Here is a 56,636-nt window from a genome sequence, read left to right on the forward strand (position 1 = left end):
CCGCGCCATGCGAGCGGGCGGCAGGAGGCGGAGGCCGTGCCGGTGCGGTGACAGTAGGACGTGGCGGGGCCGCCCTACAAGACGCCGGACACCTCTTTCCATCATCTAGTTCGGTTCCTGCGTTCTTTCATCGATTTCTTGCAGCCCCTCGCACGACGGGACACCCGCCTCGCACTGCTCCCCGTCCCCTGGCTTTGCACGGCGGCCCCCGGTCGACCCACCGAAGCCTCCTTCCCTATTCTTCCCTACCTGCCATACCAGTGAGGTAGGATAAGGAGTCTTAAAAAACTTTGGGGAGCCATGTCAGCTTCAGCTCTGTACTCGACCGAAGAGGTCGCCGAGATGCTCGGCCTCCACGTCCGCACGGTTCGCGGCTATGTGCGGGACGGCCTCCTGCCCGCTGTGCGGATCGGCAAGCAGTACCGGATCGCGGCGGCGGATGTGGACGCCCTCACCGAGGGCCGTACTCCGGCGCCGCCCGCCCCGGAGGGGAGCGGTCGACCGCGCGTCGAGGTGACGGCCGTCGTTCAGGTAGACGGGATCGACAGGGCGGCGATGTCCCGGCTGAGCACGCTCGTGACGAGCGCGGCGGCGACCCGTCCGGGGCGTGGGTCGCGCCTGCACCTGGAGACCCTCTACGACGAGCAGCGGAACTCCGCGAAGTTCGTGGCCATCGGCAGCGCCGACGACACGGCCACGCTGGTCGGCCTCATCGGAGCGTTCGCGGAGTCGGAACTGTGAGCGTCCACTCGATCCAGCAGTCCCCGACGGACGGGGACCAGGAATGACCAGGAGTCCCGACATGCAGGTTCCCGAAGACGCCCAGGCTCTCCGGTCGCTGCTCCGCACCGATCTCGTCGCCGCGATGAAGGCGCGCCGGACCGAGGCGGTCGGCGCGCTGCGCACCGCCATCGCGGTCATCGACAACGCCGAAGCCGTGGAGACCCCGGCGCAGGCCTCGGTTCATGCGGTGAGCGAACACGTCGCCGGCGCCCGCACCGGCGTCGGTTCGACAGAAGCGGAACGCCGCGTCCTGTCCCTCGACGACGTTCGCGCCCTCTTGCAGGCACAGGTCGACGACCGCACCGGCGAGGCCGATCGGTACGACACCTATGGTCAGCGCGACGCGGCTCTTCGACTCCGCCGCGAGGCCGACGTCCTCCGTCAGTACCTGGTCGGCTGAGACCACTTCCTCAGTCGCGCCCGCGCGGGCTCACCCACAGACGACCCATCTGTCGTCGGTCCCGGCGGATCAGGACGGCGGTGCTGATCGCGACGAAGAAGAGGGCGGTGGCGAGCGGTGCGATGAAGTAGGTCATGTCGACTCCAGTCGCCCGGCCGCGCGCTGCGCGCCAGGACAGGCGAGAACGTGATGAGGGTGGGCCGCGGGGGTTCCGACGGCCCGGTTCGAGGCCATGCCCCGGAACGCGGCCGACGAACCGGAGCGCACGGCCACGGCGAGGGCGGCGGTGAACGCGATGCCGGGCAGCCCCGTGGCTGTCTCCACGAACATCCGCATCTCCGCCCCCTCCCTCGCCCGCCGTGATCGGGTGGCGCACTGCTCCCCTCCGGGGTCCGTGCCGGACATCACCTGCCGGTGACCGGCACCAGAACCCTTCGCAGTGCTCCGCCGACGTCATGGTGCACGGTCGGCCCACGGGCGCGCATTGCCGAACCTCGGCAGTGTTCTCGAGGGCGTCCATGCCGGTGACCCGCCAAAAGCACGTCACCGGCACGTCACTTCGGAGGTGACGTGCCAGGCCCGGGAGACCCCGAGTGCTGTCCGCACGCCTGCATGGACGCCTTCACCGAGGGCTACGAGCCGGCCGGCGCAGGCCCTCGGACCCGCCGGTTCACCGCTGCCGGGCGTTGCCCATCTCCGCGGCGAACGCCGTCGGTGAACCGTCGAAGCCGCGGACCGCCTCCTGAAGCGACCAGGCGCCGGAACCGTCCCTGGTGAACTCCGCAATCGTCGTGGCGTTCGATCCCGCGACCCGACTGAGATCGTCCGTCATCAGCTCCCGGTAGTCCTCGACCACCAGGACCCCCGCGTTCCTGATGTCTCCGAACGTCAGGACCCCCCGGTCCTGGTGGATCGCCACACCCACCACGACGCGCGCGTACGACGACGCCAGCCGGTCGAGCTCCAGCACCATCACCTCGACGAAGCCGAGGCCGACGCCGGTCTCACTGTGTCGGCTCATGTTGATGGTTCCGTCCGGTGACCGGCTCTCGGTGTGGACGACGTACACCGGTCGCCCGTACGGCTCCTCGACGGAATAGGTCGCCGCCATGATGTCGAGGTGACGGGGCGCCTCTCCCCAGGGACTGGGATCCCAGCGGAGTTTCACCTGGACCTTCGCGAGCCCCCTGCTGACACCGCTCACGGACGTCGCCTCCCCTGAACCCAACGCGTATGGAACGCGTATCCACGTCGTCAAGTATCGCCCCGCGTGCGACTGTTCAGGCAGGGCGCGATCGGGAGTGGGATATGCCGGGCGCCGGGGCGAGTCCCCGGCCGCCCGTCGTCGGACAGTCGTGTCGCGCCGCCCCGCTCCTCCGGAGCCGAGACCGCTCGGCACAGGGACCTTTAGGCTGGCGGGGCTGCCGCCGAGGAGGAGACACGACGCCGATGTTCAGGCTCTCACTGCCCGTTGCCACGGAACGGCTCACTCTGCGCCCGTTCACGCCGGACGACCTCGACGACCTGCACGCGTATCAGAGTCTTCCCGATGTCGCCCGTCACCTCTTCCGGCCGCCGCTCACCCGCGACCAGTGCGCGCGGAGTCTGACGCGGCGAGCCGCCGGTACCGCGTGGGCCGAGGACGGCGACGACCTGGTGGTGGCCGTGTGCGAGACGGACGGGACGACGGTCGTCGGCGAGATCGTTCTCAAACTTGCGAGCGCGCGAGCGCGCCAGGCCGAGATCGGCTGGGTCTTCCATCCGGCCTACGGCGGACGGGGATACGCCACGGAGGCCGCACGCGCGACCGCTTCACTCGCCTTCGCGGAGCTGAACGTCCACCGGCTGTTCGCCCGTCTCGACGTACTCAACACCGGTTCGGTGCGCGTGTGCGAGCGGCTCGGCATGCGCCGCGAAGCGCACTTCGTCGAGAACGACCTCGACGGGGAGCGCTGGGCCGACGAGTACGTCTACGCGACACTCGCCCGCGAGTGGAAGACCGTTCCGGTCCGGCCCGATCCTCTCCGGTGAGCCCGATGGAGCACGGACGCGATCGAGGGCCCGAAGCCTGACGACGACCGGCAACCGACAACGACAGCCGCCCCGAACCGGCTTCGCACGGTTCGATCAGGACGCCGGTGACGAGGGCCGGCGGACCACCTCGTAGTGCAGATGCGTCACGCCAGGTGCCGGGATCGTCTGGAGGAGGCGCAGGTCCACGTGGCGCGGGAGTTCGTGGAAGAAGGGGCGGCCGCCTCCGAGGAGGACCGGCACCTGGTGGAGGATCACCTCGTCCACCAGGTCCGCCGCCAGCGCGGAGGACAGCAGGCCGCCGCCCATGAGGGCGACGTCCTTGCCCTGCGCGGCCTCGCGGGCCGCCGCCACCGCGTCCTCGATGCCGGTGGTGACGAGCATCTGCGCCTCGGTGATCTCTGGCGCGGGGCGGTGGCTGAGGACGAAGAGCGGCGCCGTCGGGTGCGGGCCGCCGCCGCCGAAATGACGGGAGTGCTCGTACGTGGTGCGGCCCGCCACCGTCGCCCCCACCCGGCCCGCGATCGCGTCGAAGAACCGGGCGCTGGGTTCGCTGAGGCTGAATCCGTCGAACGACTCGCTCGACGTGTCGCCGCCGAAGTACCAGTCGAAGAGCATCGTCGCGTCACCGAGCCCGCTGCCGAACTCGTCCTGACCCTCGGGGACGCGACCACTGATGTAGCCGTCGACCGAGACGGCGTGGGCGCTGAAGACCTTGCTCATGCTGCTCCTGCGCTGTTGCGGGGGAAGGGGGGGATCGTGGGGGAATGTGGTGGGCCGGTCGGCGCACGTCGTCGGCGTCTGTCGGCGGGGAGTGCCCGGCTCCCGCCAACATAGCGATCGCCCGCGTCTGTCGATGGAAGGCTGCCGGGTGATCGGCGCGGCTGGAGTATTCGCCCGGCGGGGCAGACACCCTCCCCCCAACGGACGATGGACGAGCGGCGGGCGAAGCGTGGTGCGGGCCCGGCCCGTCGCCGTGTCCTGGCAGGATTGCGCCATGGAACATGTGCTTGGAATCGGTGGGTACTTCCTGCGTGCCGCCGACCCGGCGTCCCTGAGCGCCTGGTACCGCGACTGCCTCGGGCTGAACACCGAGGAGAACGGCCTGTGGCAGCAGGAGGCCGGGCCGACGGTGTTCGCTCCGTTCGAGGCCGAGACCGACTACTTCGGGTCCCGCGCTCAGCAGACCATGCTCAACTTCCGCGTCCGTGACCTGGATGCGATGCTCGCGCAACTGCGGGCGAAGGGAGCGGATGTGGCCGGGGAGACGCAGGACATGGAGGGTGTCGGCCGGTTCGGCTGGGTCACCGATCCCGAGGGCAACAAGATCGAGCTGTGGCAGCCCGCCTGAGTCCCGTCCTCGACGATCCCACCGCACAACTCGCAGTCGGGGCCCGGAGATGAGCACCCGGCAGCGGAACTCCCCGGGTGGACGGGAGTTTTCCGCTGCCGGGTGCGGTCGGTGCCCGGGACGAGCCGTCAGCGCACGGAGATGCTGGTCAACCGGGCGTCGCCCCGCTTGCCCGCGTCGGTCGCCAGTGCCACGTAACGGGCGGTGGCGCTGGTGGCGAGCAGACGGCTCTTGCCGTGTCCGGTGAGCCGGCCGGCCTGTGTGTAGGTCAGGCCGTCACTGCTGAGTTCCACGTTCTGGCCCGGGACGCGACCTCCGGTCCACTCCGTGCGGATCTCCCGGACGGGGCGTTCGGCGCCGAGGTCGACGACCATGCGACCGTCGGGGCCGGGCGTCCAGGCGGTGTGCGGGTCACCGTCGACGGCGGCCGAGGGGTCCGACATACCGGGCGGGAGCGGGGTGGTGGGGAACACCGTGCGGCCCAGGGCGAGGTCGCCGAGGGGGTAGGCCTCGGCGCCCCGCAAGGTGACGGTGGTGGTGCGGCCCGCGCGGACCTCCGCCACCTCGGTGTGCCCCTGGCCGGTCACCCGGAGGCGGCAGGACGCTCCTGTGAACCGCACCGTGGCGGCGTCGACGACCTCGGCCTCGAGTCCGACGGGCAGTCTTCCTCCGAAGGCGGGGCTCACCTCCATGCGCGGAGGCAGGAGTTCGGCCGTGGCGGCGTCAAGATCGGCCTCGTAGGAGCTGCCGTCCGCGGTGAGGGTCTGGCGTCCCTCGAACAGGACGGCGCGTGCTCCGGATCGAGGGATGCGAACACGTGTCGTCACCTGCTGCTCGGACAGGTTGAAGAGGCTGAGGTGGTCCTCCGTGAGAGCGGCACGGACGCTGTCGTGCTCGGCCTGCGGAGCGGCAGCGTGTGCGAGAGCGCGGAGCCTGTCGGTGGATATGCCGGGAAAGCCTTCTGCCAGCAGGGGGGTTGCGGCGCCGTCGGCGAGGACGATCGTGTCGCCGTACACCGCGAGCGGCTGCTCGGATCCCCGGACGACGAGGCCGGCCCGTCCGTCCACGTCGAGCCAGCCGCCCTTGCTCGACACGTCGGGCTCGGGCCACGAGACGAGGTCGTTCCACTGCTTGCCGTCGGCCGATCCCTGCACGGTGTACGCGCGTCCGGCGGCGGCTTCCCAGCGGAGGGTGACGCGGTCCACCGTGTGCGTGGCTCCGAGGTCCACGGCGATCCAGCTGTCCGCCCGGGGGCGGTCCGCCTTCGAAACCGCCCATCGGCTCGTGGCGTTGCCGTCCACCGCCAGGGCCGGCTCCTTGCCGGGGTCGTACGAGGAGGCGGTCGCCGTACCGCTCCGGGCGAGGTCGGTACCGTCCGAGCCGTCGCGGGCCTCGAAGGCGTAGAGGGAGTATCCGTACGTCGGGTCGGGCAGGACGCCGATCATGCGCAGGTGTCTGACCTCGGACTTCGCGAAGGTGACCTCGTCCACGCGGGGCGTGGCGGCGGCGGGACGGGCGTCCTGTGCCGTCACGGTGGCGCTGCCCTCGGCGAAGCGGTAGGTGCGCGATCCCGTGAGGCCCGCCATGCCCGGCATGGTGAGGTTGTGGATCTCCAGGTGCCCCTCCCCCGCCGCGACGCCGGTCGTCGCGTAGACGACGGCGCCCGAGGGCAGGGTGGTCAGGCCCGCTCGGCCGGTGCCCAGGCGCAGCAGGGTGGCGCTGCCGTCGAACCCGTCACGGAGGGTGCTGTACGTCCGCACCTGGCGGCCGGTCACCTGGGCCGCGGTGCTGGGCAGGAACATCGGGTTGGCGCCGCTGAGCTTGAACAGCCAGTCGTCGTGGGCCGGTTGCCACGCGAACTTGACGAAGCCCGGCTTGGTCACGGCACCCGCCCAGGCGCCGGTCGACTGGTGGGACACGAGGCCGGGGACGGTGCCGAAGTCGGTGACGCCCGAGGCGTGTCGGAACAGCTCCTCCGAGGTCAGGGGGCGCACCGTGCGGCCCTGGGCCGCGGCCCACAGGTGCAGGAGGTAGCTGATGGCCACTTCCGCGCGGGCCTCGGGCTCGTACTTCGGTTCGCCGGAGAACTTCGCGAGACGGTACTCCGGCGGGTACTTCTGGTACGCCTCCAGCCGTTCGGCGAGGGCCACTTCCGCCCGGGCCGCCGCGCGGTCGCCGACGACCTGGGCGAGGAAGGCGAGCGGGATGACGTCACGGCCGTAGAGGTGCTCGCGGTCGTTGACCATCGGCATCAGGGGCTCGCCGGCGTCACTCATCACTCCGAGCAGGGTGCCCCACAGCTGGTCCGCGTTCGGCTGGTTGGTGAGGACCTGGGGCAACGGGCGGCCGGCGGTGATGAAGTGGGCGGCGTTGCGGCCCGATGTGCGGAACAGTTCTTCCTGATAGTGCGGGCCGAAGGAGCCGTGGTTCTCGACGATGAAGGTGTCGTAGAGGTTGCGGGCCTTGTTGTCGGAGACGGGGACGCCGTCGACACGGGCCGGGTTGACGAGGTCCGCCTGGGGCAGACCCGTCTCGTTGCGGGACCAGGTGCCGAAGGCCTTGTCCCAGTCGGCGTGCCGCGCGTCGTCCGGCGCCCAGGCCAGCCCGGGGGCGAGGGACTGCGCGTAGACGCCCATCTCCTCGAGCTTGGTGTCACCCTCGTGACCGCCGAGGAGACCGTGCGGGGTCCAGCTGCCGGAGTTCGGGTCGTCGCCGGTCCCCAAGCCCGTGGTGTAGGCGGCCTGTTCACGGGCGATCGTGTCGACGTTGGTCCGGGTGGCCTCGTCGAGGTCGTCCCACAGGAGGCGTGCCGCCAGCACGAAGTAGAGCTGGAAGGTGGTGTCGAAGAACAGCGTCCGGCCCCACTGGGTGCCGCCGGTGAGCCGGTTGGACGCGGCGAAGTGCTGGATCGTCGCGATCGTCCGGGCCTTCAGCGTCTTCTCGTCGATGCCGGCGCGGTCGCCGTCGTAGGTGCCGTGCGTGAGGAGAACCGCGTTGCCGAGCACCACGGCGAACCCGAAGTCCTTGTCCGTGTAGTAGCCGCGGGTCGCGTCCCACTGCGTCTCGGACCAGTGGGTGTGGTTCAGCAGGACGCGGTAGTAGGTCTCCGCGATGGTGTCGGGCGCCGTGCCCGGGCGTCCGTGGGCGCTCGCCGTGCCGCTGCCGAGAGTGACGGGGACGGTCGCCGCGAGGGCGGCGGCGCCGAGGAGCTGGACGAAACGGCGGCGATCGACATAGAGGGATGCATCGGGCACGCTGGGCGCCTTTCGATAAGACAACGTTGTCAAACGGATGACCGAAATTGTTCGTCCGGAATCGTCCGTTCGTCAAGGGGTGGGGCGGGAGTGATCGTTGTCGTCCTGTGGGCACGGTGACGGACTGCGACGGCGTCCGGGCAGGTCGGCGCCCGAGCGGGTGCCCCCGTCGGGAGACCGACGGGGGCACGGGGAACGGGCCTGTGGCCCCGACCTGTTGTGCGCCTCCGGCTACTTCCTGACGGGGCACATCCCCTCGGCGAGCGTGTTGTAGGTGGCGGCCTTCGCCGGCGCCGGGGCGGTGCCGCCCAGTTGGATCAGGATCTCGTCGGAGAGCAGGTCCTGCTTGCCCTTCAGCGCGTCGGCGACCACGGTGCTCTTCGGGAACACCATCTCCGCGGCGATGTTGTCCTGCACGATCCGCGCGAGGTTGTCGAGCGCGGTGAAGACCGGGTCCTTCGGTGTCTCCAGGCCGGGCAGGTCGATCAGGTGGGTGCCGACCTTCGCGGCGTTCATGCAGTCCTTGATGATGATGGTGTTCTGGTTGAGCACGCTGGTGGTCCACTGGGACAGCACGACGCAGTAGAGATCCGCCCAGGCCGCCTCACCGACCTTCGCGCGCCAGGTCTTCATGATGTCCTGCACGCCCCTGATCTGGGCCTTCGCCGCGTACTCCATGTTGGTGCGGATGTCGGCGTAGACGCTGCCGGAGAAGTCCTCGAACGACTTCATGTCGAACACCTTGGCCGTCACGGAGGAGTTGATGAACTTCAGTGCGGCGTCGAGGATGATGCCGCAGGACGTGACGAGCGCGGCCGGCAGACCGGCGGCGGCGAGGTTCTGGCGGGCTGTGGTGAGGGTGACGGCGTAGGCCTGGAGTGGCTTGATCCACGCGGTGGACCTGTCGTCGCCGAACGCCACCATCAGGAGGTCGTGCGGGTCGATACGTGCGGCGTTCGGCAGGTTGGGGATCTTGTCCGCGAGGTAGGAGGCGATCACCGAGAAGATGCCGAGCGGAACGTGAGCGATGGACTTCGCCAGCTCGAACGTCTCCGCCACGGGGTTGACGGACTCCTGGCCCGTCGGGGTCACGAGGGTGAACCTGCCGCCCTTCGCGTCGTTCTGCACCACGATCACCGGGGCGAGGTGTTTGATCAACTCCGCCTTCAGGACGGCGTAGTTGGAGCGCATTCCGGCGTTGACGGCGAAGATCGAGTCCTTCGCCTGCTGGGGGGTCACCGCCACCGGGACGGGTGTGGTCGTCCCCGACGTGTCGGCGGCGCTCGGGGAGGCCGAGTAGCCCAGGAGCGCGGCCGTGCCGATTCCGGAGGCGCCGCCTATGAAGCCTCTGCGTGTAGCCATCTTCGTTTTCTCCGTAATGTTTCCGCGTGTGGACGTCGCATGGGCGGGGGGAGGATCTGCATGGGGGGAATTCCAATGGCCGGGGATGTCATGTGTGGGGGGCCTGACGGGTACGGGGCCGAAGGGGGGATTCGGGGGCGCTCAGGAGGGGCGGGAGAGGTGTGGGATCTCCCGCCCCGGCCGGGCCGTACGGCTACGTGAGGGAGCGCTGGTCGGGGACCACGACTCCGTAGAGGTCCTGGACCGTGGCGAGCGCGGATGCGTGGACCTGGCGGGCGGGGATCCCGTTCGGACTGCCGTTCAGGGGCAGCGCCCGGGTCGCGGAGGCGTTCGCCACCACCGTGGGGTGGTTGCCGTTGAGGAAGGCGCCCTGGGTGGTGAACAGGGTGCACATGTTCGTCATGAATCCCGCGATGATGACGTTCTCGCGCCCGGCCTTCTTCACCTCGGCCGCGAGGTTCGTGCGGTAGAAGCCGTTCGGCACGGTCTTCTCGACGACGGGCTCGTCCTTCACCGGCTTCAGCGCCGGGATGATCCGGCCGGCCCTCGACTTCAGGTCGTAGCCCTTGTCGACGATGTGGATGACCGGTGTACCCGCCCGACGCGCGCGCTGCAGCAGCGCCTCGGCGTTGTCCACGGCCGCTTTCCACCCGTCGAGTTCCATCACGCCCTGGGTGTACGTGTTCTGGTAGTCCACCAGGATCAACGTGGCGTCGGACAGCGTCGCCGGAGTCTCGTCCAGTTTGTTGAGCTGCCGCAGTGTCGTCGTGTCCTTCGCGACGTTCCGGTCCGCGGCGGGTGAGGGCTTGTCGCCGGTGCGCGAGGCGGCCTCGGAGCTTCCTCCGCATGCCGTGGCGGTGACCGCGAGGACGGTGACGGCTGTCAGGGCGACGGCTGTCCGCAGCGCCTTCATCAGTTGAGCTCCTTGTGGGTGGGGACGACCACGCCGTACAGGTCGGCGATGGTGGCGAGGGCGCTGTAGTGCACCTGGCAGGCATCGAGGTCGGCGCCGGTCACCGGCAGGGAGCGGGTGGCGGTCGCGTCGGCCACGACCGTGGGACGGTTGCCGCGAAGGAACGCGCCCTGCGCGGTGAACGCCACGCACATGTGCGTCATCCAGCCCGCGATGACGACGTCCTGCCCCTCCGGAACGTGTGCCCCGAGGTCCGTGTCGACGAAGGCGTTCGGCACCTGCTTCACGACCACGGCCTCACCCTCGACCGGTGCGAGGCGCGGGTGGATCCCACCGATCTCGGCGCGGATGTCGTACGGGGTCCCCTCGCCGCCGTCGTTGACGACGTGCACGACCTTGGTGCCCTCTTGGCGCGCCCGTGCCAGGAGTTGGGCGGCGGCGTCGAGCGAGGCCTCCCATCCGTCGAGCTCCATCACGCCCTGGGTGTACGTGTTCTGGAAGTCGATGAGGATCAGGGTCGAGTCGGCCAGCTTCGCGGGGGTGTCGTCGAAGCCGTTGAGCTCGCGCAGCGTCGTTCTGGACATGGGGGTACCGCCTTCGGTGTTCCGGTGGATGAGGCAGCCTCAGCGATGCGTCGGGCTGCATCAGGAACGCTATGGCCCGCAGGGCGTGTCGACAATGACGTCTAACATGCAGATACGGACATGCCGCGAGGCATGCGGAGGAGCTGTTCAGGGGGACGTGTGCCGGACATCGCCAGACGCCTTGTCGTCATCGTGCTTTTCGAGGGCGTCGACCTGCTCGACGTGACCGGGCCGCCGGAGGTCTTCTCGCTGGCCCGGCGGGAGACCGAGGACGCGAGCGGATATCACGTCGTTCTGGCCGCCGAGAGCATGGATCCCGTCACCACGTCCGCCGGGGTCCGCATCCTGCCGGACCTCACCTTCGACGAGGCCGCCGCGCAGAGCATCGACACCCTGATCGTGCCCGGGTCGGTGGAGGTCGACAGTGAGCGCCGCGTCCGTGCCATCGTCGACCCGGAGCTGGTCGGCAGGGTGAAGACCCTGGCGGCCCGGACCCACCGGGTGACGTCCGTCTGCGTCGGCGCCCATCTTCTCGCCGCGGCGGGGCTCCTCGACGGCAAACGGGCCACCACGCACTGGTCGACCGCCTCCCAGCTGGCCGCGGACCACCCGGCCGTGGAGGTCGACGCCGATCCCATCTTCATCCGCCAGGGCGACGTCTGGACGGGGGCCGGGATCAGCGCCTGTCTCGATCTGTCGCTGGCCCTGATCGCCGACGACCTCGGCGAGGCCGTCGCGCTGCGGGTCGCCCGGCAGTTGGTGATGTACCTGAAGCGGCCTTCGGGGCAGAGTCAGTTCAGTGTTCCCCTGGAGCAGGTCTCCACGACACGGCGGATCGAGGACCTCCGTCATCACATCCTGCGCACCATCGCCGAGCCGCTGACCGTCGTGGACCTCGCGGCCTACGCGCACGTCAGCGACCGGCACCTCACGCGGCTCTTCAAGACGGAGCTGGGTATGACCCCGCACGCGTACATCGAGTCCGTGCGGGTGGAGAAGGCGCGCCACGAACTCGAGTCCTCCGACGCCACGCTCGAACGCATCGCGTCCGTCTGCGGGTTCGGCACGACCGACACCTTGGTGCGGGCGTTCCGGCGCCGGCTGAACACGACGCCCACCGAATACCGTCGCAGGTTCCGCGTGCCGCAGACCCGATAGGCACGGGCGGGCGGAGGGGGCGGGACCCGGGGCGGTCCCGCCCCGGGTGACCCGCCTCCCTGTCCGTCAGATCGTGGTCATCCGGCCCTCCCGCGGCCGGAGATAGACCGCCCAGGTCAGGGTGAAGCAGACCGCGTACGCGACCAGGAAGGCCCAGTAGGCCGCGTCGCCGCTCGCGCCGGCCAGGAAGGCCTGCCGGAAGGCGATGTTCACGAGGACTCCGCCGAACGCGCCGACGGCACCGGCCAACCCGATCAGCGCCGACGCCCGCCGCCGGGCGTCCCGTTCGGCGCTCTCCGGATCGGTCCCGGCGGCGACGGCGATCCGTGCCTTGGCCTGGAAGATCGCGGGGATCATCTTGTACGTCGAACCGTTGCCGACGCCGCTCAGCACGAAGAGCGCCACGAAGCCGGTCAGGAACAGGGGCAGTGATTTCTGGTGGGAGGCCACCAGCACGACACCCGTGCCCACCGCCATCGCGGCGAAGGTCCACAGCGTCACGCGGGCGCCGGACCAGCGGTCCGCCATCCTCCCGCCGAACGGGCGTACCAGTGACCCCAGGAGGGGGCCCAGGAACGTGAGGTAGGCGGCTTCGACGGGGGTGTCGAACTGGTCGTGGAACTGCACCTGCAGGACCTGCCCGAAGGCGAAACCGAAACCGATGAAGGAGCCGAAGGTGCCGACGTACAGGGCCGACATCACCCAGCTGTGCGGTTCCGTGGCCACTTCGCGCAGGGCCCGCCTGTCGTTCCTCAGCGACGTCAGGTTGTCCATCCTCAGGGCCGCGCCCAGGGCCGCCAGCACGATCAGCGGCAGGTAGACCAGCGGTACGAGCCGGGGGTGGGCCGCGCCTGCCGTGGCCAGCACCACGAGTCCGACGAGTTGCACGACCGGAACGCCGAGGTTGCCGCCGCCGGCGTTGACGCCGAGGGCCCAGCCCTTGAGGCGCTGCGGGTAGAAGGCGTTGATGTTCGCCATCGAGGAGGCGAAGTTGCCGCCGCCGACGCCGGCCACGCAGGCGACGGCCAGCAAGGTGCCGTAGGAGACTCCGGGTTGGAGCACGACGCCGGCCAGGACGGTCGGCACGAGCAGCAACAGGGCGCTGAACACGGTCCAGTTGCGGCCGCCGAACCTCGCCACCGCGAAGGTGTACGGCAGGCGCAGCGCGGCGCCGAGCGCCGTCGGCACCGCGGTGAGCGTGAACTTGCCGGCCGGGTCGATGTGGTACTCCGGTCCGAGGAACAGCACCAGGACCGACCACAGGCTCCACACCGAGAAGCCGATGTGTTCGGACAGGACGGAGAAGACGAGGTTGCGGCGCGCGACCCGGGCGCCGGTCCGCTCCCAGAACGCCTCGTCCTCCGGCCGCCAGTCCGTGATGGCACCCGGCCGGTCCGCGCTCCCGGAGGCGCTCGGGCTGTCCGGGGTGCCGGTGCGCCCGGCGACCTCTTCGGCCGTGCCTTCTGTGTCGACCACACTGGTCATCAGCTGTCACCCGCTGTTTCGTGAGGTGGGGTTGGTCCGTCGTGACGACGCTAGGAGGGGCGGGTTACGCGGTCGGACTCGCCGCAGTTCGGCCGTGCTACGGCCCGTGCACGCCCGCTCCGGCCAGCTGTGAGGTCGCGTCCGCGCTGTCGCGCACGGGCCAGACCCGCAGCACGGCCGGCGTGCCGTCCGGGGCGGTGGACTCGTCGAGGCAGCGTCCGTCACGGAGGTCGAAGACCTGCTTGTACATCGGCGACGCGACCGTGGGGACGTCGCCCCGGCTGCCGAGGATCCCGCGGGACATCACGTGGGCGCCGCTGAACGGGTCACGGTTGTCGACCGCGTACAGCGCTCCGGCCCGGTCGCGGAAGACCGCCACCTGCTCGCCGCGGGCGCCGAGGACCGCGACCCCCCGGCCGGGGATCAGGTCGTCGTAGGGGCAGGCCCGCGTCCAGCGCGTGCCGTCGTGGATCTCCACATACCTGCTCACGCGGTACGCACCTCCAGTCGGGGCCCGGCCACCAGGGCCGGGGAAAGGATGGTTCCGTTCTCGTCCGGCCGGGCCGGGCGTATCTGGCCGCGCTCCGGCACGAAGGTGACGGCGGGGTCGGGTGTGCCGGGGGCGTTGACGAAGGAGACGAAGCGGCGGAGCCGTTCGGGGTCGGCGAGGACCGCCGCCCACTCGTCCTGGTACTGGTCGACGTGTCGCTCCATCAGAGCGTCCAGTTCGGAGCACAGGCCCAGCGAGTCGTCCATGACGACGGCCCGCACGTGGTCCAGTCCGCCGTCGATCCGGTCCAGCCAGACGGAGGTCCGTTCCAGCCGGTCGGCGGTGCGGATGTAGAACATCAGGAACCGGTCGATGCTGCGGATCAGCGTGTCGCGGTCCAGGTCGGCGGCGAGCAGATCGGCGTGTCGCGGCGTCATGCCGCCGTTCCCGCCGATGTACAGGTTCCAGCCGGTGGAGGTGGCGATGATGCCGAAGTCCTTGCCCTGCGCCTCCGCGCACTCGCGCGCGCATCCGGAGACGGCGGACTTGAGCTTGTGGGGTGAGCGCAGGCCGCGGTAGCGGAGTTCCAGCTCGATGGCGAGGCCCACCGAGTCCTGCACGCCGTACCGGCACCAGGTTTCACCGACGCAGGACTTCACCGTGCGCAGGGACTTGCCGTAGGCGTGGCCGGACTCGAACCCCGCGTCCACGAGCCGGCGCCAGATGGCGGGCAGTTGGTCGACGCCGGCGCCGAACAGGTCGATGCGCTGGCCGCCGGTGATCTTCGTGTAGAGGCCGAAGTCGCGGGCGATCTCACCGATCGTGATCAGGCCGTGCGGGGTGATCTCACCGCCGGGGATGCGCGGGACGACGGAGTAGGAGCCGTTGCGCTGCAGGTTGGCGAGGAAGTGGTCGTTGGTGTCCTGGAGCGCGGCCTGCTCGCCGTCGAGGATGTGGCCGTTGTCGAGGGTGGCCAGGATGGAGGCGACGACCGGTTTGCAGATGTCGCATCCTTCGCCGGTGCCGTGCCGGTCGACCAGGTCGGTGAACGAGGTGATGCCGGCGACCCGGACGATCTCGTAGAGCTCGGTCCGGGTGTGGGCGAAGTGTTCGCACAACCCCTTGTCGACGGTGACACCGCTCGCCTGCAGTTCCTCCGTGACGATGGTGCCGAGGAGTTTGACGCAGCTGCCGCAGCCGGTGCCCGCCTTCGTGCACTTCTTGACCTCGGGGACGGTGCCGCATCCCGCGTCGTGGACGGCGGCGCGGATCTGTTCCTTGCTCACGTTGTGGCAGGAGCAGACGACGGCCTCGTCCGGCAGCGTGACCGGGCCGGCGGGGCCCAGTCCGGCGGGCAGAACCAGCTGTTCGGGTGCGGTGCGCAGGGGTTCGCCGCCCATCGCCAGGGGGCGCAGCAGTCCGTAGGACTCGGTGTCTCCGACCAGGACACCTCCGAGGAGCTGACCCTCGCGGCCGATGACGAGCTTCTTGTAGACGCCGTTGCGGCTGTCGCTGTAGAGCACGTCGAGTGCTCCCTCGGTCGCGCCGTGCGCGTCGCCGAAGCTGGCGACGTCGACCCCGAGGAGCTTCAGCTTGGTCGAGGTGTCGGCTCCGGTGAACGCGTCCTGGTCACGGTGTTCGCCGGCCAGGGAGCGGGCCGCGGTCTCGGCCATCGCGTATCCGGGGGCGACCAGGCCGTAGACCCGGCCGTCGGCGGCCAGCGCGCATTCCCCGATGGCGTAGACGTGCGGGTCCGTCGTGCGGCAGCGTTCGTCGACGACGATTCCGCCGCGCTCGCCGACGGGCAGGCCGCTCTCGCGGGCCAGTTGGTCCCGCGGTCGCACACCGGCCGAGAAGACGACCAGGTCGGCGGGGAGTTCCCGGCCGTCGGAGAGTCCCATGCCCCGGACACGGCCGTCCTCGCCGACGACGATGGCCTGGGTGCCCGCTCCCGTGTGGACGGTGACGCCCAGTTCCTCGATCTTGCGGCGCAGCAGCTGCCCGCCGCCTTCGTCGACCTGGAGGGCCATGAGGCGGGGTGCGAACTCGACGACGTGGGTCTCCAGGCCGAGCGCGGTGAGGGCGCCGGCGGCTTCGAGGCCGAGGAGTCCGCCGCCCACGACCACGCCTGTGCCGGCCTGCTCCGCGTCGTCGCGGATGGCTTCCAGGTCCTCGATGGTGCGGTAGACGTGGCAGCCCGCGGCGTCGTGGCCCGGTACGGGCGGGACGAACGGGTAGGACCCGGTGGCCAGTACCAGCGCGTCGTAGTGCAGCACCTGGCCGGACGCGGTGGTGACGGTCTGTGCGGCGCGGTCGACGGCGGCCGCCGGTTCGGCCAGGCGCAGGTCGATGCCGTGGTCGGTCACGAAGCCCGGTGGTGTGAGCGACAGCGCGTCGGCGTCCGTTCCGGAGAACCAGGAGGTCAGGTGCACCCGGTCGTAGGCGGGGCGCGGTTCCTCCGCGAGGACGGTGATCCGCCAGTCGGCCCCTCCGGGCTGCTCGGTCAGCGCCTCCAGGAAGCGCTGACCGACCATGCCGTGGCCGACGAGGACGAGATCCTTGAGCGGACGGGACGACGGGCCGGACGTCGGGCGGTGTGTCATGGCGTGGCTCCGTATGAGGTGAGCAGGTGCAGGGGTCGGTCGGGAAGCGACGCGTCCCGCTCGTACGCGCGGGCGAGGTCGCCCACGGTGGCCAGGTCGCCGAGCAGGATGGCGCCGACGAGTCGCTCGCCGCGCAGCACGAGCTTCTTGTAGCTGCCGCGTGTCGCGTCGGACAGGCGGAGCACGTTCAGGTCGGGGTCCGCGGCCTGGTCGTCGGCGTCGAGGTGTGCTTCGCCGAAGGCCGCGTACTCCAGGGGTCCCGCGCTGAGCCGGGCGAGGGGGCGCGAGCCCTGGTAGAGCGCGTCGGGGTCCGCGCCGGAGAGACGTGCCGCGAGGACGTCGGCCTGTTCCCAGGCCGGGCCGGACAGTCCGTGCACGACGCCGCGGTGCTGGGTGCAGTCGCCGATGGCGTGGACGTGGGGCGCGGAGGTGGCCAGTGTGTCGTCGACGACGATTCCGGTGTCGACGGTGAGGCCGGCGGCGTGGGCGAGCGCGGTGCGGGGGCGGACACCGCAGGCGAGGACGACCAGATCGGTGCCGAGCCGGTAGCCGTTGGCCAGCTCGACGGCGCTGTCCCCGGTGCCGTGCCGGCCGACCACGGCGCGGGCCCGGTTGTTCGGGTAGACCTCGACGCCCATCCGCCGCAGCCCCTCGCGCAGCGCCGCCGCCGCCTCGGCGTCGAGCTGCCGCTCGATCAGGTGGGGCCCCTGGTGCACGATCTCGACGGTCAGGCCGAGAGCGCCCAGCGCCCGCGCGACGCTGACACCGAGGACACCGCCGCCGATGACGACGGCGCGCCGGGCCCGGCCGACGTCCTCGCCGAGGCGCGCGCAGTCGGCGAGGGTGCGCAGGCTGTGCACACCGTCGCGCAGCCCCGAGCCGTCCGGTCGGCGCAGTCCCCGGATCGGTGGGAGGACGGGATTGGCGCCGGTCGCGAGGACCAGTTCGTCCCAGGTCTCGATGCGGCCGTCGGCGGACGTCAGGGTGCGGGCGGCGAGGTCCACTGCCACGGCCTCGCTGCCGACGCGCAGTTCGGCGGCGCCGACGGCAGGGCCACCGCTTCCGCCGCGTAGCGTCCGGTCAGCACGTCGGCGAGGAGGACGCGGTTGTACGGCGGGCGGGGTTCGGCCCCGTGGAGGGTGATCCGGGCGGTTCCGCCGAGGGCGTGGTGGCGTTCGGCGAAGCGTGCGGCCGCCATGCCGGCTCCGACGACCGCGATGTGGCGGGCGGCGCTCATGCGTGCCGCTCCTCGTCCGGCCTCGCCGTCGCGGCGACGCCCGCCGCTTCGACCCGCACCGCGCAGAGCTTGAACTCGGGCATCTTCGAGGTCGGGTCCAGCGCCGGGTTGGTGAGGGTGTTGGCCCGTCCCGCGCCCGGCCAGTGGAACGGCATGAACACGGTGTCGGGGCGGATCGTGTCGGTGATCCGGGCCGGTGCGACGGCCCGGCCGCGCCGGGAGGTCACGGCGAGCGCATCGCCTTCCTCTACTGCCAGTTGGCGTGCCAGCAGGGGATGCAGTTCCACGAACGGTCCCGGCGCGGAGGCGTTCAGCGCGCCGACCCGGCGGGTCTGGGCCCCGCTCTGGTACTGCGACAGCACCCGCCCAGTCGTGAGGAAGAGCGGGTACGCGGCGTCGGGTTCCTCGGCCGCCGGGCGGTGCGTGACCGGTGCGAACCGGGCGCGGCCGTCGGGCGTGGCGAAGGTGTCCAGGAAGAGCCGGGGCGTGCCGGGGTGGTCCTCGGCCGGGCACGGCCAGAAGACCCCGTCCTCGGCGCGGATCCGGTCGTAGCTGATTCCCGCGTAGTCCGCCTGGCCGCCGGCGGAGGCGCGCCGCAGTTCCTCGAAGACGGTCTCGGGGTCGTCGTCGAACCCCCGCTTGATCCCGAGGCGTTCGGCGAGTTCGCGCATCAGCCACAGGTCTCCGCGTACGCCCTCGGGTGCGTCGACCGCCCGTTGCCGCAGGACCACCCGGCCTTCCAAGTTGGTCATCGTGCCGGTCTCCTCGGCCCACTGGGCGCTGGGCAGAACGACGTCGGCGAGTTGCGCGGTCTCGGAGAGCACGAGGTCGCTGACGACCAGCAGGTCCAACGACCGCAGCCTGTCGGTCACATGGGCCGCGTTCGGGGCGGAGACGACCGGGTTGGAGCCCATGAGGAGCAGTCCCCGCACACCGTCAGGCCCAGGATCGCCGAGGCTGTCCAGGAGTTCGTAGGCGGAGCGGCCCGTGTGCGGGAGAGTCTCCGGGTCCACACCCCAGACGCGGGCGACGTGTTCGCGAGCGGCCGGGTCCTCGATCGAGCGGTAGCCGGGGAGCTGGTCCGCCTTCTGGCCGTGCTCCCGCCCGCCCTGGCCGTTGCCCTGCCCGGTCAGGCAGCCGTAGCCGGAGTACGGCCGGCCCGCCTTGCCGGACGCGAGGCAGACGTTGATCCACGCGCCGACGGTGTCGGTGCCCTTGCTCTGCTGCTCGGGGCCCCGCGCGGTCAGCACCATGCCGGTCGCCGCCCGACCGAAACGGTGTGCCACCAGGCGGAGTTGGCTTGCCGCGATGCCGGTGAGCCGTTCGACGCGCTCGGGCCAGTGGGCCATCGCGGCGGCACGCGCGGCCCCGAATCCGGCGGTGCGGGTGTCGACGAACTCGTGGTCGACCAGCCCGTCGGCGATCAGCAGGTGCAGCAGGCCGAGGGCGAGCGCCAAGTCGCTGCCGGGCAGGGGTTGCAGATGGAGGTCGGCCAGGTCGGCGGTCCTGGTGCGGCGCGGATCGACCACGATCAACGTGCCGCCGTTCTCGCGCAGTTCGCGGAAGTAGCGCACGGCGGGTGGCATCGTGTCCGCCGGGTTGCCGCCGACGAGGATCAGGCAGTCGGTGCGCGGGATGTCCTCCAGCGGGAAGGGCAGTCCGCGGTCCAGGCCGAATGCGATACGGTTCGCCGCCGCTGCCGACGACATGCAGAAGCGCCCGTTGTAGTCGATGTTGGCGGTGCCGAGCGCGACCCGGGCGAACTTGCCCAGTTGGTAGGCCTTCTCGTTGGTCAGCCCGCCACCGCCGAAGACTCCGACGGCGTCGGCGCCGTGCTCCGAGCGGATGGCCGAGAAGCCTCCCGCGACCCGGTCCAGCGCCTCGTCCCAGCTCGCCGCCCGCAGGGTTCCTCGATCGCGTACCAGCGGTGTGGTCAAGCGGCGCGCCGTGTCCAGCAGGGGTGCCGCGGACTGCCCCTTGCCGCACAACGCGCCGCGGTTGACCGGGAACTCGGGTCGTTCGACGACCGTCGTCCCGACACCGCCGGCCGTCGCGAGACGCATTCCGCACTGCAGTGAGCAGTACGGACAGTGGGTGTCGGTCGTGGTCTCCATGCCGAAGACAGTGACCACGGCGGGTTACGCCGCCTGGTCGTCCGTGTTGCGCCGGCGGTACACGTCGCTCACGCCGCAGGCCGGACGGGGTGCGGCGGAGGACATGTGCCGTAACACCGCGAAGCATTTGCCTAACCCGGGCGTGACGGCCAGGCAACCTGACGGAAACCGCGTGCCCGGAGTCTGCGTCCATGGGCACCAACGACACTTCCACCCCGGCCGAGCCGGCCGGTCCGCTGACCGGGTTCACCGTCGGCGTGACCGCCGCGCGCCGTCGTGACGAGCTCGTGGCGCTGCTGACCCGGCGCGGTGCGCGCGTGGTGGAGGCTCCGGCCCTGCGCATCCTTCCGCTGGAGGACGACATCGCTCTGCGCCGGGCCACCGAGCGGTGCATCACCGCGCCGCTGGACTACGTCGTCGCGACCACCGGCGTCGGCTGGCGCGGCTGGATGAGCGCGGCGGACGGCTGGGGGCGGGGAGCCGAGTTGTCGGCCGTCTGCAGGGACGCCGTCGTCCTGACGCGGGGGCCCAAGGCGACCGGCGCCGTCCGCGCCAGCGGGCTCGGCGAGTCGTACTCCCCCGCGAGCGAGGCGACGGACGAACTCCTCACCTGGCTGCTGGCCCAGCCGCTGGCCGGCCGCCGGATCGCGGTCCAGGAACACGGCCTGCCGCTGACCACCTTCAGCGCGGCGCTGCGGGAGCGGGGCGCCGAGGTCGTCACGGTTCCCGTGTACCGCTGGGCACCCCCGGAGGACCCGGCCCCCGTCCGGCGTCTCGTCGAGTCGACGGTGCGCCGCGAGGTGCACGCCCTGGCCTTCACCAGCGCACCGGCGATCACCGCCTTCCTCCAGACGGCGTCGGCCGACGGCCTGCACGAACGCGTCCTGGAGGCCATGTCCCACGACGTACTGCCGGTCTGCGTGGGCCCGGTCTGCGCACGACCGCTGCTCGACGCCGGGCTGCCGGTGATCTGGCCGGAGCGCGGGCGCCTCGGCGCGCTCGTCCGCACGCTCACCGACACCCTGCCCACCCGTGGCCGCCAGGAACTGGAGGTCGCCGGACGGGCGTTGGTCCTGCAGGGCAGCGCGCTTCTGGTCGACGAGGAGAGCTACTGGCTCTCCCCCAAGGGCGCGACGCTGCTCCGCGCGCTGGCCGAGCGGCCCGGCTGGGTCCTCAGCCGCGCCGAACTGCTGCGCCGTGCCTGGGCCGACTCGGACGCGGACGAGCACGCCGTGGAAGCGGCGATCGCGCGGCTCCGTGCCTCACTGGGCCCGCACAGCGACCTGGTCAGGACCGTGCCCAAACGCGGCTACCGGCTGGCTGCGGGCTGACCGTGGCCACCCCTCCGAAGGACCTCGACCGCCCCGACCGGCCGACCCTCCTCGCCGTGGCCCACGGGACCCGGGACGCCGAGGGCGTCGCGGTCACCGAGGCACTTGTCGACCAGGTTCGCGCGCTACGGCCCGACGTGCGCGTGGAACGCTGCTTCCTCGACCTGGTCACCCCGTCCCTGCCGGAAGCGCTCGCCCGCCTTCAAGGTGACGTCGTCCTCGTGCCGCTGCTGCTCGGCGCCGGCTACCACGTCCGGGTCGACATCCCCGAGGCCCTCGCCTCGGCGCCCCACCTGCGCGCCCGCGTGGCCGCCGCGCTCGGTCCCCACCCGCTGCTCGCCGACGCCCTCACCGACCGGCTCGCCGACGCCGGATGGCGCGCCGGAGACGGGCCCGTCGTCCTCGCGGCCGCCGGATCCACCGACCCCGACGCCAACGCCGACGCGGCAGCCATGGCCACGCTGCTGCGCCGACGGCATCCGCCGCTCCAGGACGTCGTTCCCGCCTACCTCTGCGCCGCGGGCCCCACCCCCGCCGAAGCCGTCGCGGCCCTCCGCTCCGAGGGCCACTCCCGTATCGCCGTCGCCCCCTACCTGATGACCCCCGGCTTCTTCGCCCGCCGCACCACCCACGCCGGCGCCACCCTCACCTCCGCCCCCCTGGGCACCCACACATCACTCGCCCGCCTGGTCGCACTGCGGTACGAGGAGGCGCTGGCGCCGTCCGGCCGTCGCCTCGAGCGATGACCGTTGCCGCCGCCCGACGGCCCCCCTCACACCTGCACCTCGGGCGGAAACCCCGTCCAGCGCAGTTCCTCCGCGAGGTGGCGCATGTCGTTGGTGATGAGGAGGTAGGGGGCCCGGCCCGGGACGTAGTGGATGACCGTGAGCGCGGCGTTGCAGTAGTTGAGGCCGAGCCAGCGCCAGTCGGGGGCCCGCATGGCGTCCCGGACGAGCCAGGCGACCAGGAAGTTGTGGGTGACGACCAGCTCGTGCCGGTCCTCTTCCGCGTCCACCGGCCCGGTGAACAGATCCAGCGCCCGGCGAGCCAGCACGGGCCCGTGCTCCCGCTCCTCGTCAGTGGCGTCGGCGAGGAAACGCAGGTAGAAGTCCGCCGACTCCGCAGGGAGTTCGTCCTTCGTCGGCATGTGGGGGATGTAGTCCCCGGCGACTTCCGAGACGTGGAGTGGGGCGTTCTTCAGCTGGTCGCCGATCAGCCGTGCCGTCTGTTCGGCCCGGGGCAGCGGACCGTGGTGCACAGCCGCGAAGGGGATGTCCTGGAGGCGTCGGCCGAGCAGCGTGGCCTGCCGCCGGCCGGCTTCCGTCAGCCCGGTCTCGTCCGGCGTCGCCTCGCCGTGCCGGACGAGATAGAGGTATCGGGCGGCTGTGCCGGTCATCGCAAACTCCTCCGCGTCCACTGTCGATCTTGTACATCGACGGACGCGGCCGCGGTCCGTGCCGGTTCCGTCCCGCGGCCGGAGAACGTCCTCTAGCCGAAGAGGGGAAGGCGCGCCGCGTCGGCTCCGAGTGCCTGGCGCTCCGCGTCCGTGAGGGGTACGCGGCCGGTGGCGGCCAGTGCGTAGTGCTCGTCGTCCCAGGCCACCGGCACGGCGCGGCCCAGAAGACCGTCGAGGGTGGAACGAACGGAGGAGAGCGCGGACGGCGAGGGTGCGGGAGCGGTCGGGAGGCCGCTGGTGAGGTCGAGGTGGTGGACGGTCGCCTCGACGGCGAGGGTGGTCATCAGGTCCCCGGCGGTCAGGACATGGCCCTGCGTGGCGACGACGCGTTCCGGATCGGCCCGCTCGGCGGCCGTCACGGCGGCCGCGGCGGTCTCCAGGTACAGGTCGCGCAGTTGGCCGAAGTCCAGGAACATGCCGGCGCTCACCCGGGCCCACCGTCGGCCGTTCGCCGCACCCACCGAGTCGGGCCGGCAGTCCTGCCAGTACGTCACCGCGTCCCGGTCCGCCGGACCGGGCGACGGCGTGTGCAGCGCCACCAGTCCGCGCTGGGCGTCTCCGAGACAGTGGAAGATCAGGTCCCGGACCGCCCAGCCCACGCAGCGCGTGGGCAGCCAGGACTCCTCGTCGTCGAGGCGGACGACAACAGCGGAGAACGCCTCGTAGGCGTGGCGCAGGACCTGGCTCGGCTGCTCGCGGTCGACGGAACGATCGGTCATGGCGCCAGCCTAAGGTCCTTGTCCGTGCCGCTGCCCGTGCAGGAAGGCGAGCTGCCCGCCTGGGCCGACAACGCGTCACGGCACCGTTCCGAGTCCCGCAGGCCGGCTCGTTCATCACCGACCGCCGGACGCGGCAGCCGAGTTGGAGACGACTCCGCATGCGCCCGGGTCACGGCACGCTGCCATGCCGAATACTGAAGGGCATGGCCATCTATGACACGCTCGGCGCGACGTACGGCCGGACCCGGCAGCCGGATCCGCGGATCGCCGCACAGATTCACGCCGCGCTCGGGAACGCACCGGATGTCGTCAACGTAGGGGCCGGCACCGGTTCCTACGAGCCGGCCCAGACGGTTCTCGCCGTCGAGCCGAGTCAGATCATGCTCGCCCAGCGGCCGCTCGGGGCGGCGCCCGCCGTGTGCGCGGTCGCCGAGGCCCTCCCCCTGCGCGACAACGCCGCCGACACGGTCATGGCCCTGCTCACCGTCCATCACTGGAGCGACGTGGCCGCCGGGATCGCCGAACTCCGCCGGATCGCGCGCCGCCGCATCGTGATCCTGACCTGGGACCAGCAGGTCTTCCGCGAGCAGTTCTGGCTCGTACGCGACTATCTCCCGCAGGCGGCCGCCTTCGACGACACCCGGGCCATTCCGACCGACCGGCTGACCGCATTGCTCGGCGGGGCACGTGAGGAGGCCGTCCCCGTCCCGCACGACTGCACGGACGGCTTCGGCGCGGCCTACTGGCGTCGCCCGCACGCCTATCTCGACCCGCAGGTGCGCTCGGGAATCTCCATGTTCGCCCAGGCCGGGGAAGGAGTCCTCGCTCCCGGCCTCGCGGCGCTCACCGATGACCTGGCGACCGGCCGTTGGCGTGAGCGGTACGCCGGCCTGCTCACGCTCGACACCGTCGATGTCGGCTATCGCCTGCTGGTGACGGACTGCTGATCCGCTCCAAGGAGCCCCTCCCGAACGGCACTTGGCCACCACCGGCATGGACGTGCTCCCCGGCACGCGCACCGGCACGGATCCGGGCCGTGAACACGCTTCGCCCGGCGGCAGTACCTCGCGGACGCACGCGCGCGTTAGCCTCCGCAGCATGGCTCGCCCCACGCACCACCCAAGGCTCGTCACCCGGCTCGTCGACGGCGACATCTGTGCCTATGACCTGGACGCCGAAGTCCTCGGCGTACTCACGCCCACCGTGGTCTGCCGGCCCTCCCCCGGCGACGATGTCGTCGAGTACGCCGTTTCCTCCGACCTCCAACGCGCCTTCTACACCACCCTCGACGCAGCCGTCTGTGTGACGGCGGACGGGGTGGAGATCTGGCGATCGGGGTTCGAGCCGCGTTCCGAGCACCGGATGGGGCACCGTCCCGGTTGCGTGCTGTCGCTGGACGGATCGACGGTCTGGGTCTACCGCCCCGACGTCATGGCGGGCCGTGGCCGGCCGGACCAGTGGGTCGCCCTGGACGCCAGAACGGGGGCTCTCGTCGCGCAGACGGATCTGCGGACGGGGGGACACGGCGGTGAGCAGTTCCTGCACCCGGAGGACGGTCACGTACTGCTGGACGTGGGTGAGGGCCAGGACGGCTCGGTGATCTACCGGGCGTCACTGGTCGAGGGGCGAATGGATCTCGCCCCCTACCCCTGGGACGACCGGTGCCTCATCGGTCTGTCGCCCGACGGGAGCCACTTCATGACGGTGGCCCACGACCAGACCGATGTGGCCCTCCACACCTACCCGGACGGCAAGGTGACGTTCGCCCTGTCGGTCGACGCCTTCGGACACGACCCGGACGAGATCTACGTGGAATGGAGCGGCGGCCATCTCGGCCCGGACACCCTCGTCGTCTCCCTCATGGGCGAGACGGGGGACGAGCAGGAGTGGTTCCGGTACTACACCGTCGACGCCCACTCCGGCCGCGTCCACGGGGAGTTCGACGCTCGCACCGAGAATCCGTACGACCTCCGGCCTCTCGGAGACGGATCGTGGCTCACCACGGACCCGTCCGGTCACCCGATCCGCCGGACCCGCTCATGACCGCCGCGTCCGCTCGTAGCCGGCGCATCCACTGACCCGACGAGGCTCAGGCGTGCGCCTTGCGCGGCCCGGTCGCCTTGCGTGTCGCCGCGTGATGGACGGGCTCTCCCGTCCTCGGGGGCTCCAGGCGGCGCAGTGAGAGCGTCGCCGTCAGGAGAAGTCCGCCGAAGACGGCCAGGAGCAGGGCGGAGACCCACATCTGCCGGGTCCCGGGTGACTGCCAGGCCGTCCAGAGGGTCGATGCGCTCCACATCAGGATGCCCATCACGTAGAAAGCGCGGACGCGGTGCAGCTGTCGCACGGCCCGCAGGAACATGACGCGTTCGGTCTTCGGTGCCATGGCGAGGCGTGTACCCCGAATCTCGGATCATCACCACGGAGTTGGGACGAATGAGCGGACGTCCGGAGCGGACGCCCCTCCGGACCCGCCGACGGCGGAGGAACGGGCAGCCGGCATCACGGACGGGACCATCACTCCCGCACATGTTGAACACGTTCAAAAAGAAGGGTTACGCTGACACGGTACGAAGCCGAGGGGGTTCGATGAAGGTAGTGCTGCCCGGGGGAACCGGACAGGTGGGCGCGATACTCGACCGCGCGCTGACGGCGGCCGGACACGAGGTCACGGTGCTGACCCGGCACCCGAAGCGGGCTCACGACGTCGAGTGGGACGGGATCACGCTCGGCTCCTGGGCCACGGCGATCGACGGCTGCGACGCCGTCGTGAACCTGGCCGGGCGCAGCGTCTCCTGCCGATACACCCCCGAGAACCTGCGAGCGATGATGGACTCCCGGGTGGACTCGGCCCGGGTCGTCGGCGAGGCGATCGCCGCCGCCGCACGGCCACCGCGCGTCTGGCTGCAGATGAGTACGGCGACGGTCTACGCCCACCGTTTCGACGCTCCGCACGACGAGGCGACCGGGGTGATCGGGGGCACGGAGCCCGGGGTGCCCGACTACTGGGCGTACAGCGTCGAGATCGCGCGGAACTGGGAGCGGGCGCAGGCCGAGGCGCCGACGCCCGCGACCCGCAAGGTGGCCCTGCGTTCGGCGACGGTCATGAGCCCGGACCGGGGTGGCGTGTTCGACGTGCTGTCGCGGCTGACCCGGCTCGGGCTGGGCGGTCCCGTGGCCGGCGGCGCGCAGTACGTCTCCTGGATCCACGACGAGGACTTCGTGCGGGCGGTGGAGTTCCTGATCGCGCGGGACGACCTCGAAGGGCCGGTGAACCTCTCCTCCCCCGGTCCGCTTCCCCACCGTGACTTCATGCGGGCGCTGCGCGCGGCCTGGGGCGTGCCCGTGGGGCTGCCCGCGACGCGCTGGATGGCCGAGACGGGGGCGTTCGCGTTGCGCTCGGACACCGAACTGCTCCTCAAGAGCCGCCGGGTGGTGCCGGGCCGGCTGCGCGCGGCCGGATTCACCTTCGCCCACCCCGAGTGGCCGTCGGCCGCCACCACCCTCGTACGGCGCGCCCGGTCGTCGAAGGCCGGTGGTCCGCACCGCGGCCGGGTCCCGCACACGTGAACTCCACGCCGTACGGGCCCCGGAGGGCGCTGCCTGTCAGCGTCGATGAAGCGTCTGAAGCGCCTCGACGAGGACCTTGGGATCGTGTGCCCCCTTGAAGACGGCAGGGGGCTGCCTGTCGAGTCCGAGGAGTTGGGCGACGGCGGTCCAGGCGGTGCGGACCGAGTACTCGACGGTGAAGACGACGTCGTCCGGTACTTCCGCGTACTGGCCGATGAAGGCGAGGTTCGTGGAGTTCTCCGGAACGACCGGCGGGCGGTCGCCGGTCTTGCGGACGAGGAACTGGCTGGTGATGTACGGCATCAGGGCGGGGATCACGATCGAGGCCTCGCGGATGCCGGTGCGCTGCTCCTGCTCGAACGGCAGGTGTTGCAGGACCTCGTCGAGGATCTCGCGGCCGGTGCAGTCACGCATCTTCTTCTTGACGAAGTCGCCTTCCTTGTCCGGGAAGAGGGCGTACCCCCACCAGACGAAGGTGTCCTCGGGCTGCTCGCGGAAGTGCGGCTGGTGGTTGAGGACGATGGTGAGGAGCCAGCTGGAGTCCTTGAAGGTGATCAGACCTCCCTTGCCGGCCTCGCTGCCGCTGAACTTCTCCATCAGCTGGAAGAAGGAGGGATCCTTGGTGGTGACGGTGAACGACTCCCAGGTCGAGTCGTTCGGCGTGGAGTCGAAGACCCGCGGGTCGCCGAGCCCGGCCCTCTTGGCCGCCAGGGCCTCCCACAGCTGCCATGCCCCACTGCGCGTGTCGGTGTCGAGGGCGGGGACGGTGTCGGTCGAGCCCAGGGTGGAGTTCGCGGTCATCGACCCGTTGGTGACCATGACGAGGTCGCCGTCTTCCAGGGTGATCCGTTCGCTCCTCCCGGCCCGCTCCACGGTGATCGACTCGACGGTCAGCCGGTCGCCCGGCGCGAGTCCCAGGTCGGTGACCCGGGTTCCGAGTCGAAGGGTGACGCCCTGCTCCGTGAGCCATGCGTGGAGCGGCCGGACGATCGAGTCGAACTGGTTGAACCTCGTGCGGTAGATCCCCGACATGGAGTCGAAGGTCTTGAAGAGGTGCACGAAGCGGTTGAGGTAGCGGCGGAACTCGATCGCGCTGTGCCACGGCTCGAAGGCGAAGGTGGTGCACCACATCGCCCAGAAGTTGGTGGAGAAGAAGTCCGGGTGGAACAGGTCCGCGATGCGCTTGCCGTCCAGCTTGTGCTCGGGGGTGGCCACGCACGTGACGAGTTCCAGGCGGTCCCGTTCGGAGAACGTCATCGCGTGTGCGTCGATGACCTTGCCCGCGGCGTCGACGAGCCGGGCGTGGTCGTTCCACGCGAAGTCGTCGTGGAAGGCGAAGGTGTCCTCCGTGACCGACTTCGACGGGTCGTCCAGTGAGGGAATCGAGGAGAGCAGGTCGTAGGTGCACTCGAAGTGCACCTCGAACATCCGCCCGCCCCGCATGGTGTACCCGGTCTCGGGTGAGCCGGCCGCGTCCAGGCTGCCGCCCTCGCGGTCCTGCTCCTCCAGAATGACGATGTCGTCGCCGGAGAAGCCCGCCTCACGGATCAGGAACGCGGCGGCCGACAGCGACGCGATGCCGCTGCCCACCAGGTATGCCTTCGCCACAGCCATCACTCATTTCCGGTGGCCCGCCATCGCGGGCGGGAGAGCACTGCCGGGGGCGACGGGAAGGGATGTCGTCGCCGTGTCCTTGGGGCCGATGCTGGCACGGGCTCAGGGGAGACAGCATCGGGAGGCGCGCGAACGGGTGGTGCGGGCCAGGCCCGGGACCCGGCTCGGGAGGTCGCTCGTCCGAGTCGTCCGACGCGCACGCCCCTGCCCGCAGCGGACCTCGCCGCCGTGGACGCCCTCCACAGCGCCCGCGCCGCCGCGTGCGACTGCCCGCGCACAGCGGACCCGGACGGCGACGGTCTCGCCGCGGCGAGCAGACGTACGTTTCTGCGGGGCACCGGCGTCCTCGGTGCGGGCGCCGCCGCCGCGGGTCTCCTCGGCGCCTCCCCGGCCTTCGCCGCCGGTGCGGCACCCCGGCAGGAAGGGGGCCTCTCCCCTCGTCGAGGCCCCCTTCCCCGGCTCACGTGAGTTTCAGCCGGTGCACACCTCCCAGTGCGGTCCCGACATACAGGCTCCGTCCGTCCGGGGCCGCCGCCATCGACAGGACGTCGAGGTTCTGCAGGGTCCCGGAGACGTTGCGCCAGGTGCGCCCGCCGTCGGTCGACCGCAACACTCCCCTTGCTCCGTAAGGGACTTCACCGGGAACCCAGCGGCCCGTGGTGCCCGCGTACAGGTCGCCGCCGGCCTCGACCACGCCCGACACCTGGATCCGCAGGCCACCGTGGTCGGCGGTGTGGAAGGTGCGGCCCCCGTCGGACGACCAGCGCAGCGTGGTGCCGCCGACGATCAGGCGGGACCCGTCGGTACCGAGAGCCGAGACCTCGCCGTCGGCCGCCTTCGTGAGCGTCCTGCCGAAGTCGTCCGAGTAGTACAGGCCTCCGTACCCGCCGAGCCAGATCCGCCCGTTCCTGTGCGGATCGGCCGTCAGGGCGCGGAACTGGTCGTCCTTGCGCAGGCTCTTCCAGTGGCCTCCGCCGTCGGTGGTGGTGTAGACGCCGGGTCCGTCGATCCGGGCGTAGGAGACGGCGACCCGGTCGGGGTCGCGCGGGTCGACCAGGAGCGCGAGCGCGTTGCCGTCGAGCTGCCCCCTGTCCTCCCAGGTGCGGCCCCCGTCGGTGCTCTTCTGCACGGCGAGCCCGGTGAGACTCTCGAACGTCCGCCACACGATGCTGCTGTCGCGGGCGTACGTCCGGATCGCCGACACCTGCGTGCCGGTCGTGCCCTCGTGCTCGCCGGCACCCCACTCGGGCGAGGTGACCGGGAGGGCCGTGCGGTACATGCCCACGCCGGTGCCGGCGAGCAGTTCCTTGCCCGCCACGGCCAGAGCGGGCACGCTCTCGCCCTGCACACCGATACGGTGCTGCCCCGAACTCCCCTCCGCACCGCGGTAGACGCCTGCCGAGGCCGCGCTGACGGTGTAGGTTCCGTCGGCCCAGCGGTCGTAGTCGTAGACGACGGTGGCCGGGTTGGGCTTGCCGATCTCCTGCCAGGTGGCTCCCGCGTCCTTGCTGACGCGGGTGGTGCCGTCGGATCCGTCGAGCAGGATCTCGCCGCGGGAGACGGTGACGAGCCCGCGGCCGTCACTCCGTCCGGTGCGCCAGCTCCTGCCGGCGTCGGCACTCGTGAACAGCCCCCCGGCCTTGCCGAGCACCTGGACGGCGACGAGCGGCCCGTCCGCGCCGAAGCCCGCGATGACCTGGGAGCGGTCGGACGCCACGGCGTAGACGCGTTCCGCCTTCTTCGGCCCGTCCCCGGACATGCCGCGCACCACCCAGACCTCGCGTCCCACCCATGCGTACAGGTCGTCGCCGCCCATGGCGATCTTGAGGACGTCCGCCGGGAGCCCCAGGTCCTCGCTCCTCCAACGGTCGCCTCCGTCACGGCTGATGAGCAGGCCACTGTCCGAACGGGCCACCAGGACCCGGGTGTCCGCGTCGGAGACGAGGTCACGGTAGGAGTCGTCGGGGGCGTTCAGCCGCTCCCAGGTGCGACCCCGGTCGTCGGTGCGCAGGATGCCTCCGGCGCCCACCGACCAGGACACGGCGATCATGGCCGACCACCAGCGGTCGGGGTCGTGGGCGTCGACGACCGTCGAAGGCTCGTTGGTGGCGGCGCCCATGAACGGGGTGCGGCCCCGTTCGGTCCACGTCTTGCCGGAGTCGGTGGTGAGCCAGGCGCCCGGCTTGCCGTACTGGGTCATGACCGCCTGGTGCGGCACGCCGGGGGTGAGGGTCACTCTGCCGTCGGCGCTGTTGGGGCCGACCGGCTGCCACTTCGCTCCTCGCGCGTCCTGCGGTGTGACCTCGAACCCGCCCGCGCCGTACTGACGTTGTCCGCCCGTCGCGGTCGCCCGTGCGGTGAGCCGGTAGGTGCCGGACGTGGGCCCGGCGAGGTCGGTGGCGAAGTAGTGCGGGTCGGCCGTCGGACGCGTCGTCCGCGTGTACGTCGGTCCCTTCGGCGGGTCGACGGTCAGGACCGGCGGCGCGGTGAGGGCCGTGGGCGTGTAGACGTACGCCGTGCTCGCACCCGACGAGGGGTCGGGCGTCGCGTCGACGTACAGCGGAGCCGCTTCGAGCAGGTACGGCACGCTCAGCAACGCCTTGCCGTGGTCCGTGACGCCGATCGCCCCGGAGAGGTGCACGGTGGTGTCGGGTCGCGGAGCGTCGACGGTCAGTTTCACGGTGGCGGTGCCGCCGGGACGCACGGTGATGCGGCGCGGGCTCACCCGTGCCGCTCCGCCGTCCACGGACACCGCGCCCCTGACGGTGTGCGCGGAAGGGTTGTGGAAGGTGACGGTGCGTCCGGCGGTGACCCGTGAGTCGCCCATGTCGGCGAGGCCGAGCGAGACGGTGGCCGGTGACGCGGTGAGCACGGCGTCGGCCGCGGCGGCCACGTCGAGCCGTCCCGCTCCCTGGGCGATCGTGTCGACTCCCTTGAGCCGGTGAGCCGTTCCGGTCAGTTCGGCGCCGATCTCGGTCGCGGAGCGGTCGGGCTGGAGCTGACGCAGCAGGGCGGCGGATCCGGCGACGAGCGGTGACGCCATTGACGTACCGGACATGCGCCAGGCTCCGGATTCGACCATGCTCCTGGGCACGGTCGAGCGGATCTCCACGCCGGGGGCGACGAGGTCGGGCTTGAGCCCCAGGTTCTGGTCGGGTCCGCGGGAGGAGAACGCGGCGATCTCGTCGCTGGAGTCGCGGCCCGAGAGCGTCAGCTCGGCTCCTCCTGCGGCGAGTTCGGTGAGTTCCTGGCCCTGGATACGGTCGACGCCCGTGACCACGAGGTGGTCCATGCGCAGGTCGCCGTCCGTCCCTGCCAGGCGTCGGCCGCTGTCCGCCGGCACGGGAGCGCCGTCCCCCGGCTGTTCGACCGGCACGGCCCGCGCGGCTCGTCCGCCCGCGAGGACGGGGCCGCCTCCGCCGGACGCGCCGCCGATCAGGGCGAGGGCGCCGCGCTTCTCGGCCTCGGCGTACACGGCGAGGTCTTCGGGGTAGAGGGATTCGTCCTCACCCCGGGCGGGCGGGAAGGCGTACAGGACGACCTTTCCGCGGACGTCGCCGGCGCGCTCCCAGTCCTCGGGGGTGCCGGTGCCGATGTCGACCAGTGCGCCGGTCGACGGCTTCTCCGGCGGGTTCGCGGAGACGAGTCCGCGGTAGGTCTCCAGGGTCTCCCGCTGTCCTGCCAGGCGGAGTTCGGGTACGGCGATGCCGCTCGTGGAGGCGCCGACGGCGAGGACGCCGCGCGCGGCGGCGGGACTGCCGACGGTGTACGGGCCCGGTCCCTCGTTCCCCGCGGCGGCGACGACCACGACGCCGGCGTCCACCGCCGCGGTCGCCGCGAGGCCGAGCGGGTCGGTGCCGTCACCGGGTCCGCCGATGCTGAGGTTGATCACGTCGGCGCGGTGCGGGTTGGCCGGGTCGATGGCCGCCTCGATACCCGCGATGATCGCGGAGGTCTCGCCGTAGCCGTCGGCGTCCATCACCTTGTACGCGAGGAGCCGGGCGTCCGGCGCCGCGCCGGTGATCCCGCCCGGTGCCGCGGACTTCGCCGCGATGATGCCGGCGACGTGGGTGCCGTGGGCGTTGTCGTCCATCGGATCGTCGTCGTCGTTGACGAAGTCGTGCCCGCCGACGACCTTGTGGCCCTCCCCGAGGCCCGCGCCCAGGTCCGGGTGGGTGTAGTCCACGCCGGAGTCCACCACGGCGACGGTGACGCCCTTCCCGGTGGCCGTGCCGCCGCCGGGGGCAGGACGCTTCCAGACGTCGGGGATGCCGACCAGTTCATGGGCGTCGGTGGCGAGCACCTTCATCCGGGTGTCGGGGACCACGGCCTTGACCCCGGGCAGGGCGCGCAGCCGGGTCACGCTGTCCTCGTCGACGGTCATGGCGACCGCGTTCAGGGCGAGTCCCAGGTGGCGTACGGACTTCGGGGCCGCACCCGCGTCCTGGGCCGCGTCGAGGACCGTATCCTGCCGGGCGTCGATCCGCTCACGCGCGGACCGCACATCGGCGGTCCGGGCGTCACGGGCAGCGCCGGCGGGAGCCTCCAGGGCGGTCGCGCCGTCGAGTTCGACGATGACCCGGGTGCGTGCCGGTGCGTCCGCGGCCCGGGCGACGGGCGCCCCGCCCAGCAGGCCGCCGAGCACGGCGGCGGTCAGTGCGGCGTGCAGTGGTCTTCGGACGCTGCGGCCCGTGTGTCGTATGTGGTGACCCATAGGGGGAGTTGGTATCCGGAGACCCGGACTCCGCACAACGATTCACCACGGCCCATTGCTGCCGCTGGCACACATGGGCCAGGATCCCGGCATGACCGATCAGCTCGCAGCCGTCGGCGTCGACCCCTTCGACGAGGCCGTCTACCGCGTCCTTCTCAGCCGTCAGGCCGCCTCTCCCGGGCAGCTCGCCGACGAACTCGCGTGCTCCACGGACCGCGTGGGCCGCGCCCTGGCCCGGCTGCACGATCTGGGACTGGTCGGCCGGCTGTCCGGTGCACGCCGGCGGTACTCGGCGATCGATCCCGAGCACGCCGTCGACGCGCTCGTCCGTGTCCGCGCCGCCGAGCTGGACCGGGTGCGGTCCTCGGCCGCCGAGCTGTCACGTCTCTTCACCGCGGGCCGGCACGGCGGTGGTGAAGAGGTCGAGATCGTGCACGGCAGCGAGGCGCTCGGCCGGTGGTTCGTCCGGCTCCAGCAGGAGGCCCGGCACCAGGTCCGCACCCTGGACCGGCCGCCGTACGCGCTGACGACGGCGAACCCGGTGGAGGAGACCGCGCTCGCGGAAGGCGTCACCTATCGCGCCGTGTACGCGCCCGAGGCGTTGGAGTGGCCCGGCGTCCTGGACGACATCCGGCGCCTCATCAGTCATGGGGAGCAGGCGCGCGTACTGCCCGGCCTGCGGGTGAAGATGGCGATCGCCGACGACCGGATCGCGCTGCTGCCCCTCTCCCTCGATCTGTCGGACGTACGGGCCGCGGTGCTCCGTCCGTCGGCGCTGCTCGACGCGCTCGTCGACCACTGGGAGTTGTGCTGGCGCGCGGCCGAACCGCTGGACGCGCCCCCTGAGGGGCCGCTGGACGCGGACGACCGGCTGATGCTGTCGTTGCTCGTCAGCGGGATGAAGGACGAAGCGATCGCCCGCCAACTCGGCTGGTCCGTAAGGACGATGCGGCGCCGCACGAGCCGTCTGCACGAACTGCTCGGCGCGGCCAACCGGTTCCAGGCGGGCGTGATCGCCCAGCGCCGGGGCTGGATCTGATCCGACCCGAACGGGCTGAACGGGCCGAACGGGCCGAACGGACCGAGGGCTTCAGGGACGTCCGGGGCTCGGCGCGATGTCCGGACCGAGGCCGCATGTCCCCAAGAGCCCCGGTCCGGACGTATCCCCCGTCGGATACCGCCGTCGCTACTTGGGCGGCATGAGCACGCTGTCGATCAGATACACGGTCGCGTTCGCCGTCTTGATGTTGCCGCAGACGATGTTCGCGGTGCCGTTGACCTTGTACTTGCCGTCCGATCCGTCGGTGGTGAGGCTGGCGCCCTCAAGGGTCTTGAAGGAGCCCTTCGACAGCTGGTTCGGCGCGATCTTCTCGCCGACCACGTGGTACGTGAGGATCTTGGTGAGCTGGTCCTTGTTGGCGAGCACCTTGGCCAGGTCGGCCTTCGGGATCTTCTTGAAGGCGTCGTTGGTCGGGGCGAAGACGGTGATGTTCTTGGCGTTGTTGAGGGTGTCGACCAGGCCCGCCTTCTTCACCGCCGCCACGAGTGTCGACAGCGCCGGGTTGTGCGACGCGGCCGTGGCTACCGGGTCCTGGGCCATGCCTGCCAGGCTGCCGGATCCCTCTTTGGGAACCGACGAGCACGCGGGCCCGAACGTCCCGCCGTCGTCCGCGTGCGCGGCCGGGGCGAGAAGCCCGATGCACACGGGCAGTGCGAGCGCCGCGGCGGCCACGGCGGCCGTGTTGATCATGCTTCGGGTGGCCATGATCGGTACCTCCTCGGGATGAGGACTCATCGGGAGCCCTTTCATGGGTGCCGACCGAGACCGGCCGGGGACACGCCCCCGCATGAGTCCGCATTCCGGCTCGGCTCGGTCACACCCCTTATCCGAAGCGGATCCGGCACCGGATGGGTGGATGGAGAGGATTTATTGGCATTCGTCACATTTTTACGACGTGTGACGGCGTCCTACTGTGGGTCGACCGGCGGCGGGCCGGGAGTCGGTGGCCAGCCCCCGGCCGGGGCTGATTCCGGCCGGGGCTCGCGCAGGGTGTTCGCGTGATGTGGTCGGCTAGGCGGCCGGCGTCGTGCGGGGTGGGGTCGGGCGGTCGGTGAGGCGGGTCAGCAGGTCCGAACGGTGGTTCTCGTCGACGGCCAGGGCGATGGTGGTCCAGGCCATGGCCAGGCCGCCGTCGAGGACGGCGCGGTCGGCGCCCGCGCTGATGCCGTAGCGGGTGAAGTCGGGGTTGTGCATGATCGTGTCGCCGCAGTCGTATCCGATGGACGGGTGGATGGTGGGGACGACGTGCGAGACGTTCCCCATGTCGGTCGATCCGGCGCGCAGGGCGCCCGCGGTGTCGGGGATGCGACGCCCGAGGTCGGTGACCGCGTTCCGGTAGAGGGCCGTGATGGCGAGGTCCTGGCGCAGGTCGGCGTAGTCGTTGCCGACGGCCTCCAGGGCGAGTTCCGCGCCGGTGGCGTGGGCGCCCGCCTCGAAGCAGGCGCGGATCCTGGACTGGAGTTCCGCCAGGTCCTCGGCGGTGGCGGCCCGGCAGTCGTAGTCGGCCGTCACGTGGGCGGGGATGACGTTCGGCGCCTCTCCGCCTCCGGTGACGACACCGTGGACGACGCCGCCGGGGATCATCTGCTGCCGGTACGCGCTGATCGCCACCTGGGCGACGAGCATGGCGTCCGCCGCGTTCACGCCTCGGTGCGGCATGGCGGCGGCGTGCGCGGCACGGCCCGTGTAGCCCACCTTCCAGCTGCCGATCGCGAGGGACGTCATGCCGACGCCGTCGACGGGAGCCGCGTGGACCATCATGGCGGCGGCCACGTCGTCGAAGGCTCCCGCGTCGAGGAGGTCGACCTTGCCGCCGCCGTACTCCTCGGCGGGGGTGCCGAGGAGCTTGACGGTGAGGCCGAGGTCGTCGGCGACCGGTGCGAGGGCCAGGGCGGCGGTCACCGCGGCGGCTCCGTTGACGTTGTGCCCGCACGCGTGGCCGATGCCGGGGAGCGCGTCGTACTCGGCGGTGATGGCGACGACCAGGTCTCCGCTGCCGGCGACGGCCTCGAAGGCCGTGTCGAGGCCGTGGGCGCCGCGCCGCACGGCGAAGCCGGACCTCTCCATCAGGTCGGCGATCTTGCGGGCCGACTTGTGTTCCTCGTAGGCGAGTTCGGGCTCCGCGTGCAGGCTGTGGCTGAGGGCGATGACGTCGTCCTGGCGTCGTGTGACGACGGTTCGGGCGTGTTCACGAGGGTCGTGGTGGCTCACTCGGGTTCCTTCTTCGAGGTGTCAGACGGTGCGGGCGCCGGAGCGGTAGAACAGGGCGACCGCCGCTCCGGCGAGGGCGGTCGCGGCGCACACGCTCCAGCAGGTCGCGTAGGCGGCGTACTGCGGCAGGACCGAGCCGGCCGGTGTACTGGCGGCGGTGACGGCGAGCACGCAGGCCGCGCCCAGCGAACCGCCGACGTTGATGAGGAGTTCGTTGATGCCGGAGCCGACGGCGGTCTGCTCCCGCGGGACCGACTCGACGGCGAGCGTGCGGGTGGACTGCTGGAGCACGCCGGCTCCGAGCCCGGCCACGGCCTGGCAGACCAGGTACGGGGCGACGGAACTGTGGAGGCCGAGCGTGAGCAGGTAGCCCGTCGCCATCAGCAGGGAGCCGGTGACGAGCGTCGCGCGGTCGCCGATCCGTTGGGCCAGGGTGGGGGCGGCCAGTGCGGCGACGCCGGTCGCGGCCATCGACGGGATCATCGCGAAGGCGATCTCCAGCGGCGCCAGTCCGAGTCCGTAGCCCACGGCCTCCTTCGGCGTGCCCATGAAGATGGCGCCGGCCACCTGGAGACCGATCATGCAGAACGAGAACGTCGTGGTGACGACCGCGACGACGGAGACGTTGCGCCGCCGGAACAGTCGTACGTCGATCATCGGGTCCGGCGAGCGGAGCTCCACCCGAGCCCAGACGGCCGTCACCAGGGCGCCCCCGACCAGGCAGCCGAGGGTGCGCGGCGACGTCCACGCCCAGCCCGGCATTCCCCCCTGCCCGAGCCCGAGCATGATCGCGACGAGGCCGACGCACAGCAGCACGCCTCCCCGCACGTCGAGACGGCCGCCGGGGCGCTCCGTCGTCTCGGGCAGCAGGGGCCAGGTCACGAGGAACGCGATGCCGACGGCGGCCGTCGGCACCCACAGGGCGGCCGTCGGTGTGTCGACGTAGTGGGCGACCAGCCCGCTGGCGACACCGCCGACGCAGATGCCGCCGACGAGCGCGGCCACCATGGTGCCGATGGCGTTCCTGCTCTCGGCGGCGTCGCTGCGGTTGCGCAGGATGCCGACCAGCAGGGGGAAGAAGCCCGCGAAGGCTCCTTGGAGCACCTGTCCGACGAGGAGGGTCTGGAAGGAGCCGGCGAGGCCGACGACGACGGATCCGGCGAGGACCACCGCGATGTTCCACCGCAGGACGCGGCGATGACCGTGGAGGTCGCCGAGCCGCGAGAGCAGGGGTGTGAAGGCGACGCTCGCCATCAGATTGGCGATGCTGATCCAGTTGAGGTCGGCGGCGGTGACGTGCAGGACGTCGGTCAGGCTGCGCAGGACCGGCGACAGGAATCCCTGGGTGATGCCGCTGGACAGCTCGACGAGCACGATCGAGACCACGAGGGCCATGGCGGACACGGGCACGGGACGGTTCCGCGGGGTGGAGCTGGGCGACGGTCTGGTGACTGCCTCAGGCATGGGCGGTACCTCTGCTGACGGCCGAAGGTCGGCTGGCGGATGCTGTCCGGTAATCTGCGGGTCACCCTCGGATCCAGGCAAGATGCACCCGGCAGAAAGCCTGGACCAGGCACAGAGACGTGCTGGATGGCGCTTTCGGGCATGAGAGAAGCAGAGATGGCGGAAACCGATCCCCTGGAGCAGTCGTCTTTCGACGGTCCGGACCTGGCGATTCTGCAGTTCCTCGCGCAGCGGCCCCGCGCGTCGTTCGCCGAAGCCGGCGAGCAGGTCGGGCTGCACGAGCGGACGGTGGCCCGACGCCTCGAACGGATGCTCAGGACCGGGCGGGTACGGTTCATCGCCGCGCTGCTGGGCGAGTACCTGGGCGAGGGGCTGGTCGTCGAGCTGGCCGTGCGCTGCGCTCCGGGTCGTCTGGAGGAGGTGGCCCGCGCCATCGCCGCCCGGCCCGACACCCGGTCGGTCGAGGTGGCCACGGGCGACCTGGTGGTCCTCGCGGAGATGGTCGTCGCCGACGAGGCCGAGCTGCTCGACCTCATCGACCGGACGATCGGCGGGATGCCGGGCGTGCTCGACATCCACTCCGCGCTCGTGCTGCGCCTGCTCCTCACCGCGGTCGACTGGACGCCGTACGGCACGGAGCCGACGCGTATGCGCAGGCTGGCGATGGACGGGCTGCTGCCGCCGCCACCGATCCCGGTGGACGACATCGACCGGGAGCTGGCGGACCTGCTAGCGGAGGACGCCCGCATGCCGATGACCAGCCTCGCGGTCCGGCTGAACCTCGGCGAGTCGACCGTGCGGCGGCGGCTCAACCGGCTCATGGCCTCACACGTGTTCCACCTGCGGCTGTTCGCCGAGCCGAGTGTGCTCGGCCACCCGGTGGAGGCGCGCTTCCGGCTCCGTGTCGAGCACGCCCACCTCGACACCGCGCTCCGCCGGCTCGCTCACGAGCCCTCGATCCGGCATCTGGTGGTCACCACCGGGCGCGACAACGTCCTCGGCTACAGCAGCCACCCCACGGCGGCGGACATGCACACGTTCCACGCCCGGGCGTTCTCCGGACTCGACGGCGTCCGCGAGGTCCAGACCGCCCTCCTCATGCGCAGCTACAAACGCGCGGGCCGACCCGTCCGCATCCGCGCCGCGGACCACCACACACCTCCGCTCCCCCGGGTCGGCCCCGGGGAACCGAGGTGAGCCGGGGTCAGACCAGCCGCTTGTGCATCACGACGCAGGGCCGCTCGAACCGGACGTCGGCGCGCCGGTCGATCTCCTGCCAGCCGAGCGAGCTCCAGAAGGCCGACGCCGAGGGGTTGTTCTCCAGGACCGCGAGGCGCAGGCCGTCCCGCCCCTGCCCGAGGAAGCGCTCTTCCACAGCACGCACGAGCAGACGGCCGACCCCTTGCCGCCGCTGATCCCCCCGCACCATCAGCAGCCCGATCCAGGGATACCCGTCCTTGGGATGCCGGTCGAGCAGGCAGACCAGCCCGACGGTGCGGCCACGGCCGTCCCGGGCGAGCAGAACGTGACCCCCCTCGCTACGGGCTTCCTCCCGCAGATCGGCTTCGACCCGGTCGGGTTCGATGTGCTCGGGGTCGTACTCACCGGCGGCGCGACAGTACTCGGGGTTGCTCACGTAGATCCCGACGACGTCGGCGATCTCGTCCGCGGTGAACGTCATCGGGGAGAGGGTTGGTGTGACCACGGGGGCAAGGGTAGCGAGGGCCGTACGCGGGGTGTGGCTCACCCGCGCGCCCGCTGCATGGCCGGCCGGATGGCTGCACCTCTGGCTGCTCACAGCGACATGATGAAGTCCAGGGCCAGTCCGGAGGGCGTCATCCAGTAGGTGACACGGCCGCCGTCGTCGACCGTGAGCGTGTCGACGCCGGGCATCGGCACGTCGACCGGGCCGCCTGCGGTACTGCCGGGCTTCCGGCCCTGGAGGACGACGCCGATGGTGTGGGCCTCGTAGGTGTCCCGTTGGCCGCCGCTGACGAGCAGAGCGGCGTTGGCCTCGTCGCCCGGAGCGAGCGTGGCGGGCGCTTTGGGGTCGCTGTCCTTGATCAGGGCGACAGGGGCCTGCGCATCGGCTCCGAGTTGCACGCGAGGGTAGCCGTAGACCGTGCAGGTCTTGTTGCCGGCGTTGGTCACGGTGAGCAGGAGGTGCCGGACCTGGTCGCCGGGCTCGTCCTGACTCGTGCTGGCGAAGGAGAGAGCGGCTGCGGCGCAGACCACCGTGCCGTCCGCCTCCGCTCCGTCGCCGCCGCCTCCGTTCGCCGCCGTGTCGCTCGAACTGCCGATCGGCGTCGGCGACCCCGTCCCGGTGGGCTTCGCCGAGCTTGTCCCCCGCGACGACGCCGAGCGGGTGGTGTCGGGCCGGGCTGTCGTCGTGGAATCGTCCGGGCCGTCTCCGGCGCCTGCCTCGCACGCCGTGGACGCGAGCGAAGCGATGATCGCCGTGGCCACCAGGAGGCGGCGCCTCCGATTCCTTTGCGTTGTGCGAACCGCAGCCTTCATGGTGCTCCCCCGTTGTCAGTCGCACGCGGCCGGACGATGACGACGTCCGGCCGTCCCGTTGCTCCGCAGCGCCCGGTTTCGGCAGGCCTTGGTCTCTTCGGCCGCACAGTCAGGCATCCCCGGGCCAGGAGCGTCCCATCCAGAGCGCGGGATCCGCATCGAACCGAGGGGTGATCCCGCGTAAACCTGTGCCGTAGCCCTCAGCAAACCTTCGCCGTAGCGCCGACGACCGCGGGCCTGTCCGGCGGCAGGTGCCGGACAAGCCCGTGGGTCCCCAGGAGGACGGCTCAGCGCTTCAGGGTGAACGTGAAGTCGCCGGACAGTGTGCCGCTCAGCCGGACTGCCGAGACGAGGTTGCCCTCCTTGAGCAGTCTTTCGACCTCGGACCGCGACAGGGCGCAGCCTTCGGCGATCAGCCGCGCGGGTCTGACAGGGATCCGCGCCGCGAAACGGACCGAGACATCGAGCACCTCGTGGTCCAGGTGATCCGGGTCATCCGGTCCCCCGGTGTCGAGACGCCAGGCGCCGGCCCAGTCGAGGGTGATGCGATTACGGCGTCGCACGATCGGATCCTGGAGCAACTCGGCCGCCAGACGTGGATCGTTGTCGTGCAGCCTCTCCAGCAGTTCGGGTCGTACGGAGCGCACGTTCACCCGCTCGAAGACAGTGAGCTTCTCGGTTTCCCCGCAGCCTGTGCAGAGCACGAGGAGCCAGGCGTCGAGGAGCTTGTGGTGCGCGTTGACCCGAAACTTGCGGCTGGGCCGGAAGCGTTCGGACGCACAGGCGTGGCAACGGCGGCGAACGAGGGGAAGGCAGGTGGGAACGACCACCCAGCTTTTGAGCACAGAAGTACACCGGTTTCAGTGAGAAGTCCGCAGCAAAAAGGAGCGCGGCGCACCTGCGCGACGCGCGACAGATCAGCTCTCGGGAGGTCTCACACGGTGTACAACGGCACGTCCTCACTCAGACGACTCGGCTCGGCAGCACGGTAGCGGTGCCGAGCGCCGCTGCTCCACCGGTTTTCGAACACCTCGCTGCCGAGTGTTCGTCCAACGACCGCCTCGTTGGCCCGCTTTGGGGGGGCACCTGGATGGACGGAGCTTCAGCCGGGCCCACTCCACGGCGCAGAGGAAGTGGCCGGTCCGCGCCCCGCCTACGTCTCGATGCGTATGGCGCCGCGCGCGAGCCGTCGGTCACCCTGATGTCCTGCACGCCCTGAATGTCCCGGGGCCTCATCAACGGGGAGTCCGCCATGCACCACCTCGCCCCTCGCCCACTCCGTCGCGTCGCCCTCCCCCTCGCCGGCCTGCTGCTGGCGGTCGGCCCTCTCACCGCCTGCCACAGCACCGATGACGACAACAACCCGACGTCGCCGACGCAGGCCACGGCCAGCCCCTCCCCGACCTCCGACAAGCAGCCCGGTCCGACGTCGACGCAGGGCACCGTTCCCGACCTGACGGGTCACACCGTCGCCGACGCCCGGAAGCAACTCGCGGATCTGAACTACGGCATGGCCTTCACGGACGACTCCACCATCGGCGACGACTCGCTCACCGTGACCGCCCAGTCTCCGGCGCCCGGAACCCCGGCCAAGACCGGTACGACCGTCACCATCACCGTGCCCGACCACTGAGCGGACACTCAGCCAGGCGGCCGGTCCCACCGCTCCAGTACGCGAGACACGAACCGCTCGCACGGCGGTCACGCCCTCCTGGACGCATGGGCTCCGGCAAAACAACGGATCCCGCCCCCTGTGTTCATGGGGGCGGGATCCGCATCATGGAGCGCTGGGCAGGCCTTGCACCTGCATCTCCCCGCAGGAAGCGGGACGTCTTTCCTTGGACCACCAACGCAACGCAGGCCGCCGACAGTTGCCGGGGCGAGCACTACGTGAAGTATACCGGCCCTTCCGACTGCTGGACGCACGGGTGTTCCCACTGGATTGAAGCGCGACACCCTCTCCCCCGCCCTCCCGGGGCAGCGCACGGCCGGGGCGGAATCATCACGAGGACGCAACAGAACAATCGGGGCGGCCTGAAAGTTCCCGACGGGGGCACCCGGCTTTCTGCGACACCGATGGGTGCCGCTCTTCCGAAGGAAAGAGAAAGCCGTGTACATCGGACTGGGTACCGTCGTCCTCATCATCGTCATCGTCGCCGTCGTCATGATGCTGCGCCGCGGCTGACCTTCCGCACCCGCACCACCGCACGGTCAGCCATGATCCGTAGGCGGCAGAAGGGGCGTGAGGGGCAGGTCCGGCGTGACGCGTCGGCACCGGGTGACCCCGGAGACGCTCGTAGAGAAGAGAGGCCGCCCTGCTGGGCGGCCTCTCTCTTCATGTCACGGCTTCCGTCACAGGAAGCGCCACAGATGGTCCGACGTTCCGTTGTCGTCGAACTGGACCACCTGGGCGCTGTTGGCCGTGGACATGCGGTCCACCCCCAGGACCTTGCCGCTGTTCTTGTTGCGGATGCGGTACCAGCCGTCGGTGTCGGCGATGAGGGACCACAGGTGGTCCGCGGTGCCGTTGTCGTCGAACTGGACGACGATCGCGCTGTTGGCCGTGGACATCTGGTCGACGCCCAGGACCTTCCCGCTGTGACCGTTTCGGATCAGGTACCAGCCGGAACCCCTGTCGACGAGTTGCCAGGCGTGGTCACCCGTCCCGGTGTTGTCGAACTGGACGACGCGTGCGCTGTTGTCGGTCGACATCCCGTCGACGCCGAGGACCTTGCCGCTGTTCTTGTTCGCGATGCGCCGGAACGGGGGTTCCGGTGTCCAGGCGTGGCCGTCGGGTGTCGCCGTCGGGAACGACGTGATGCGCAGGCGCGCCGCGCCCATGGGAATGAGGGTGACCGTCTCCACCGGGGCGGCGCTGCGCGCGGGGCTCTGCTGGAGCGGGGCGACGACATGTTCGTCGTCCGCGATCCACTCCGGGATCTTCCGGGCCTGTGCCGAGAGGTGGAGGGGGCTGGCGCCGGGGGTGAAGGGCTGGTCCGGGACGGAGGAGCTGGTCCGTGCGAGGGTCAGCGGGGTGTCCGGGAGGAGGCCGTAGTTCCAGGCAGTGGTGGCGTGAACCTCGTAGGCGGGGAACGTCGCGTCCCCGGCGTAGCGGTCGTAGCGTTCGCCGATCTTCAACGAGTAGGTGAGCGGGCCTCGTTCGGCGCTGACCGCGTCGTGCTGTCCGGGCCAGTGACGCAGGCGGGCCTGCTGGGGAAGCTGTAGACGGACGGTGTCGCCGTCGTGCCACGTGCGTTCCACCCGCGCCCAGGCCGGGCCGTCCGGAGCGGCCAGCGGGGTGCCGTTGACCTTGAGCTGGGGACCGCGGCACCAGCCGGGGATGCGCAACTGGAGGGGGAAGCTGACAGGTCGGGGCGTGGAGAGGGTGAGGGTGACCGTGTCGTCGAAGGGGTAGCCGGTCTCCTCGGTGATGGTGACGGTCGTTCCGCCGGCGACCGTGGTCTTGAGGGTGTTCGGGGCGTAGAGGGCCGCGGCCAGGCCTCCGTCGGCGCTCGCGAGCCAGAGTTCCTCGGTGAAGTACGGCCAGCCCATGCCGTAGTTGTGGGGGCAGCACCTGTACTGGTCCACTCCGGCCTGGAGGGACTGCATGGCGAAGTCGTTCTGGAACTGCCCTTGTGTCTTGGGGTGGTTGTCGAGGTCGATGCTGTTGCCGCTGGTGATGTAGTGGAGGGACTTGCCGTCCGGGTCGAGGGAGGCCGGCAGCATGTTGAAGGCCAGGTCCTCGCAGCGGTCCGCCCAGACCGGGTCTCCGGTGATCCGGGTGAGCAGTTCGTGGCTGGCCATGAATTCGACGATGCCGCAGGTCTCGAAGCCCTGCCGGGGGTCGGCGAACCCGGGTCGGTAGTTCTCGTCCCCGGCCATGCCCCCGCCGGGGAACTGCCCGTAGGCGTTCATCACGGTGTCGTAGGCCCGGTAGGTGGCGCTCGTGAGGTCGGCGGAGCCGGTGAGCTGGGCGTACTGGGCGGGCTCGCGGAAGCCCTGGGCGATGTTCACGTTGTGCCTGCTGGGCGTCGCGCCGGTCCAGTCGGCGCCCTGGGTGTGCATCTTGGCGGCGAGGTCGAGGAGGAACGCGTCGCCGGTCCGGCGGTAGAGCCACACGGTGATGTCGAGGCCGTCGCCCCAACGGTAGGAGACCCAGCTGCTGTTGAAGGCGCCGGGTCCCTGGGCGTTCATGAAGCGGAGGAACCGGGTGAGGAACGGGACGATCCGCTGGTCGCCGCTGTACTCCTCGTGGGTGCGCAGCGCTTGCAGGAGGGGCAGGAAGGGCCAGAAGTCGGGTCCGCCGTTGAGCGAGGTGCGCAGAGCGCGCGGGCCGAAGAAGCCGTCGCTCTGCTGGGTGGCCAGGATGGCGTCCACCCACTCCCGCGACCTGGTCAGCGCGTGCGCGTCGCCCGTGGCGATCGCCAGCGGGATGTATCCGCGGAGCCAGTAGGGAAGTTCTTCCCAGGAGTCGCGCTCCGGGTGCACCCAGCCGGTGGCCGAGAAGTCGAGGAAGTGGGAGAAGCTCTCGTATCTGCCGCACAAGCCGTCGAGTTGCAGCCGGAGTTGACCCGCGAGCCAGCCACGGGCGGTCACACTGCCGGGCGGCAGCTTCCGGAACGCGTCCGGCTTCCGCGTCTCGGCGCGGGGCTGGGGGGACACGGCGGGGGCCGCGGCCGCCGTTCCCGCGAACGGGACACCGAGTGCTGTGGCTCCCAGGGTGAGGGAGCCCATCGCGAGGAGGTGGCGTCTGCTCAGTGACATGCGGGTGATCTGCCTTTCGCGAGGGGTCGACTGGCAGTGCGACAACGTTGTCCCCGGCATGGGGCAACGTCGGATCATCCAGGAGCGGTTGCGTGACGCCCGCTTGGCGGGACGACGGTGTGGGAACTCTCGGGCCTCTTGTACAACGTTGGAAATGTGGTCGCCGACATGCATGACAGCACGGCATGGACAGCCTGTCCAGGGTTCACGCACGCCCTGGGGCGTGCCTCTCAAGTCCCCTGTTCCTGCGCGCCGTTCCCCGTGGGACGGCTCACCTCATGACGGCGTCGGGGTGGTCGGAGACGTAGTCCCGCATCACGGCGAGGAAGCTCGGGTCGGGCCTCAGGCCCAGTGCGGCGGCACGCCGGCTGTCGAGAACGGACGGCCATGAACCCACGATGGCCTCGACGGCCGGGTCGGGCGCTACGGTCACCAGGTCGACGGCGGATGCGCCGCCCACCTTCCTCAAGGTGTCGAGCATGTCGGCGACGGAGACGGTGAGCGCGGGAAGGTTGACCGGCAGTCGGCCCGTCAACTTTCCTACGCCTAGGCCGCGTTCGGCCTCCGCGACGCGGAGGATGCCCTCGATGGTGCGCCGCGGCGACGCCAGCGCGACGCGCGTCCCGGGATCCACGGGGCAGATGGCGGGCAACTTCGCGAGGGGTTCGCGGATGATGCTGGACAGGAACCCGGATGCTGCCGCGTTCGGGCGTCCCGGCCGCACCACGACGGTCATCAGCCGGGCGACGCGACCGTCGACGAATCCGCGGCGGGTGAAGTCGCCGAGGACCTGTTCACAGACGAGCTTCTGCATGCCGTAACTCGACTGCGGCAGCGGCACGGTCGACTCGCTCACCGCGGGTGGCAGGGGCAGCGCGGCGTCCGGGCCGTAGACGGCGAGGCTGCCGGCGAACAGGACCCGTGGAACGGGACCGCCGGTGGACGACTGTGCGCGGGCCGCCTCCAACAGAGCGCGCGTGGTGTCCACGTTCGCGCTCATGCCCAGGTCGAAGTCGGCCTCGCACTCGGCCGAGACGGCGGCGGCCAAGTGGAAGACCACGTCGACCGGCGCCGTGAACACCTCCCCCAGGGTGTCGGTCAACTCCCCCTGCACGACGTCCACGAGGGGGTCATCAGCCGACGCGAACCCGGAATCCACGAGCCGGTCGACCAGCACCAGGCGGGTGATCGGCGCACCGCCGAAGGTCCGCGTCCGCAGCAGGCTCCCGACGAGCAGGCGACCGAGGAACCCGTACGCCCCCGTGACAACGATCCTCATACGACGCCCTCTCATCCCTCGCGCCCGACCTCCCGGAACGGTGGATGCGGCGACGTCACGTCCGCACCCTCCGCTGTCGTGCAGCATCCTCGTGCCGGGGCGAATCCACCACACCGCCCTGCCGCCGCGCGTCGGGGAGACGCCGGTCACCGGTTTGGTCATGACGTAGGTCGTTTGCCCGCTGGATCATGCCCGCCTCTGGAACCCTGGCAGGTCTAGGCTCGGCGCATGACCTTGGAATGGGAGCAGCTCGTTGTCGACTCGGTGGATCCTGCGGCGTTGGGGCAGTGGTGGGCTGATGCTCTCGGTTGGGTTGTGGTCGACTCGTCCCCTGATGAGTTCGAGATCCGCCCGACGCCAGATCGCCTGCCGGGACTGCTCTTCGGCCGCGACCCCGGGAACAAGACGGTGAAGAACAGGCTGCACCTCGACTTCAGGCCGGACGACCAGGCCGCCGAGGTGGCCCGCCTCCTGGCCCACGGCGCCCGCCACGTCGACATCGGCCAGGGCGAACAGCCATGGGTCGTCCTGGCGGACCCGGAAGGAAACGAGTTCTGCGTCCTCGGCCCACGACGGCAGTAGGTGGGGGCGTGGTCCGGCATGTGTGCGTGGTGGGGTCCCCCGCGGCAGCACGCTGCGAACGCCGGACCACGATTCACCGCCGCCGGGATCGACGGCGGCGGCAGCCCGGAAAATCGTTGTTCGCCTGTCGGAGCGCGGTGATAGACAGTCCGCGTGGCCACGACTCTTGAGTTCCCTGTCCTGCTGCGGATGATCGACGAACGGGCGTCCGCGTTCCGGGCCGTTGTCGCTTCCGCGCCCAGCCTCGCTGTGCGGGTGCCGACCTGTCCCGAGTGGACGCTGCGGGATCTGGTGCAGCACCTGGGTGAGGTGCACCGTCGCTGGGCCGCCACGGTCGCCGCAGGCCCTGCCGACACCCGGCCGACTCCGGCCGCTCCGGAGGGGGCCCCGATCGTGCCGCAGGACCGCGAGGCGTTGCTGGCCTGGTCGGCGGAGTCCACGGAGCAACTCCTCGGTGCTCTGCGGGATTCCGGCCCGGACCGGGGCTGTTGGACGTGGTGGGGTGGGTCGCAGTCGCCGCAGACGTGTGGTGCGGTCGCCCGGCACCAGGTCCAGGAGGCCGCCGTGCACACCTATGACGCCCAGATCACCCTGGGCAGCCCGGAACCCCTGCCCCAGCAAGCGGCACTCGACGGTGTCGACGAGTTCCTGTCCACCTGCTGCTCGGGGCCCGACGCGTGGCCGCACGAGCCGTGTGTCGTCGACTACGAGGCCACCGAGGGCCGCTCCTGGCGCCTCACCCTCACCGCCGACGGCACATCGGCCTCACCTCTCCCCACACCCGGCGAGACCCCGACCGAGGCCGACGCAACCATGAAGGGCACCGCCGGCGACCTGGTCCTGGCCCTGTACGCCCGCATCCCGGTGACCTCCCTGAAGATCGAGGGCGACGGCCGCATCTTCGACCGTCTTCTGGCGTGGGACCCGGATGCGTAGGTCGCGGCAGGGGGCCTCAGCGGCGTCCTCCCGTTCACAGACCCGACCTCGATGCACCCCCTGTCCGTGGCGCCCGAAGCCCAACTCGATGGCGGATGGTGTCGAGGTCGGGAAAGCTCGGGTTCATGGTTTCAGTGATTCAGAACGTTGCCATCGACTGTGCCGACGCCTACGCGCTCGCTCGGTTCTGGAGCAGTGTGACCGGGCGGCCGGTGCATCCGGAGGACGGGCCCGGTGTCCGTGAGACTCAGGTGATGTTGGAGCAGGGTCCGGTGCTGTATTTCAACCAGGTCCCCGAGCCCAAGACGGTCAAGAACCGGGTCCATCTGTGTCTGCGCCCCAAGGGTTCGCGCGATGAGGAGGTGGAGAGGCTGCTGGGGCTCGGTGCCACCTTCGTCGGCGATCACCGGCATCCCGATGGTTCGGGATGGGCGATCCTCGCCGATCCCGAGGGCAACGAGTTCTGCGTCCTGCGCAGCGAGTCCGAGCGGGCCGGCGTCAGCCCCTGAGAGGACCGCTGGACCTGGCCGGCCTCCTGCCGCGGAGGTGCCGGCCCTGCCAGGGGCCGACGTGGCTCACCCGCCCGCCACCCGCTCCGCGTCGTCCGCCGACGTGCCCCTGCGCAGCCAGCGGTAGCCGTAGGGCGGGAGTTCCACGGGGAGTACGCCGTCGTCCGGGATCGTGAGGGCTGCGTGGTGGTCGTCCAGGAGGTCGGTGAACCTCGTGCCGGGGGTGGAGTCCGGCACGCGGAGGCGGGCGGTGACGGTGTGGCCGGAGAAGTTGTGGAGCGCCAGGACGCTGCCGTCGGTGGTGTGGCTGAAGTGGGCCAGGACCGCTCGCTCACCCGTGTCGAGCACGCGGTACTCGCCCCAGGCCAGTTCGGGAGCCTCCCGGTAGCGCTCCACGAACAGCCGGATGCGGCTCAGCAACGAGCCGGGGTCGCGGCTCTGGTCGTAGACGTTGACCTTCCTCGGGGTGAAGGCGCCGTCCGCGAGCGGGTTGGGGAACTTCTCGGGGTCGGCGGTCGAGAATCCCGCGCCCGTCTCGGGAGTCCACTGCATGGGGGTGCGGACGGCCTGACGTCCCTCGGCGGAGAGGTTCTCCCCCATGCCGATCTCCTCGCCGTAGAAGAGGACCGGGGTGCCCGGGAGGGTGAAGAGCAGGCTGTAGGCGAGTTCGACGCGGCGCCGGTCGCCGTCGACCATGGGCGGCAGCCTGCGTCGCAGGCCCCGGTCGTAGAGCTGCATGTCCTTGTCCGGGCCGAAGGTCTCGAAGACTTCGGCGCGTTCGGCGTCGGTCAGCTTGTCCAGGGTGAGTTCGTCGTGGTTGCGGACGAACGTGGCCCAGTGGGCGTCGCGCGGGGCGGCGGGGCGTTCCCGAAGTGAACCGGCCAGCGGCCCCGCGTCCTCGCGCGCAAGGGACAGATACATCTGCTGCATGCCGACGAAGTCGAAACACATGGTGAGTTCGTCACCGCGGTCCGAGTCCGGGTCGCCGAAGAAGCGGGCGAGGTCGCCGTACGGAAGGTTCACCTCGCCCAAGAGGACCGACTCGCCGTTGCGGCGGCCGAGGAAGGCGCGCAGATCGGCGAGGTAGGCGTGCGGGTCCGGCAGCGCGCCGGCGTCGTCCTGCCCGTCCGTCTCCAGCAGGAAGGGCACGGCGTCGACCCGGAACCCCGACAGACCGAGCTGTGTCCAGAAGCCCATGACGCGGGCTATCTCGTCCCGCACTGCGGGGTTGGCGACGTTCAGGTCGGGCTGCTGCTTGTAGAAGCGGTGCAGGTAGTACTGGCCGCTGCCCTCGTCGTACTCCCAGAGGCTGTCCTCGGCGTCGGGGAAGACCACGCCCTGGGGGCCGTCCTCGGGAGGCTCGTCCTGCCAGACGTACCAGTCGCGGTGGGCCGAGTCCCGGCTGGAACGCGCGTCCTTGAACCACGGGTGGTCCTCGGAGGTGTGGTTGACGACGAGGTCGGCGATCACGCGGATGCCGCGGTCCTTGGCGGTACGGACGAACTCGGTGAAGTCACCGAGCGTGCCGAGGCGGGGGTCGACGCCGTAGAAGTCCGTGATGTCGTACCCGTCGTCGCGTTCGCGCGTCGGATAGAAGGGCATCAGCCACAGGCAGGTCACACCGAGCCGTACGAGATGGTCAATGCGCTGGGTGAGGCCGGCGAAGTCGCCGATCCCGTCGCCGTTGCCGTCCTGGTAGGTCTCGACGTCCAGGCAGTACACCACCGCGTTCTTCCACCACAGGTCGGACGTGCGGGTCAGACGCATCGGTACTCCTTCGCCGTGGCGGGGAACGGACGGGTGACGTCGAGCTGAGGCAGCACCTCTGCCCCGAACGCATCGATGAACGGGCCCTGTTCGCGGCCCACATGGTGCAGCATCACGCTGTCGAAGCCGAGGTCGGCGTACTCCTGGAGCCAGGCCGTGTGCTGCCCGAGATCGGAGGAGACGTTGACCGTGCGCGCGACCTGCTCGGGCGTGACGTGCTCGCTGACGATGTCGAAGAGTTCCGCGGAGTCCAGGTCCCAACTGGCCGGGGGCGAGTGGACGTTGGTGCGCCACTGGTCGTGGGCCAGCGCCAGCGCCTCGTCCTCGTCGGGTGCCCAGCTCAGGTGGACCTGGAGGTGCAGGGGACCGCGGCCACCCGCGTCCCGGTAGGCGTCAGCGATCTCGCGCAGCCGTTCGCGCGGTGCGTTGACCGTGATGAGGCCGTCCGCCCATTCGGCGCACCAGGCGGCGGTGGCCGTGCTGCACGCGGCCCCGATGAGCGGCGGCACCGCGGGCGGCAGGGTCCACAGCCGTGCCCGGTCCACGGTCACCAGACCGTTGTGACTGACCTCCTCCCCCTCGAGGAGTGCGCGGATGATGTCGACGCACTCCCGCAGGCGCGCGTTGCGCAGGTCCTTGCGGGGCCAACGGGCGCCGGTGATGTGTTCGTTGGATGCCTCTCCGCTCCCTAGGGCCGCCCAGAACCTGCCCGGGTACATGGACGCGAGACTCGCGACGGCCTGGGCGACGATCGCGGGGTGGTAGCGCTGGCCGGGTGCGTTGACGACGCCGAACGGTGTCTGGTCGGTGGCCTGGAGCGCTGCGCCGAGCCACGACCAGGCGAATCCGGACTCGCCCTGGCGCACGCTCCACGGGGAGAAGTGGTCCGAGCACATGGCGGCGGTGAACCCGGCCTGCTCCGCCCGCACCACGGCGTCGAGGAGATCCGCGGGCGGGATCTGTTCGTGCGAGGCGTGTAATCCGTAGACAGTCATGGCGCGCCGAGTACCCACGCGCGCGGACCTCAGTGGGGTCCGGGCCGGGGGAAGTTCGCGGAATCGCGGTAGTGCTGGTCCCGTCACGGCGCGCCGTGCCGCGTTCGCCGTGGTGGGAGGCCTGCGGGTCGGCGGCGCGAGCTGCCCGGCCGCGCGAGGAAGAGGTCCGCGCGATCGCGGTCGTACCGACACTGCCCCGCCTCCGGCGTCCCGCCGACGCGCATGCAGCGCTGCCGCCCCTGCCGCCCTGCGTTCCCCTTCCGTCCTCCGCTCCCCCCTCCCTCCTGACTGCCTCCTCCGTCGTGCCCGTGATGAACGGCCACCACGTGCACGGTGATGGTGGTGTGGGGCGCGACGTCACCGCGCCGGACACCACCCGGGCGAGGGACGGTCTTTCCCCCGGTGGAGCGGATCTTCCGTACAGCCGGGTGATCACCCGCACCCCGGAGGGGGACACGGCTGTTGATCATGGCGTGAGTACCGCGGGCATTCTTCCGATACTGACCGATCCGAACACCGCTGTCGGGGACACCGACCGTGCGAAGGAGCCGGGCGCCGGCGCGCCCGGCGACATAATCATCCGTTCCTGCACCACCATCGACCAGGCTCTGCGCATCGAGCTGCAGGGCGAGATCGACCACTACAGCACCGGTGCGCTCCGGGCGCTGCTCGCCTCGGCCGCCGCCCTGGGCTATGTCCATCTGAGCGTCGACACGCGGCACGTCGTCTTCGCGGACTCGGCGCTCCTGAACGCGCTCGACTGCTGGAGCCGCTGTCGGCGGCGCCTTCGGTTCGGTCCCCGCTCCGCCGTCGTCCAGCGTCTCCTGGACGCAGCGCGCCCCGTCCGCCGGACGGCACCCAAGGGGGTGCGGGTATGACGTCCGCCCGCACGGGCGTGGTCGCACACGCGCCGGGTTCCCTCAGCCGGTTCGGGCCGCCCGGCCCCGACGGATCCGTCAGGCGGCGCGTTCGGCGCCGGGTGCGTCACCGCCGTCGCCACTGACCCGACCACAGCAGCACCGGTAGGCGAGCTGGTGTCCCTCCTGCCGTTCGACCCCCCGTCACACGGACGCGGGGGCAACGCCTGGTGTCAGGCGTTGCCCCCGCGTCTCTCGCGTCCCGGCTGTCGGCCGCTGTCAGGACGTCGGCACCGTGTCGGCGCGGGTCTCCGCCGGCTCCGCCGACGGAAGGCCCGTCGCCGGCGGCTCGCTCGCCAGGGTGAACATGATGCGGGTGCCGTCGGTGTACCCGGGGTCGACGAAGATGGTCCCCCCGTGGAACTCGACGATCTTCTTGCACATCGCGAGCCCGATGCCGCTTCCCTTGTACGTGTCCTTGGTGTGCAGGCGCTGGAAGATCACGAAGACCTGCTCGGCGTACTCGGGGTCGATGCCGATGCCGTTGTCCGTGACGGCGAACTTCCACAGGCTGCCGTCCTGTTCGGCGGAGACGTGGATCGCCGGCGCCTCGCCGGGACGCCGGAACTTGACCGCGTTGCCGATCAGGTTCTGCCAGAGCATGCTCATCTGCGTGGGATCGGCGACCAGGGTCGGCAGCTCGTCCCGGGTGATCACCGCACCCGACTCCTCGATGCCGACACTGAGGGCGGAGAGGGTCCGCTTCATCACGCCGTCGAGGTCGACGCTCTGGTGGGCGTGGTGCACCCGGCCGACGCGGGAGAAGTCGAGCAGGTCGTTGATGAGGGTCTGCATGCGGTTCGCGCCGTCGACCGCGAAGTCGATGTACTGGTCGGCGCGGTCGTCGAGCTGACCTCCGTAACGCCGCTGGAGCAGCTGGGTGAAGCTGGAGACCTTGCGCAGGGGTTCCTGGAGGTCGTGGGAGGCGACGTAGGCGAACTGCTCCAGCTCGGCGTTGGAGCGCTTGAGGTCGGCGGACTGCGCGTCGAGCCGCAGTCGGGACTCCTCGCTGAAGTCCAGTTCCCGTACGAGCCGTCGGCGCATGAACTCGATCTCGCCGCCCAGCCTCCGCAGGTCGGCGGGGCCGGTCGGGGTGATGGGGTGGCCGAAGTCGCCGTCGGCGATGGTGCGGGCGTCGGATCCGAGCTGTTCGAGCGGTGCGGTGATGCCGCGGCGCAGCGCCTCGAAGACGATGCCCGCGAGCACGACGATGAGGAGCGCGATGGTGGCGAACACCCAGTTCCGCAGGCGCATCGTGGAGGCCAGGTCGTCCCGGGTCCGGGTCCGGTCGTCGCGGAGTCTGTCCTGTTGGGCGGTCATGGCCGCCCTCAGCCGGTCGAAGTCCTTCTTGCCCGCGGCGGCTCGCTCGCCGGCTTCCGGTGACGGCGACCCGGGCGGCGAGGCGGCGACCGGCCGGGCGATCTTCTCCTGCCAGGTCCTGATGTCGTCCTGCACGGTCTTCAGGTCGCGCAGGCGGGCGGGGTCACCCCGGAGCAGTTCCGCGAGCCGTGCGGTGTTGGTCTTCTGCTCGGCGAGTCCCTCGCGGTAGGGGTCGAGGAAGTCCGGCGTGCCCGTGATGCCGTAGCCGCGGATGCCCGTCTCCTGGTTGAGGAGAGCCGATTCCAGGCGGATCGAGCTGGTCAGGGCGGGCGACTTCACGTCCACGAGGTCGTCGCTGATCGTGGCCGTTCGCCCGAGGACCCAGGCCCCCATCGCCCCGAGGAGGCCGAGGACGGTCAACGACACGGCCACTCCGACACGGAGCCAGCGCCGGGTCGTCCACTTGGACAGCCCCCGCGTATGCGGCAGCCTCTCGTCGCCGGTCATCCTCTGACTCCTCCGTCGTGACGGCCGCCCTGAGGGCGGCGCAGCGCACACTCTAGAGGGCGGTCGACAACGGTTGTTGTCGCGGGGGCGGTCCGGGGCCTAATGTGCCGGGTATGCCTGGCAAGAACTTCGTCGTGCCGACCACCCCGCAGGAGACAGCCGTCCTCGCGGACGCCGCGGTCGACGAACTTGCGCGGCGCATCGCCCACCAGCTCATGGAAGACCCACCGCCTCCGCCGGCGGCCGCCGATCCCACGCACGCACTCACCCGGCTGCACGTCCTGACGCATCTCCAGCGGGCCGCCGAACGCCTCCAGCGTGAAGCGGCCGTGGACGCCGCCCGCGCGGGCGCCGGCTATCCGCAGATCGGCGAGGCCTCGGACATGACACGCCAAGGCGCCCGCCGTCGCTGGCCCGGAATCTTCCACCACTCCCATGAAGCACCCACGGAGCTACCGATGATGACCTCCCCCACCCGCCCCTTCGACGTCCTGCTCGTCGAAGACGACGTCGCCGACGCCATGCTCATCGAGGAGGCCCTCTCCGAGCGTGGCGCCCGCAACCTGGTCCAGGTCACCGACGGTGTCGCCGCGCTGGAGCACCTGCGCGACCCGGACAGCGTGCGCCCCGACCTCATCGTGCTCGACCTCAACATGCCCCGCATGAACGGCCGCGAGCTGCTCCAGGTCCTCAAGACGGACGATGATCTGCAGACGATCCCGGTGGTCGTCCTCACCACGTCCTCCGCGCCGGACGACGTCACCGGCGCCTACAACAGCCACGCCAACGCGTACGTGACGAAGCCCGTGAACCTGGTGGAGTTCGAACAGGCTGTGCAGAGCATCGACGCCTTCTACCTGGAGACGGCGACCCGACTGCCGCGGGGCGAGAGCTGACGGGCGAGGCGAGGGGGGCCCCGGTCCGCGGCGTCGGACGGTACCGGGGTCACCCTTCGTTCGAATATTCTGGTGTGGAAGGCTCAGTCCTGGGTACGCGCCTTCTTGCGTCGGACTCGAGCAGCCGGCGGCACGGGGGCTTGCACTGTAGGGAGGGGATCTGACATGACGGTGACCGCAGCGACGGAAGCACGAACGACAACGCTTCCGGAGGTGACCGACCCGTCTCGGGTCACTCCGAAGGACGCCCGTGAGCTGTCGAGGCTGTTCTTCGACCAGCTCGCCGTCCTGGAAGAGGGCACGCCCGAGTACCAGTACGCCCGCAACACCCTGATCGAGATGAACATCACCCTCGTCCGTTTCGCGGCCGCGCGGTTCCGCAGCCGCAGTCACGACGAGATGGAGGACATCGTCCAGGTCGGCACGATCGGCCTCATCAAGGCCATCGACCGGTTCGAGCTGACCCGCGAGGTGGAGTTCACCTCCTTCGCCGTGCCGTACATCGTCGGCGAGATCAAGCGCTTCTTCCGCGACACCAGCTGGGCCGTGCACGTCCCGCGGCGTCTGCAGGAGGCCCGGATCCAGCTCGCGAAGGCCACCGAGGAGCTCCGCACCCGCCTCGGCCGTACCCCCACGGTCAAGGAGCTCTCGCAGCTGATGTGCCTCAGCGAGGAGGAGGTCAACGAGGCGCGTCTCGCGTCCAACGGCTACACGTCCTCCTCGCTCGACGCCACCATCAGCTCCAGCAACGACGGTGAGGCCGCTCTCGCGGACTTCATCGGCGCGGACGACAACGCCCTGGAACTGGTCGAGGACTTCAACGCGCTGGCCCCCATGATCGCCGGGCTGGACGACCGCGAGCGCCGCATCATCCACATGCGGTTCGTCGACGAACTGACCCAGGCCCAGATCGGCGAACACCTCGGCGTCTCCCAGATGCACGTCTCCCGCCTCCTCAACCGCACTCTGGCCAAGCTCCGCGAAGGCATGCTCAGCACCACGTGATCACGGCGCGCGTCCTGTGCGCGTACGGAAATCGAGGCGTCCGCCCCGCGGGGTGGACGCCTCCGCCGTTTCCGGAACGCGGGTCGGCGGGACGGGAGGGCCCGTGAACGGCGATGCCCGGCGCACCTTTGGGCGTCGGCCCGGCGGTGGGCCAGGTAACGTGCCGTGGCGAGCGTACGCGGCGCCTGCGGGGGTAGTCGGCGGGAGACGGAAGCGGGCACAGATGGACGAATCATCCGGCACGGCCGGCGGTGAAAGGGCAGGTGCGGGCCCTCCTCTGGAAACCTCACTCGAACTGGACGGCGACGGTTCCCGTATCGCCCAGGCGCGCCATCTCGCGGCCGCCTTCCTGTCGAAGGTGAAGGACCCTCAGGGCATTCCGGTCGTCACGGCCGTGGTGGAGGTCGTCCAGCTGATCGTCAGCGAACTGGTCACCAACGCCCGCAAGCACGCGCCGGGACCGGCACGTCTGCGGCTCCGGGTGATGGGCGCGGTGCTGCGGGTCGAACTCTGGGACAGCAGTCCCGTCCTGCCGTCGGCCAAGGCGGCGGACCCCGCGCGCATCGGCCAGCACGGCCTCGAGATCGTCACCGCCCTCGCGCAGACCCTCACCATCGAACAGACGCCCGTCGGCAAGCGCATCACCGCGGACATCCCGCTGGGCGCGGCTCCCGCGCCGAGTGCCGTCTGACCGGGCTCACTCCCGGGACCTCCGGCGCCGCGACGATCAGAACGAGACAG

49 protein-coding genes and 1 pseudogene are annotated in these 56,636 nt (G+C 70.9%); 21 read left to right on the plus strand and 29 right to left on the minus strand.

Annotation, left to right across the window (positions count from 1 at the left end; translation table 11 throughout):
* Window positions 1-300: 300 nt before the first annotated feature.
* Both OG406_RS02340 and OG406_RS02345 read left to right on the plus strand, forming a co-directional pair.
* The gene (locus OG406_RS02340; protein WP_329183618.1) at window positions 301-741 is read left to right on the plus strand and encodes a helix-turn-helix domain-containing protein; all 441 of its coding nucleotides are present in this window, start codon (window positions 301-303) and stop codon (window positions 739-741) included.
* Window positions 742-802: 61 nt separating this feature from the next.
* Entirely contained in the window at window positions 803-1,183 is a 381-nt protein-coding gene (locus tag OG406_RS02345; RefSeq protein WP_329183619.1) for a hypothetical protein, read from the plus strand.
* A gap of 10 nt (window positions 1,184-1,193) precedes the next feature.
* On the opposite strand, the gene OG406_RS02350 is transcribed toward OG406_RS02345, so the two are convergent.
* From OG406_RS02350 to OG406_RS02360, 3 genes are all read right to left on the minus strand, one after another.
* Window positions 1,194-1,319, minus strand: coding sequence for a hypothetical protein (locus OG406_RS02350; protein ID WP_327407756.1), 126 nt, complete (start codon window positions 1,317-1,319; stop codon window positions 1,194-1,196).
* Window positions 1,316-1,519: a hypothetical protein gene (locus tag OG406_RS02355; protein WP_329183622.1), complete on the minus strand. Its 204-nt coding sequence runs from the start codon at window positions 1,517-1,519 to the stop codon at window positions 1,316-1,318. Before OG406_RS02355 ends, OG406_RS02350 begins: the two co-directional genes overlap by 4 nt.
* Before the next feature lie 334 nt (window positions 1,520-1,853).
* Entirely contained in the window at window positions 1,854-2,411 is a 558-nt protein-coding gene (locus tag OG406_RS02360; protein ID WP_164375773.1) for a TerD family protein, read from the minus strand.
* Window positions 2,412-2,632: 221 nt separating this feature from the next.
* Here OG406_RS02360 and OG406_RS02365 point away from each other — a divergent pair, with 221 nt between their 5' ends.
* Entirely contained in the window at window positions 2,633-3,214 is a 582-nt protein-coding gene (locus tag OG406_RS02365; protein WP_329183623.1) for a GNAT family N-acetyltransferase, read from the plus strand.
* Window positions 3,215-3,310: 96 nt separating this feature from the next.
* Here OG406_RS02365 and OG406_RS02370 read toward each other — a convergent pair whose 3' ends face one another.
* Window positions 3,311-3,937 carry a dihydrofolate reductase family protein gene (locus tag OG406_RS02370; protein ID WP_081224401.1) on the minus strand — a complete coding sequence of 209 codons (627 nt, stop codon included), beginning with the start codon at window positions 3,935-3,937 and terminating at the stop codon, window positions 3,311-3,313.
* Between the two features lie 274 nt (window positions 3,938-4,211).
* Here OG406_RS02370 and OG406_RS02375 point away from each other — a divergent pair, with 274 nt between their 5' ends.
* Window positions 4,212-4,565, plus strand: a complete 354-nt coding sequence (locus OG406_RS02375) for a VOC family protein (RefSeq protein ID WP_266619195.1) — start codon at window positions 4,212-4,214, stop codon at window positions 4,563-4,565.
* Window positions 4,566-4,693: 128 nt separating this feature from the next.
* On the opposite strand, the gene OG406_RS02380 is transcribed toward OG406_RS02375, so the two are convergent.
* The 4 genes from OG406_RS02380 to OG406_RS02395 form a co-directional block, all read right to left on the minus strand.
* Window positions 4,694-7,819: a discoidin domain-containing protein gene (locus tag OG406_RS02380; RefSeq protein ID WP_329183625.1), complete on the minus strand. Its 3,126-nt coding sequence runs from the start codon at window positions 7,817-7,819 to the stop codon at window positions 4,694-4,696.
* Between the two features lie 231 nt (window positions 7,820-8,050).
* Window positions 8,051-9,181 carry a hypothetical protein gene (locus OG406_RS02385; RefSeq protein WP_329183627.1) on the minus strand — a complete coding sequence of 377 codons (1,131 nt, stop codon included), beginning with the start codon at window positions 9,179-9,181 and terminating at the stop codon, window positions 8,051-8,053.
* A 193-nt stretch (window positions 9,182-9,374) separates the two neighbouring features.
* The gene (locus tag OG406_RS02390; protein WP_326841369.1) at window positions 9,375-10,094 is read right to left on the minus strand and encodes an isochorismatase family protein; all 720 of its coding nucleotides are present in this window, start codon (window positions 10,092-10,094) and stop codon (window positions 9,375-9,377) included.
* Entirely contained in the window at window positions 10,094-10,678 is a 585-nt protein-coding gene (locus OG406_RS02395; RefSeq protein ID WP_266619190.1) for an isochorismatase family protein, read from the minus strand. Before OG406_RS02395 ends, OG406_RS02390 begins: the two co-directional genes overlap by 1 nt.
* Before the next feature lie 159 nt (window positions 10,679-10,837).
* On the opposite strand from OG406_RS02395, the gene OG406_RS02400 reads away from it, so the two are divergent.
* A complete protein-coding gene (locus tag OG406_RS02400; RefSeq protein WP_329183631.1) occupies window positions 10,838-11,836 on the plus strand; it encodes a GlxA family transcriptional regulator in 999 nt (332 codons plus the stop codon).
* 66 nt (window positions 11,837-11,902) lie between these two features.
* On the opposite strand, the gene OG406_RS02405 is transcribed toward OG406_RS02400, so the two are convergent.
* The 5 genes and pseudogenes from OG406_RS02405 to OG406_RS02430 form a co-directional block, all read right to left on the minus strand.
* Entirely contained in the window at window positions 11,903-13,321 is a 1,419-nt protein-coding gene (locus OG406_RS02405) for a nitrate/nitrite transporter (RefSeq protein WP_329183633.1), read from the minus strand.
* Window positions 13,322-13,418: 97 nt separating this feature from the next.
* Window positions 13,419-13,811, minus strand: a complete 393-nt coding sequence (gene nirD, locus OG406_RS02410; RefSeq protein WP_266619186.1) for a nitrite reductase small subunit NirD — start codon at window positions 13,809-13,811, stop codon at window positions 13,419-13,421.
* Window positions 13,808-16,414, minus strand: a complete 2,607-nt coding sequence (nirB, locus tag OG406_RS02415; RefSeq protein WP_329183636.1) for a nitrite reductase large subunit NirB — start codon at window positions 16,412-16,414, stop codon at window positions 13,808-13,810. Before nirB ends, nirD begins: the two co-directional genes overlap by 4 nt.
* Window positions 16,411-17,651, minus strand: a pseudogene (locus OG406_RS02420) (NAD(P)/FAD-dependent oxidoreductase). The gene nirB and the pseudogene OG406_RS02420 overlap by 4 nt, the downstream one beginning before the upstream one ends.
* Window positions 17,648-19,765 (minus strand): molybdopterin oxidoreductase family protein, encoded by a 2,118-nt coding sequence (locus OG406_RS02430; RefSeq protein WP_329183641.1) that lies wholly within the window; start codon window positions 19,763-19,765, stop codon window positions 17,648-17,650. Before OG406_RS02430 ends, OG406_RS02420 begins: the two are co-directional and overlap by 4 nt.
* Window positions 19,766-19,956: 191 nt before the next feature.
* Here OG406_RS02430 and OG406_RS02435 point away from each other — a divergent pair, with 191 nt between their 5' ends.
* A complete protein-coding gene (locus OG406_RS02435; protein ID WP_267049719.1) occupies window positions 19,957-21,096 on the plus strand; it encodes a uroporphyrinogen-III synthase in 1,140 nt (379 codons plus the stop codon).
* A 2-nt stretch (window positions 21,097-21,098) separates the two neighbouring features.
* On the plus strand, window positions 21,099-21,842 hold the full coding sequence (locus OG406_RS02440) for a sirohydrochlorin chelatase (RefSeq protein ID WP_329183642.1): 744 nt from the start codon (window positions 21,099-21,101) through the stop codon (window positions 21,840-21,842).
* Window positions 21,843-21,868: 26 nt separating this feature from the next.
* Here the strand turns inward: OG406_RS02440 and OG406_RS02445 are convergent, their stop codons facing one another.
* Window positions 21,869-22,492 carry a histidine phosphatase family protein gene (locus OG406_RS02445; protein WP_267049717.1) on the minus strand — a complete coding sequence of 208 codons (624 nt, stop codon included), beginning with the start codon at window positions 22,490-22,492 and terminating at the stop codon, window positions 21,869-21,871.
* A gap of 92 nt (window positions 22,493-22,584) precedes the next feature.
* The gene (locus OG406_RS02450; RefSeq protein ID WP_267049716.1) at window positions 22,585-23,271 is read right to left on the minus strand and encodes a maleylpyruvate isomerase N-terminal domain-containing protein; all 687 of its coding nucleotides are present in this window, start codon (window positions 23,269-23,271) and stop codon (window positions 22,585-22,587) included.
* Between the two features lie 203 nt (window positions 23,272-23,474).
* Between OG406_RS02450 and OG406_RS02455 the strand changes: the two genes are divergently transcribed.
* Together OG406_RS02455 and OG406_RS02460 are read left to right on the plus strand one after the other, a co-directional pair.
* Window positions 23,475-24,218: a class I SAM-dependent methyltransferase gene (locus OG406_RS02455; protein ID WP_267049715.1), complete on the plus strand. Its 744-nt coding sequence runs from the start codon at window positions 23,475-23,477 to the stop codon at window positions 24,216-24,218.
* Window positions 24,219-24,369: 151 nt separating this feature from the next.
* Window positions 24,370-25,314, plus strand: coding sequence for a hypothetical protein (locus OG406_RS02460; RefSeq protein WP_267049714.1), 945 nt, complete (start codon window positions 24,370-24,372; stop codon window positions 25,312-25,314).
* 46 nt (window positions 25,315-25,360) lie between these two features.
* Here the strand turns inward: OG406_RS02460 and OG406_RS02465 are convergent, their stop codons facing one another.
* Window positions 25,361-25,654, minus strand: a complete 294-nt coding sequence (locus OG406_RS02465; protein WP_267049713.1) for a hypothetical protein — start codon at window positions 25,652-25,654, stop codon at window positions 25,361-25,363.
* Between the two features lie 203 nt (window positions 25,655-25,857).
* On the opposite strand from OG406_RS02465, the gene OG406_RS02470 reads away from it, so the two are divergent.
* Entirely contained in the window at window positions 25,858-26,838 is a 981-nt protein-coding gene (locus OG406_RS02470) for a TIGR01777 family oxidoreductase (protein WP_267049712.1), read from the plus strand.
* A gap of 36 nt (window positions 26,839-26,874) precedes the next feature.
* Here OG406_RS02470 and OG406_RS02475 read toward each other — a convergent pair whose 3' ends face one another.
* A complete protein-coding gene (locus OG406_RS02475; RefSeq protein WP_329183646.1) occupies window positions 26,875-28,446 on the minus strand; it encodes an oleate hydratase in 1,572 nt (523 codons plus the stop codon).
* Between the two features lie 234 nt (window positions 28,447-28,680).
* Here OG406_RS02475 and OG406_RS02480 point away from each other — a divergent pair, with 234 nt between their 5' ends.
* Window positions 28,681-28,920 carry a hypothetical protein gene (locus OG406_RS02480; protein WP_329183648.1) on the plus strand — a complete coding sequence of 80 codons (240 nt, stop codon included), beginning with the start codon at window positions 28,681-28,683 and terminating at the stop codon, window positions 28,918-28,920.
* Here OG406_RS02480 and OG406_RS02485 read toward each other — a convergent pair.
* Complete coding sequence (locus OG406_RS02485) at window positions 28,913-33,166, minus strand: S8 family serine peptidase (RefSeq protein WP_329183649.1); 4,254 nt, start codon at window positions 33,164-33,166, stop codon at window positions 28,913-28,915. The two genes, OG406_RS02480 and OG406_RS02485, sit on opposite strands and share 8 nt — an antisense overlap.
* 91 nt (window positions 33,167-33,257) lie before the next feature.
* Here OG406_RS02485 and OG406_RS02490 point away from each other — a divergent pair, with 91 nt between their 5' ends.
* Window positions 33,258-34,205: a helix-turn-helix domain-containing protein gene (locus OG406_RS02490; protein WP_329183651.1), complete on the plus strand. Its 948-nt coding sequence runs from the start codon at window positions 33,258-33,260 to the stop codon at window positions 34,203-34,205.
* 147 nt (window positions 34,206-34,352) lie between these two features.
* Here the strand turns inward: OG406_RS02490 and OG406_RS02495 are convergent, their stop codons facing one another.
* The 3 genes from OG406_RS02495 to OG406_RS02505 form a co-directional block, all read right to left on the minus strand.
* Complete coding sequence (locus OG406_RS02495; protein WP_323179371.1) at window positions 34,353-34,931, minus strand: fasciclin domain-containing protein; 579 nt, start codon at window positions 34,929-34,931, stop codon at window positions 34,353-34,355.
* A 306-nt stretch (window positions 34,932-35,237) separates the two neighbouring features.
* Window positions 35,238-36,437 carry an amidohydrolase gene (locus OG406_RS02500; RefSeq protein ID WP_267049710.1) on the minus strand — a complete coding sequence of 400 codons (1,200 nt, stop codon included), beginning with the start codon at window positions 36,435-36,437 and terminating at the stop codon, window positions 35,238-35,240.
* 21 nt (window positions 36,438-36,458) lie between these two features.
* Window positions 36,459-37,901, minus strand: coding sequence for an MFS transporter (locus OG406_RS02505; protein ID WP_267049709.1), 1,443 nt, complete (start codon window positions 37,899-37,901; stop codon window positions 36,459-36,461).
* A 156-nt stretch (window positions 37,902-38,057) separates the two neighbouring features.
* On the opposite strand from OG406_RS02505, the gene OG406_RS02510 reads away from it, so the two are divergent.
* The gene (locus tag OG406_RS02510) at window positions 38,058-39,098 is read left to right on the plus strand and encodes an Lrp/AsnC family transcriptional regulator (RefSeq protein WP_267049708.1); all 1,041 of its coding nucleotides are present in this window, start codon (window positions 38,058-38,060) and stop codon (window positions 39,096-39,098) included.
* 7 nt (window positions 39,099-39,105) lie between these two features.
* Here OG406_RS02510 and OG406_RS02515 read toward each other — a convergent pair whose 3' ends face one another.
* The 3 genes from OG406_RS02515 to OG406_RS02525 form a co-directional block, all read right to left on the minus strand.
* On the minus strand, window positions 39,106-39,606 hold the full coding sequence (locus tag OG406_RS02515; RefSeq protein ID WP_266850214.1) for a GNAT family N-acetyltransferase: 501 nt from the start codon (window positions 39,604-39,606) through the stop codon (window positions 39,106-39,108).
* 89 nt (window positions 39,607-39,695) lie between these two features.
* Window positions 39,696-40,367: a DUF4232 domain-containing protein gene (locus OG406_RS02520; protein WP_267049707.1), complete on the minus strand. Its 672-nt coding sequence runs from the start codon at window positions 40,365-40,367 to the stop codon at window positions 39,696-39,698.
* 338 nt (window positions 40,368-40,705) lie between these two features.
* A complete protein-coding gene (locus OG406_RS02525) occupies window positions 40,706-41,263 on the minus strand; it encodes a DUF1062 domain-containing protein (protein WP_164375749.1) in 558 nt (185 codons plus the stop codon).
* A 407-nt stretch (window positions 41,264-41,670) separates the two neighbouring features.
* Here OG406_RS02525 and OG406_RS02530 point away from each other — a divergent pair, with 407 nt between their 5' ends.
* Complete coding sequence (locus OG406_RS02530; RefSeq protein WP_326841386.1) at window positions 41,671-42,051, plus strand: PASTA domain-containing protein; 381 nt, start codon at window positions 41,671-41,673, stop codon at window positions 42,049-42,051.
* 719 nt (window positions 42,052-42,770) lie between these two features.
* Here OG406_RS02530 and OG406_RS02535 read toward each other — a convergent pair.
* Window positions 42,771-45,182 (minus strand): beta-L-arabinofuranosidase domain-containing protein, encoded by a 2,412-nt coding sequence (locus OG406_RS02535; protein WP_329183658.1) that lies wholly within the window; start codon window positions 45,180-45,182, stop codon window positions 42,771-42,773.
* A gap of 271 nt (window positions 45,183-45,453) precedes the next feature.
* Window positions 45,454-46,461: a D-erythronate dehydrogenase gene (gene denD / locus OG406_RS02540; RefSeq protein ID WP_329183659.1), complete on the minus strand. Its 1,008-nt coding sequence runs from the start codon at window positions 46,459-46,461 to the stop codon at window positions 45,454-45,456.
* 228 nt (window positions 46,462-46,689) lie between these two features.
* On the opposite strand from denD, the gene OG406_RS02545 reads away from it, so the two are divergent.
* The 3 genes from OG406_RS02545 (at window position 46,690) to OG406_RS02555 (ending at window position 48,488) form a co-directional block, all read left to right on the plus strand.
* Window positions 46,690-47,043, plus strand: coding sequence for a VOC family protein (locus tag OG406_RS02545; protein ID WP_164375745.1), 354 nt, complete (start codon window positions 46,690-46,692; stop codon window positions 47,041-47,043).
* 153 nt (window positions 47,044-47,196) lie between these two features.
* Entirely contained in the window at window positions 47,197-47,979 is a 783-nt protein-coding gene (locus tag OG406_RS02550) for a maleylpyruvate isomerase family mycothiol-dependent enzyme (protein WP_329183662.1), read from the plus strand.
* A gap of 125 nt (window positions 47,980-48,104) precedes the next feature.
* Window positions 48,105-48,488: a VOC family protein gene (locus OG406_RS02555; protein ID WP_329183664.1), complete on the plus strand. Its 384-nt coding sequence runs from the start codon at window positions 48,105-48,107 to the stop codon at window positions 48,486-48,488.
* Between the two features lie 66 nt (window positions 48,489-48,554).
* Here the strand turns inward: OG406_RS02555 and OG406_RS02560 are convergent, their stop codons facing one another.
* Both OG406_RS02560 and OG406_RS02565 read right to left on the minus strand, forming a co-directional pair.
* Window positions 48,555-50,255 carry an alpha-amylase family protein gene (locus OG406_RS02560; RefSeq protein ID WP_329183666.1) on the minus strand — a complete coding sequence of 567 codons (1,701 nt, stop codon included), beginning with the start codon at window positions 50,253-50,255 and terminating at the stop codon, window positions 48,555-48,557.
* Entirely contained in the window at window positions 50,246-51,250 is a 1,005-nt protein-coding gene (locus OG406_RS02565) for a TIGR03885 family FMN-dependent LLM class oxidoreductase (RefSeq protein WP_164375742.1), read from the minus strand. The genes OG406_RS02560 and OG406_RS02565 overlap by 10 nt, the downstream gene beginning before the upstream one ends.
* Before the next feature lie 473 nt (window positions 51,251-51,723).
* On the opposite strand from OG406_RS02565, the gene OG406_RS02570 reads away from it, so the two are divergent.
* Window positions 51,724-52,128, plus strand: a complete 405-nt coding sequence (locus OG406_RS02570) for a hypothetical protein (RefSeq protein ID WP_266850219.1) — start codon at window positions 51,724-51,726, stop codon at window positions 52,126-52,128.
* A gap of 258 nt (window positions 52,129-52,386) precedes the next feature.
* On the opposite strand, the gene OG406_RS02575 is transcribed toward OG406_RS02570, so the two are convergent.
* Entirely contained in the window at window positions 52,387-53,994 is a 1,608-nt protein-coding gene (locus OG406_RS02575) for a sensor histidine kinase (protein WP_266850220.1), read from the minus strand.
* 113 nt (window positions 53,995-54,107) lie between these two features.
* Here OG406_RS02575 and OG406_RS02580 point away from each other — a divergent pair, with 113 nt between their 5' ends.
* The 3 genes from OG406_RS02580 (at window position 54,108) to OG406_RS02590 (ending at window position 56,586) form a co-directional block, all read left to right on the plus strand.
* A complete protein-coding gene (locus OG406_RS02580; RefSeq protein WP_164375739.1) occupies window positions 54,108-54,890 on the plus strand; it encodes a response regulator in 783 nt (260 codons plus the stop codon).
* Between the two features lie 165 nt (window positions 54,891-55,055).
* Window positions 55,056-55,895, plus strand: coding sequence for an RNA polymerase sigma factor SigF (locus OG406_RS02585; protein WP_164375738.1), 840 nt, complete (start codon window positions 55,056-55,058; stop codon window positions 55,893-55,895).
* Window positions 55,896-56,118: 223 nt separating this feature from the next.
* The gene (locus tag OG406_RS02590; RefSeq protein ID WP_266850221.1) at window positions 56,119-56,586 is read left to right on the plus strand and encodes an ATP-binding protein; all 468 of its coding nucleotides are present in this window, start codon (window positions 56,119-56,121) and stop codon (window positions 56,584-56,586) included.
* Window positions 56,587-56,636: the final 50 nt, after the last annotated feature.

It is taken from the genome of Streptomyces sp. NBC_01428, assembly GCF_036231965.1.
Classification (GTDB): domain Bacteria; phylum Actinomycetota; class Actinomycetes; order Streptomycetales; family Streptomycetaceae; genus Streptomyces.

Bases quoted from the DNA above. Each gene is read 5' to 3' on its own strand.
- OG406_RS02340 (WP_329183618.1), top strand. From the start codon at position 301: ATGTCAGCTTCAGCTCTGTACTCGACCGAAGAGGTCGCCGAGATGCTC.
- OG406_RS02345 (WP_329183619.1), top strand. From the start codon at position 803: ATGCAGGTTCCCGAAGACGCCCAGGCTCTCCGGTCGCTGCTCCGCACC.
- OG406_RS02350 (WP_327407756.1), bottom strand. From the start codon at position 1,319: ATGACCTACTTCATCGCACCGCTCGCCACCGCCCTCTTCTTCGTCGCG.
- OG406_RS02355 (WP_329183622.1), bottom strand. From the start codon at position 1,519: ATGCGGATGTTCGTGGAGACAGCCACGGGGCTGCCCGGCATCGCGTTC.
- OG406_RS02365 (WP_329183623.1), top strand. From the start codon at position 2,633: ATGTTCAGGCTCTCACTGCCCGTTGCCACGGAACGGCTCACTCTGCGC.
- OG406_RS02370 (WP_081224401.1), bottom strand. From the start codon at position 3,937: ATGAGCAAGGTCTTCAGCGCCCACGCCGTCTCGGTCGACGGCTACATC.
- OG406_RS02375 (WP_266619195.1), top strand. From the start codon at position 4,212: ATGGAACATGTGCTTGGAATCGGTGGGTACTTCCTGCGTGCCGCCGAC.
- OG406_RS02385 (WP_329183627.1), bottom strand. From the start codon at position 9,181: ATGGCTACACGCAGAGGCTTCATAGGCGGCGCCTCCGGAATCGGCACG.
- OG406_RS02390 (WP_326841369.1), bottom strand. From the start codon at position 10,094: ATGAAGGCGCTGCGGACAGCCGTCGCCCTGACAGCCGTCACCGTCCTC.
- OG406_RS02395 (WP_266619190.1), bottom strand. From the start codon at position 10,678: ATGTCCAGAACGACGCTGCGCGAGCTCAACGGCTTCGACGACACCCCC.
- OG406_RS02405 (WP_329183633.1), bottom strand. From the start codon at position 13,321: ATGACCAGTGTGGTCGACACAGAAGGCACGGCCGAAGAGGTCGCCGGG.
- nirB (WP_329183636.1), bottom strand. From the start codon at position 16,414: ATGACACACCGCCCGACGTCCGGCCCGTCGTCCCGTCCGCTCAAGGAT.
- OG406_RS02430 (WP_329183641.1), bottom strand. From the start codon at position 19,765: ATGGAGACCACGACCGACACCCACTGTCCGTACTGCTCACTGCAGTGC.
- OG406_RS02435 (WP_267049719.1), top strand. From the start codon at position 19,957: ATGGGCACCAACGACACTTCCACCCCGGCCGAGCCGGCCGGTCCGCTG.
- OG406_RS02445 (WP_267049717.1), bottom strand. From the start codon at position 22,492: ATGACCGGCACAGCCGCCCGATACCTCTATCTCGTCCGGCACGGCGAG.
- OG406_RS02450 (WP_267049716.1), bottom strand. From the start codon at position 23,271: ATGACCGATCGTTCCGTCGACCGCGAGCAGCCGAGCCAGGTCCTGCGC.
- OG406_RS02455 (WP_267049715.1), top strand. From the start codon at position 23,475: ATGGCCATCTATGACACGCTCGGCGCGACGTACGGCCGGACCCGGCAG.
- OG406_RS02460 (WP_267049714.1), top strand. From the start codon at position 24,370: ATGGCTCGCCCCACGCACCACCCAAGGCTCGTCACCCGGCTCGTCGAC.
- OG406_RS02465 (WP_267049713.1), bottom strand. From the start codon at position 25,654: ATGGCACCGAAGACCGAACGCGTCATGTTCCTGCGGGCCGTGCGACAG.
- OG406_RS02470 (WP_267049712.1), top strand. From the start codon at position 25,858: ATGAAGGTAGTGCTGCCCGGGGGAACCGGACAGGTGGGCGCGATACTC.
- OG406_RS02485 (WP_329183649.1), bottom strand. From the start codon at position 33,166: ATGGGTCACCACATACGACACACGGGCCGCAGCGTCCGAAGACCACTG.
- OG406_RS02490 (WP_329183651.1), top strand. From the start codon at position 33,258: ATGACCGATCAGCTCGCAGCCGTCGGCGTCGACCCCTTCGACGAGGCC.
- OG406_RS02495 (WP_323179371.1), bottom strand. From the start codon at position 34,931: ATGGCCACCCGAAGCATGATCAACACGGCCGCCGTGGCCGCCGCGGCG.
- OG406_RS02505 (WP_267049709.1), bottom strand. From the start codon at position 37,901: ATGCCTGAGGCAGTCACCAGACCGTCGCCCAGCTCCACCCCGCGGAAC.
- OG406_RS02510 (WP_267049708.1), top strand. From the start codon at position 38,058: ATGGCGGAAACCGATCCCCTGGAGCAGTCGTCTTTCGACGGTCCGGAC.
- OG406_RS02530 (WP_326841386.1), top strand. From the start codon at position 41,671: ATGCACCACCTCGCCCCTCGCCCACTCCGTCGCGTCGCCCTCCCCCTC.
- OG406_RS02535 (WP_329183658.1), bottom strand. From the start codon at position 45,182: ATGTCACTGAGCAGACGCCACCTCCTCGCGATGGGCTCCCTCACCCTG.
- denD (WP_329183659.1), bottom strand. From the start codon at position 46,461: ATGAGGATCGTTGTCACGGGGGCGTACGGGTTCCTCGGTCGCCTGCTC.
- OG406_RS02545 (WP_164375745.1), top strand. From the start codon at position 46,690: ATGACCTTGGAATGGGAGCAGCTCGTTGTCGACTCGGTGGATCCTGCG.
- OG406_RS02555 (WP_329183664.1), top strand. From the start codon at position 48,105: ATGGTTTCAGTGATTCAGAACGTTGCCATCGACTGTGCCGACGCCTAC.
- OG406_RS02560 (WP_329183666.1), bottom strand. From the start codon at position 50,255: ATGCGTCTGACCCGCACGTCCGACCTGTGGTGGAAGAACGCGGTGGTG.
- OG406_RS02565 (WP_164375742.1), bottom strand. From the start codon at position 51,250: ATGACTGTCTACGGATTACACGCCTCGCACGAACAGATCCCGCCCGCG.
- OG406_RS02575 (WP_266850220.1), bottom strand. From the start codon at position 53,994: ATGACCGGCGACGAGAGGCTGCCGCATACGCGGGGGCTGTCCAAGTGG.
- OG406_RS02580 (WP_164375739.1), top strand. From the start codon at position 54,108: ATGCCTGGCAAGAACTTCGTCGTGCCGACCACCCCGCAGGAGACAGCC.
- OG406_RS02585 (WP_164375738.1), top strand. From the start codon at position 55,056: ATGACGGTGACCGCAGCGACGGAAGCACGAACGACAACGCTTCCGGAG.
- OG406_RS02590 (WP_266850221.1), top strand. From the start codon at position 56,119: ATGGACGAATCATCCGGCACGGCCGGCGGTGAAAGGGCAGGTGCGGGC.